Source organism: Phycicoccus avicenniae, assembly GCF_050496545.1.
In the GTDB taxonomy this organism is placed as follows: domain Bacteria; phylum Actinomycetota; class Actinomycetes; order Actinomycetales; family Dermatophilaceae; genus Phycicoccus; species Phycicoccus avicenniae_A.
Genome location: NZ_JBNVZV010000029.1, coordinates 1 through 52,697, shown reverse-complemented (window position 1 = coordinate 52,697; position 52,697 = coordinate 1). Strand labels below are relative to the sequence as shown.

At 74.0% G+C, this 52,697-nt stretch carries 56 protein-coding genes; 24 read left to right on the top strand and 32 right to left on the bottom strand.

What is annotated here, in order from left to right; translation table 11 throughout:
• Nucleotides 1–331: 331 nt before the first annotated feature.
• The 3 genes from ACQZ2A_RS18790 to dapA form a co-directional block, all read right to left on the bottom strand.
• Nucleotides 332–1,126: a hypothetical protein gene (locus ACQZ2A_RS18790; protein ID WP_430214093.1), complete on the bottom strand. Its 795-nt coding sequence runs from the start codon at nt 1,124–1,126 to the stop codon at nt 332–334.
• A 306-nt stretch (nt 1,127–1,432) separates the two neighbouring features.
• Nucleotides 1,433–3,118 carry a ribonuclease J gene (locus tag ACQZ2A_RS18785; RefSeq protein WP_430214091.1) on the bottom strand — a complete coding sequence of 562 codons (1,686 nt, stop codon included), beginning with the start codon at nt 3,116–3,118 and terminating at the stop codon, nt 1,433–1,435.
• Nucleotides 3,115–4,011 (bottom strand): 4-hydroxy-tetrahydrodipicolinate synthase, encoded by an 897-nt coding sequence (dapA, locus tag ACQZ2A_RS18780; protein WP_430214089.1) that lies wholly within the window; start codon nt 4,009–4,011, stop codon nt 3,115–3,117. Before dapA ends, ACQZ2A_RS18785 begins: the two co-directional genes overlap by 4 nt.
• A 244-nt stretch (nt 4,012–4,255) precedes the next feature.
• On the opposite strand from dapA, the gene ACQZ2A_RS18775 reads away from it, so the two are divergent.
• The 3 genes from ACQZ2A_RS18775 (at nt 4,256) to ACQZ2A_RS18765 (ending at nt 6,515) form a co-directional block, all read left to right on the top strand.
• Complete coding sequence (locus ACQZ2A_RS18775) at nt 4,256–5,143, top strand: peptidoglycan DD-metalloendopeptidase family protein (protein WP_430214087.1); 888 nt, start codon at nt 4,256–4,258, stop codon at nt 5,141–5,143.
• Nucleotides 5,144–5,241: 98 nt separating this feature from the next.
• On the top strand, nt 5,242–6,051 hold the full coding sequence (locus ACQZ2A_RS18770) for a thymidylate synthase (RefSeq protein ID WP_430214085.1): 810 nt from the start codon (nt 5,242–5,244) through the stop codon (nt 6,049–6,051).
• Nucleotides 6,048–6,515, top strand: coding sequence for a dihydrofolate reductase (locus tag ACQZ2A_RS18765; protein WP_430214083.1), 468 nt, complete (start codon nt 6,048–6,050; stop codon nt 6,513–6,515). Before ACQZ2A_RS18770 ends, ACQZ2A_RS18765 begins: the two co-directional genes overlap by 4 nt.
• Here the strand turns inward: ACQZ2A_RS18765 and ACQZ2A_RS18760 are convergent.
• Complete coding sequence (locus ACQZ2A_RS18760; protein WP_430214081.1) at nt 6,500–7,447, bottom strand: SMP-30/gluconolactonase/LRE family protein; 948 nt, start codon at nt 7,445–7,447, stop codon at nt 6,500–6,502. The two genes, ACQZ2A_RS18765 and ACQZ2A_RS18760, sit on opposite strands and share 16 nt — an antisense overlap.
• Before the next feature lie 60 nt (nt 7,448–7,507).
• Between ACQZ2A_RS18760 and ACQZ2A_RS18755 the strand changes: the two genes are divergently transcribed.
• The 4 genes from ACQZ2A_RS18755 to ACQZ2A_RS18740 are packed head-to-tail and all read left to right on the top strand — an operon-like array spanning nt 7,508 to nt 9,898.
• A complete protein-coding gene (locus ACQZ2A_RS18755) occupies nt 7,508–8,239 on the top strand; it encodes an enoyl-CoA hydratase-related protein (RefSeq protein WP_430214079.1) in 732 nt (243 codons plus the stop codon).
• The gene (locus ACQZ2A_RS18750; protein WP_430214077.1) at nt 8,239–8,844 is read left to right on the top strand and encodes an N-acetyltransferase family protein; all 606 of its coding nucleotides are present in this window, start codon (nt 8,239–8,241) and stop codon (nt 8,842–8,844) included. The genes ACQZ2A_RS18755 and ACQZ2A_RS18750 overlap by 1 nt, the downstream gene beginning before the upstream one ends.
• Nucleotides 8,841–9,587 carry an AzlC family ABC transporter permease gene (locus tag ACQZ2A_RS18745; protein ID WP_430214075.1) on the top strand — a complete coding sequence of 249 codons (747 nt, stop codon included), beginning with the start codon at nt 8,841–8,843 and terminating at the stop codon, nt 9,585–9,587. Before ACQZ2A_RS18750 ends, ACQZ2A_RS18745 begins: the two co-directional genes overlap by 4 nt.
• On the top strand, nt 9,584–9,898 hold the full coding sequence (locus ACQZ2A_RS18740) for an AzlD domain-containing protein (RefSeq protein WP_430214074.1): 315 nt from the start codon (nt 9,584–9,586) through the stop codon (nt 9,896–9,898). Before ACQZ2A_RS18745 ends, ACQZ2A_RS18740 begins: the two co-directional genes overlap by 4 nt.
• 5 nt (nt 9,899–9,903) lie before the next feature.
• Here ACQZ2A_RS18740 and ACQZ2A_RS18735 read toward each other — a convergent pair whose 3' ends face one another.
• The 7 genes from ACQZ2A_RS18735 to ACQZ2A_RS18705 are packed head-to-tail and all read right to left on the bottom strand — an operon-like array spanning nt 9,904 to nt 14,842.
• Nucleotides 9,904–10,599: a sirohydrochlorin chelatase gene (locus ACQZ2A_RS18735; protein ID WP_430214073.1), complete on the bottom strand. Its 696-nt coding sequence runs from the start codon at nt 10,597–10,599 to the stop codon at nt 9,904–9,906.
• Nucleotides 10,592–11,827: a uroporphyrinogen-III C-methyltransferase gene (cobA, locus tag ACQZ2A_RS18730; protein WP_430214071.1), complete on the bottom strand. Its 1,236-nt coding sequence runs from the start codon at nt 11,825–11,827 to the stop codon at nt 10,592–10,594. Before cobA ends, ACQZ2A_RS18735 begins: the two co-directional genes overlap by 8 nt.
• Nucleotides 11,824–12,570, bottom strand: coding sequence for a 4-hydroxy-tetrahydrodipicolinate reductase (gene dapB / locus ACQZ2A_RS18725; RefSeq protein ID WP_430214069.1), 747 nt, complete (start codon nt 12,568–12,570; stop codon nt 11,824–11,826). Before dapB ends, cobA begins: the two co-directional genes overlap by 4 nt.
• Nucleotides 12,571–12,621: 51 nt before the next feature.
• Nucleotides 12,622–13,029 (bottom strand): hypothetical protein, encoded by a 408-nt coding sequence (locus ACQZ2A_RS18720; RefSeq protein ID WP_430214068.1) that lies wholly within the window; start codon nt 13,027–13,029, stop codon nt 12,622–12,624.
• Complete coding sequence (locus tag ACQZ2A_RS18715) at nt 13,029–13,742, bottom strand: hypothetical protein (RefSeq protein WP_430214067.1); 714 nt, start codon at nt 13,740–13,742, stop codon at nt 13,029–13,031. Before ACQZ2A_RS18715 ends, ACQZ2A_RS18720 begins: the two co-directional genes overlap by 1 nt.
• 10 nt (nt 13,743–13,752) lie before the next feature.
• Nucleotides 13,753–14,073 (bottom strand): hypothetical protein, encoded by a 321-nt coding sequence (locus ACQZ2A_RS18710; protein ID WP_430214065.1) that lies wholly within the window; start codon nt 14,071–14,073, stop codon nt 13,753–13,755.
• 31 nt (nt 14,074–14,104) lie between these two features.
• Nucleotides 14,105–14,842, bottom strand: coding sequence for a YbaB/EbfC family nucleoid-associated protein (locus tag ACQZ2A_RS18705; protein WP_430214063.1), 738 nt, complete (start codon nt 14,840–14,842; stop codon nt 14,105–14,107).
• 177 nt (nt 14,843–15,019) lie between these two features.
• On the opposite strand from ACQZ2A_RS18705, the gene ACQZ2A_RS18700 reads away from it, so the two are divergent.
• Complete coding sequence (locus ACQZ2A_RS18700) at nt 15,020–15,154, top strand: hypothetical protein (RefSeq protein ID WP_430214061.1); 135 nt, start codon at nt 15,020–15,022, stop codon at nt 15,152–15,154.
• Nucleotides 15,155–15,217: 63 nt separating this feature from the next.
• Here ACQZ2A_RS18700 and ACQZ2A_RS18695 read toward each other — a convergent pair whose 3' ends face one another.
• The 4 genes from ACQZ2A_RS18695 to rpsO all read right to left on the bottom strand — a co-directional run bounded on the left by ACQZ2A_RS18695 (nt 15,218) and on the right by rpsO (nt 20,373).
• Nucleotides 15,218–15,628: a hypothetical protein gene (locus tag ACQZ2A_RS18695; protein ID WP_430214059.1), complete on the bottom strand. Its 411-nt coding sequence runs from the start codon at nt 15,626–15,628 to the stop codon at nt 15,218–15,220.
• Nucleotides 15,628–17,304 (bottom strand): hypothetical protein, encoded by a 1,677-nt coding sequence (locus ACQZ2A_RS18690; protein ID WP_430214057.1) that lies wholly within the window; start codon nt 17,302–17,304, stop codon nt 15,628–15,630. The genes ACQZ2A_RS18695 and ACQZ2A_RS18690 overlap by 1 nt, the downstream gene beginning before the upstream one ends.
• 197 nt (nt 17,305–17,501) lie before the next feature.
• A complete protein-coding gene (locus ACQZ2A_RS18685; protein WP_430214056.1) occupies nt 17,502–19,910 on the bottom strand; it encodes a polyribonucleotide nucleotidyltransferase in 2,409 nt (802 codons plus the stop codon).
• Between the two features lie 193 nt (nt 19,911–20,103).
• Complete coding sequence (gene rpsO, locus ACQZ2A_RS18680; protein WP_166121129.1) at nt 20,104–20,373, bottom strand: 30S ribosomal protein S15; 270 nt, start codon at nt 20,371–20,373, stop codon at nt 20,104–20,106.
• A 376-nt stretch (nt 20,374–20,749) separates the two neighbouring features.
• Here rpsO and ACQZ2A_RS18675 point away from each other — a divergent pair, with 376 nt between their 5' ends.
• The 6 genes from ACQZ2A_RS18675 (at nt 20,750) to ACQZ2A_RS18650 (ending at nt 27,988) form a co-directional block, all read left to right on the top strand.
• Nucleotides 20,750–22,342: an alkaline phosphatase D family protein gene (locus tag ACQZ2A_RS18675; protein WP_430214055.1), complete on the top strand. Its 1,593-nt coding sequence runs from the start codon at nt 20,750–20,752 to the stop codon at nt 22,340–22,342.
• A 104-nt stretch (nt 22,343–22,446) separates the two neighbouring features.
• Nucleotides 22,447–22,962: an NAD(P)H-dependent oxidoreductase subunit E gene (locus tag ACQZ2A_RS18670; protein ID WP_430214054.1), complete on the top strand. Its 516-nt coding sequence runs from the start codon at nt 22,447–22,449 to the stop codon at nt 22,960–22,962.
• Nucleotides 22,959–24,539: a formate dehydrogenase beta subunit gene (locus ACQZ2A_RS18665; RefSeq protein WP_430214053.1), complete on the top strand. Its 1,581-nt coding sequence runs from the start codon at nt 22,959–22,961 to the stop codon at nt 24,537–24,539. Before ACQZ2A_RS18670 ends, ACQZ2A_RS18665 begins: the two co-directional genes overlap by 4 nt.
• Complete coding sequence (fdhF, locus tag ACQZ2A_RS18660) at nt 24,536–27,382, top strand: formate dehydrogenase subunit alpha (protein ID WP_430214052.1); 2,847 nt, start codon at nt 24,536–24,538, stop codon at nt 27,380–27,382. Before ACQZ2A_RS18665 ends, fdhF begins: the two co-directional genes overlap by 4 nt.
• Entirely contained in the window at nt 27,379–27,636 is a 258-nt protein-coding gene (locus ACQZ2A_RS18655; protein WP_430214051.1) for a formate dehydrogenase subunit delta, read from the top strand. Before fdhF ends, ACQZ2A_RS18655 begins: the two co-directional genes overlap by 4 nt.
• 73 nt (nt 27,637–27,709) lie before the next feature.
• Nucleotides 27,710–27,988 carry a hypothetical protein gene (locus ACQZ2A_RS18650; protein ID WP_430214049.1) on the top strand — a complete coding sequence of 93 codons (279 nt, stop codon included), beginning with the start codon at nt 27,710–27,712 and terminating at the stop codon, nt 27,986–27,988.
• Between the two features lie 124 nt (nt 27,989–28,112).
• On the opposite strand, the gene ACQZ2A_RS18645 is transcribed toward ACQZ2A_RS18650, so the two are convergent.
• Entirely contained in the window at nt 28,113–29,699 is a 1,587-nt protein-coding gene (locus ACQZ2A_RS18645; RefSeq protein ID WP_430214047.1) for an HNH endonuclease signature motif containing protein, read from the bottom strand.
• A gap of 235 nt (nt 29,700–29,934) precedes the next feature.
• Here ACQZ2A_RS18645 and ACQZ2A_RS18640 point away from each other — a divergent pair, with 235 nt between their 5' ends.
• Together ACQZ2A_RS18640 and ACQZ2A_RS18635 are read left to right on the top strand one after the other, a co-directional pair.
• Entirely contained in the window at nt 29,935–30,501 is a 567-nt protein-coding gene (locus ACQZ2A_RS18640; RefSeq protein WP_430214045.1) for a 1-acyl-sn-glycerol-3-phosphate acyltransferase, read from the top strand.
• Between the two features lie 74 nt (nt 30,502–30,575).
• A complete protein-coding gene (locus tag ACQZ2A_RS18635; RefSeq protein WP_430214043.1) occupies nt 30,576–32,414 on the top strand; it encodes a GAF domain-containing SpoIIE family protein phosphatase in 1,839 nt (612 codons plus the stop codon).
• Nucleotides 32,415–32,417: 3 nt separating this feature from the next.
• Here ACQZ2A_RS18635 and ACQZ2A_RS18630 read toward each other — a convergent pair whose 3' ends face one another.
• The gene (locus tag ACQZ2A_RS18630; RefSeq protein WP_430214041.1) at nt 32,418–32,945 is read right to left on the bottom strand and encodes a nitroreductase family deazaflavin-dependent oxidoreductase; all 528 of its coding nucleotides are present in this window, start codon (nt 32,943–32,945) and stop codon (nt 32,418–32,420) included.
• 99 nt (nt 32,946–33,044) lie between these two features.
• Here ACQZ2A_RS18630 and ACQZ2A_RS18625 point away from each other — a divergent pair, with 99 nt between their 5' ends.
• Nucleotides 33,045–33,377, top strand: coding sequence for an ArsR/SmtB family transcription factor (locus ACQZ2A_RS18625; protein ID WP_430214039.1), 333 nt, complete (start codon nt 33,045–33,047; stop codon nt 33,375–33,377).
• Between the two features lies 1 nt (nt 33,378).
• Nucleotides 33,379–33,867 (top strand): SRPBCC family protein, encoded by a 489-nt coding sequence (locus ACQZ2A_RS18620; protein ID WP_430214037.1) that lies wholly within the window; start codon nt 33,379–33,381, stop codon nt 33,865–33,867.
• 34 nt (nt 33,868–33,901) lie between these two features.
• Here the strand turns inward: ACQZ2A_RS18620 and ACQZ2A_RS18615 are convergent, their stop codons facing one another.
• Together ACQZ2A_RS18615 and ACQZ2A_RS18610 are read right to left on the bottom strand one after the other, a co-directional pair.
• Complete coding sequence (locus ACQZ2A_RS18615) at nt 33,902–34,741, bottom strand: hypothetical protein (protein ID WP_430214035.1); 840 nt, start codon at nt 34,739–34,741, stop codon at nt 33,902–33,904.
• Between the two features lie 49 nt (nt 34,742–34,790).
• Nucleotides 34,791–35,234, bottom strand: a complete 444-nt coding sequence (locus ACQZ2A_RS18610) for a VOC family protein (RefSeq protein ID WP_430214033.1) — start codon at nt 35,232–35,234, stop codon at nt 34,791–34,793.
• A 105-nt stretch (nt 35,235–35,339) separates the two neighbouring features.
• Here ACQZ2A_RS18610 and ACQZ2A_RS18605 point away from each other — a divergent pair, with 105 nt between their 5' ends.
• The gene (locus ACQZ2A_RS18605) at nt 35,340–35,828 is read left to right on the top strand and encodes a CoA-binding protein (RefSeq protein WP_430214031.1); all 489 of its coding nucleotides are present in this window, start codon (nt 35,340–35,342) and stop codon (nt 35,826–35,828) included.
• Nucleotides 35,829–35,905: 77 nt separating this feature from the next.
• Complete coding sequence (locus tag ACQZ2A_RS18600; protein ID WP_430214029.1) at nt 35,906–37,975, top strand: HelD family protein; 2,070 nt, start codon at nt 35,906–35,908, stop codon at nt 37,973–37,975.
• 2 nt (nt 37,976–37,977) lie between these two features.
• Here the strand turns inward: ACQZ2A_RS18600 and ACQZ2A_RS18595 are convergent, their stop codons facing one another.
• From ACQZ2A_RS18595 to ACQZ2A_RS18535, 13 genes are all read right to left on the bottom strand, one after another.
• Nucleotides 37,978–39,141, bottom strand: coding sequence for a M48 family metallopeptidase (locus ACQZ2A_RS18595; RefSeq protein ID WP_430214027.1), 1,164 nt, complete (start codon nt 39,139–39,141; stop codon nt 37,978–37,980).
• Nucleotides 39,142–39,183: 42 nt separating this feature from the next.
• Entirely contained in the window at nt 39,184–39,816 is a 633-nt protein-coding gene (locus ACQZ2A_RS18590; protein WP_430214025.1) for a DUF2510 domain-containing protein, read from the bottom strand.
• A gap of 98 nt (nt 39,817–39,914) precedes the next feature.
• The gene (locus ACQZ2A_RS18585; RefSeq protein ID WP_430214024.1) at nt 39,915–41,339 is read right to left on the bottom strand and encodes a pyridoxal phosphate-dependent decarboxylase family protein; all 1,425 of its coding nucleotides are present in this window, start codon (nt 41,337–41,339) and stop codon (nt 39,915–39,917) included.
• Between the two features lie 33 nt (nt 41,340–41,372).
• Nucleotides 41,373–41,732, bottom strand: coding sequence for a VOC family protein (locus tag ACQZ2A_RS18580; RefSeq protein WP_430214023.1), 360 nt, complete (start codon nt 41,730–41,732; stop codon nt 41,373–41,375).
• 37 nt (nt 41,733–41,769) lie between these two features.
• Entirely contained in the window at nt 41,770–42,132 is a 363-nt protein-coding gene (locus ACQZ2A_RS18575; protein WP_430214021.1) for a cupin domain-containing protein, read from the bottom strand.
• Complete coding sequence (lpdA, locus tag ACQZ2A_RS18570; protein WP_430214020.1) at nt 42,132–43,529, bottom strand: dihydrolipoyl dehydrogenase; 1,398 nt, start codon at nt 43,527–43,529, stop codon at nt 42,132–42,134. Before lpdA ends, ACQZ2A_RS18575 begins: the two co-directional genes overlap by 1 nt.
• A 38-nt stretch (nt 43,530–43,567) precedes the next feature.
• Nucleotides 43,568–45,556, bottom strand: coding sequence for a penicillin-binding protein 2 (gene mrdA, locus ACQZ2A_RS18565; RefSeq protein WP_430214018.1), 1,989 nt, complete (start codon nt 45,554–45,556; stop codon nt 43,568–43,570).
• Between the two features lie 18 nt (nt 45,557–45,574).
• Complete coding sequence (gene mreD / locus ACQZ2A_RS18560; RefSeq protein WP_430214016.1) at nt 45,575–46,066, bottom strand: rod shape-determining protein MreD; 492 nt, start codon at nt 46,064–46,066, stop codon at nt 45,575–45,577.
• Nucleotides 46,063–46,890 (bottom strand): rod shape-determining protein MreC, encoded by an 828-nt coding sequence (gene mreC / locus ACQZ2A_RS18555; RefSeq protein ID WP_430214014.1) that lies wholly within the window; start codon nt 46,888–46,890, stop codon nt 46,063–46,065. The genes mreD and mreC overlap by 4 nt, the downstream gene beginning before the upstream one ends.
• Complete coding sequence (locus tag ACQZ2A_RS18550) at nt 46,887–47,921, bottom strand: rod shape-determining protein (RefSeq protein WP_430214012.1); 1,035 nt, start codon at nt 47,919–47,921, stop codon at nt 46,887–46,889. Before ACQZ2A_RS18550 ends, mreC begins: the two co-directional genes overlap by 4 nt.
• A 138-nt stretch (nt 47,922–48,059) precedes the next feature.
• Nucleotides 48,060–48,482 (bottom strand): nucleoside-diphosphate kinase, encoded by a 423-nt coding sequence (gene ndk / locus ACQZ2A_RS18545; RefSeq protein WP_430214010.1) that lies wholly within the window; start codon nt 48,480–48,482, stop codon nt 48,060–48,062.
• A 10-nt stretch (nt 48,483–48,492) separates the two neighbouring features.
• Nucleotides 48,493–48,891, bottom strand: a complete 399-nt coding sequence (locus ACQZ2A_RS18540) for a DUF4233 domain-containing protein (RefSeq protein ID WP_430214008.1) — start codon at nt 48,889–48,891, stop codon at nt 48,493–48,495.
• Entirely contained in the window at nt 48,888–49,175 is a 288-nt protein-coding gene (locus ACQZ2A_RS18535) for a hypothetical protein (protein WP_430214006.1), read from the bottom strand. Before ACQZ2A_RS18535 ends, ACQZ2A_RS18540 begins: the two co-directional genes overlap by 4 nt.
• Before the next feature lie 38 nt (nt 49,176–49,213).
• Between ACQZ2A_RS18535 and ACQZ2A_RS18530 the strand changes: the two genes are divergently transcribed.
• The 4 genes from ACQZ2A_RS18530 to ACQZ2A_RS18515 all read left to right on the top strand — a co-directional run.
• Nucleotides 49,214–49,846, top strand: coding sequence for a cation transporter (locus ACQZ2A_RS18530; protein ID WP_430214004.1), 633 nt, complete (start codon nt 49,214–49,216; stop codon nt 49,844–49,846).
• Nucleotides 49,847–49,915: 69 nt separating this feature from the next.
• The gene (locus ACQZ2A_RS18525) at nt 49,916–50,830 is read left to right on the top strand and encodes an ABC transporter ATP-binding protein (RefSeq protein ID WP_430214002.1); all 915 of its coding nucleotides are present in this window, start codon (nt 49,916–49,918) and stop codon (nt 50,828–50,830) included.
• Nucleotides 50,827–51,651, top strand: a complete 825-nt coding sequence (locus tag ACQZ2A_RS18520) for an ABC transporter permease (protein WP_430214001.1) — start codon at nt 50,827–50,829, stop codon at nt 51,649–51,651. Before ACQZ2A_RS18525 ends, ACQZ2A_RS18520 begins: the two co-directional genes overlap by 4 nt.
• 12 nt (nt 51,652–51,663) lie before the next feature.
• A partial coding sequence (locus tag ACQZ2A_RS18515) for a sensor histidine kinase (protein WP_430213999.1) occupies nt 51,664–52,697 on the top strand: 1,034 nt, incomplete at its 3' end.

The following is a 52,697-nucleotide window of genomic DNA, read 5'->3' as shown; positions in this document are numbered from 1 at the left end:
CCCCCCCCCCCCCCCCCCCCCCCCCCCCCCCCCCCCCCCCCCCCCCCCCCCCCCCCCCCCCCCCCCACGGTCGCCCCCCGCTGGGGGGACGACGCCGGGTGGTGGCCGGCCCGACCGACCGCCCCGACGTGAGCCGGGACGACCGCGAGAACGGGGGCGGGAGGGGCCACCGGGCGTGTCGTGGAGGCCAGGACCGGCGAACCGGACCAGACCGTTTGCTGACGTTCACTTTACGAACTCTTTACCCGTCACGCTAGGGCTTCGCGCTGTTGATTTGTGGTTTTTGGTGCCGCTGACCTGCGACGAGATCGCCGGCGGCCTCAGCGGACGCTCAGCAGTTGTTGCGGATGACGCTGAAGGCGAAGTCGGAGAGGAACACGCCCTGGCTGCGGTCGACGCCCGAGTAGGAGCTGACGGCGTTCCAGTACGTCATCGTGAAGCTCGTGATGGTGCCGGGGTAGGTGATGCGGACGTTGCCCGCGGTGCTCGAGGTGTCGTTGACCGGGGCGTTCGCGTTCGTCGGGGCGAAGGGGTTGGGCTGGGTCCCCGCCCCCGTGAGCGTGTTCGTGTTGGCGATCTGGGAGGTGAACGCGCCGCTGAACTCGATGCGGTCGTTGAAGTCGCCCGCGTTGCTGTCGATGTCGGTGACCATGAAGGTCAGTCCCGTGACCGGGGCGTCGAAGCTGAAGGTGACCTCCTGCCGGGCGCTCCGGCCGGGCACGACGTTGTAGGCGTTGGTCAGCGCCTGGTGGAACGACAGCCCGACCTGCCCGGTCCCGCCCACGCTGCTCGAGGACACCCGGATGTTGTTGTTGGTGTTCCCGAACTCGTTGCCGGCCTTCATCGTGCCGATGAACTGCGAGGCGATCGACATCGAGACGGAGGCGACCGGGCCCGCGCCGTCGGGGTCGATCGTCGCCACACCGGAGGTGCCGGCGTTGTTGCGGGTGTACGAGGTGTTCGAGCCACCCCAGTCGAGGGTGTACGCCTGCGGGTTGCACGGGGAGGCGGCCGCACGGGGGGCCGCGGCACCGACCGCGATGACGGGGACGGCCCAGGCCATTCCGGCGGCGACGGACCGCCGGCTGGGGCGCGCGGGCGGCGCGTCCACGGTCTGCTGGCTCATCGGGGCTCCCTCGGGAGGTCTACTGGAACGGTTCCGTGACCGTCCCTTGGGTTCTTACCTACCAGTACTTTACGTTTCCTTTACCTGCCGCGTTGGTGTTTTCGCGTGGGTGACATCGGAATCAACCGAACGGATGAGACGGTGTGGTGTGTACCGAACTACGGATTCCGTAGGTTGTTCGTCGATCCGTACCGTTCGAGCAGCCGTCCGAGCACGCGGCGAACCCGCGGAAACCGTTGAAGGGTCAACGACACGAGAGGGCCCCCGGACGGTGTCCGGGGGCCCTCTCGGCGTGTCGCGCGGGGCTCAGGCCTCGACGACGGTGGGGATGATCATCGGCCGGCGCTTGATCTTGCGCCCGACCCAGGTGCCCATGGTCCGGCGGACCACCTGCTGGAGCTGGTAGGTGTCGGTCACGCCCTGGGCGGCGGCGTCCGCGACCGCCTGCTCGATGCGCGGCCGGATCTCGTCGAAGACCACCTCGTCCGGGGCGAAGCCGCGCGCCGTGATCTCCGGCCCGGCGACGATCTTGCCGGACGTCGAGTCCACGACGACGACGACCGAGATGAACCCCTCGTCGCGCAGGATGCGGCGGTCCTTGAGGAGGGTCTCCTCGACCTCGCCCACCGTGGAGCCGTCGACGTACACGTAGCCGGCCTGCACCGCCCCGGCCACCCGCACCCGGCCGTCGAGCAGGTCGACGACGACGCCGTCCTCGACGACCGCGACGTTGCGCCGCGGCACACCGGTCTGGATCGCGAGCTCGGCGTTGGCGACGAGGTGGCGCCACTCTCCGTGCACGGGCATGACGTTGCGCGGCTTGACGATGTTGTAGCAGTAGAGGAGCTCGCCGGCGCTGGCGTGGCCGGAGACGTGCACCCGGGCGTTGCCCTTGTGGACGACGTTGGCGCCGAGGCGCATCAGCCCGTTGATGACCCGGTAGACCGCGTTCTCGTTGCCGGGGATGAGCGAGGAGGCGAGCAGCACGGTGTCGCCCTCCCCCACCTCGATGCGGTGGTCCCGGTTGGCCATCCGCGACAGGGCGGCCATCGGCTCGCCCTGGGACCCGGTGCAGACCAGGACCACCTTGTCGTCGGGCAGGTCGTTCAGCTGCTTGAGGTCGACGAGGACGCCGTCGGGCACCTTGAGGTAGCCGAGGTCGGCGGCGATCCCCATGTTGCGCACCATCGAGCGGCCGATCATCGCGACCTTGCGCCCGGCCTTGTCGGCGGCGTCGAGGACCTGCTGCACGCGGTGCACGTGCGAGGAGAAGCAGGCGACGATGATCCGCCGCTGCGCGTGCCGGAACACCTTGTCGATGGCCGGGGCGATCTCGCGCTCGGGCGTCGTGAAGCCCGGCACCTCGGCGTTCGTGCTGTCGGTGAGGAAGAGGTCGACCCCCTCCTCCCCCAGCCGGGCGAAGGCCCGCAGGTCGGTGAGCCGGCCGTCGAGCGGCAGCTGGTCCATCTTGAAGTCGCCGGTGTGCAGCAGCGTGCCGCCGGGCGTGCGCACGAACACGGCGAGCGCGTCGGGGATGGAGTGGTTGACGGCGACGAACTCGCAGTCGAAGACGCCGAGCTTCTCGCGGCCGCCCTCGCGCACCCCGAGCGTGTACGGCGTGATGCGGTGCTCCTTGAGCTTGGCCTCGATGAGCGCCAGGGTCAGCTGCGAGCCGACGACGGGGAGGTCCGGCTTGAGGCGCAGCAGGTAGGGCACCGCGCCGATGTGGTCCTCGTGGCCGTGGGTGAGGACGATCGCCTGGACGTCGTCGAGGCGGTCCTCGATGGAGGAGAAGTCCGGGAGGATCAGGTCGATGCCCGGGTGGTGGTCGTCGGGGAACAGGACACCGCAGTCGATGACCAGCAGCTGGCCGGCGTGCTCGATGACGGTCATGTTCCGGCCGACCTCGCCGAGACCACCGAGGGGGGTGACCCGGACACCTCCCTCCGCGAGCGGGCCGGGGGCGTCGAGGTCGGGATGGGGATGGCTCATGCGTCCTTCAGGGTGGGGAGGGTGGCGAGCGCGGAGCGGAGCGCCTCGAGGTGCTCCGGTGGCGACTCGACGAGGGGAAGTCTGACGGTGGCGTGCTCGATCACGCCGAGCTCCACGAGGGCCGCCTTGGCCATGATGGCGCCCTGCGACGGCGACATGATCGCGTCGACGACGGGGACCAGGCCGCGGTGGATGCGCGTGGCCTCGGCGAGGTCGCCGCGGTCGACGGCCTCGACCATCGCCCGGTAGTGGCTGCCGGTCACGTGGCCCACGACAGAGACCGTGCCCACCGCGCCGATGGCCAGCAGCGGCAGCGTGAGGGCGTCCTCGCCGCTGAACCAGAGCAGGTCGGTGGCCGCCAGCACGCGGGTCGAGGCCGCGAGGTCGCCCTTGGCGTCCTTGACCGCGACGATGTTCGGGTGCGCGGCCAGCTCCACGAGGGTGTCGTGGGCGAAGGCGACCGCCGTACGGCCGGGGATGTCGTAGAGCATGACCGGGAGGTCGGTGGCGTCGGCGACCGCGCGGCAGTGCGCCACCAGGCCGGCCTGGGTGGGCTTGTTGTAGTACGGGGAGACGAGGAGCAGCCCGTCGGCGCCGGCCTCCGCCATCCGCCGGGCCATGAGGGCGGCGTGCGCGGTGTCGTTGGACCCGCAGCCCGCGACCACGCGCAGGCGCCCGGCCGCGGCCTCCACGACGCGGCGGACCACGGCCACGCTCTCGTCGTCGGTGAGCGTGGAGGCCTCGCCCGTCGTGCCGTTGACCACGACCCCGTCGTGACCGGTCGCGAGCAGGTGCTCGACGAGGGCGTCCACCCCCGCCTCGTCGACCGCTCCGCCGGGGGACATCGGGGTCACCATCGCCGTGAGGACACGGCCGAACGGGGAGGAGGTCATGGCGACAGGGTAGCGAGCCGGGCCGGAAGGGGAGCGCTCCCCCTTGCCGGCCCCGGGGGCCCCGTCTAGCGTCGCCGGCGGACGTCACGACGTCCGGGACGCGGCGGGGACCTCCGCCGCGGACCGTGGGAGGGCCGGCGCCCGGGGGAACCGTGCAGGGGGCGGCGCCGCGCCCTGCCCGACGCACCGACGAGGTCGCGGGGCCGTCCGGGTCCCGGGGCCGAGACCCCCAGGGGGAAGCACGATGACGAGACGACTGCTGGCCGCACTGGCCACCGTCCTGGCGCTGGGCGCCACGCTGGTCACCACCGCGCCCGGAGCGGCCGCCGCCGCCCGCAACGGGACCTGTGAGAGCGGCGAGTTCTGCCTCTACTACAACAGCGGTCGCGCGGGGTCGCTCGTCGACCTGACGACGTCGCAGCGCGACTACGGAACCGGCGCCGGGTGCGTGGCCTTCCTCGGCGCGGGGAACGGCAAGGGCCAGTGCGTCAAGAACAACACGGCCTCGGTGTGGAACCGCACCTCCGGGCCGGTGTCGGTGTTCTACAACAGCGACTTCGGCGGGGTGTACCAGGTCGTCGCCTCCGGAGCCTCGGTCGACCTGTCGGCGGCCCTGAAGAACGAGAACGCCTCGCAGATCGTGGGCGACGCCTCACTGCGCTTCCCGCTGGCCGTCACCCGGGCGCAGATCACGAGCCGCAGCCCGCACTGGTGCTCGACGAACAACGCCAACTGCCACCACGACTACAACGCGGCCGACATCTTCGCGGCCACCGGAACCGCCGTCGTCTCCCCCGTGGCCGGCACCGTGAAAACGGTCAACGTCCGCTCGACGGGGGTGGGCTCGACGGTCACCGTGAAGGACCGCTTCGGCCGGCTCTGGTACTTCGCGCACATGCACCACCGCCCGGCCCCCGTCGTCACGCCGGGGCAGCAGGTCGTCAAGGGCCAGCGCATCGGCACCGTCGGCACGTCGGCGCACGCCCTGGGCACCGACCCGCACCTGCACATCGACATGCGGGTCGGCGTCGACTCCCGCGTCTCGTGCAGCGGCGCGGCCTGCGCCGGCTACGGCTTCGTGAACAACCAGCCGATCCTGCGCACCGCGTTCGCCGCCCTGCCGGCGGGCTGAGCCGAGCGGCCGGGCGTCCTGGGGGTGGTCACGAGCCGCCCCGGGCCGCCCGGCCCCGGCTCCGCGCCGTCCGGTCCCGCGCCCCCTACGCTGGGGTCGTGCGCCAGTACCTCGACCTGCTCGACCACGTGATGACGACCGGGGTGCAGAAGTCGGACCGCACCGGCACGGGCACGGTGAGCGTGTTCGGGTACCAGATGCGCTTCGACCTCGCCGAGGGCTTCCCGGTGCTGACCACCAAGAAGCTGCACCTGCGCTCGATCATCGGCGAGCTGCTGTGGTTCCTGCGCGGCGACACCAACGTGCGCTGGCTCCAGGAGCGGGGCATCTCGATCTGGGACGAGTGGGCCGACGAGCACGGCGACCTCGGGCCGGTCTACGGGCACCAGTGGCGCTCGTGGCCGACACCGGACGGCCGCACCGTCGACCAGCTCGCCCGGGTGATCGAGTCCGTGCGCACCAACCCCGACTCGCGGCGGCACATCGTCTCGGCGTGGAACGTCGCCGACGTCGACGACATGGCGCTGCCGCCGTGCCACACGATGTTCCAGTTCTACGTGCGCCCCGCAGCCGACGGCGGGCCGGCGTTCCTCGACTGCCAGCTCTACCAGCGCAGCGCCGACGTCTTCCTCGGGGTGCCGTTCAACATCGCGAGCTACGCGCTGCTGACGATGCTCGTCGCCGACCAGACCGGGCTGCGGGCCGGCGAGTTCGTCCACACCCTCGGCGACGCGCACCTCTACTCCAACCACCTCGAGCAGGCGCGTCTCCAGCTCACCCGCGAGCCGCTCCCGCTGCCGACGATGCACATCGCCCCGCGCGACTCGATCGACGCCTACGAGCTCGAGGACTTCGAGCTGGTCGGGTACGAGGCGCACCCCTCGATCAAGGCGCCGATCGCGGTATGACCCGGGTCTCGCTCATCGCGGCCGTCGCCCGCAACGGGGTCATCGGCTCGGACCAGGCGATGCCCTGGCACATCCCGGAGGACTTCGCGTTCTTCAAGCGCACGACGATGGGCCACCCGCTCGTCATGGGCCGGCTGACCTTCGAGGCCATCGGGCGGGTGCTGCCGGGCCGACGCACCATCGTCATCACCCGGCAGCCGGACTGGTCGCACGCCGAGGTCGAGACGGCGCACTCGCTGGTCGAGGCGATCTCGCTCGCCGGGCCGGCCGACGAGGTCTTCGTCGCCGGAGGCGGGCAGGTCTACGCCGAGGCGATGCCGTACGCGCACCGGCTGCTCGTCACCGAGGTCTTCGACGAGCCCGACGGTGACGTGCACTTCCCGCCCATCGACCCGGGCACCTGGCGCGAGACCTCGCGCGAGGGGCACGACGGCTTCGCGTTCGTCCGCTACGACCGGCGCTGACCGACACCGCTGCCCGGCACCCGGCCGACGGCGATGGCCGGCTCGAGCAGGCTGCCGAGCCAGACGCGCCCGTCGTGCTCGCGCACCCCGGTGGCGACCCGCCAGCCGGAGGCGTCGAAGTCGAGGTCGTGCACCACCGCACCCTCGTCGTCGAGGGCCAGGACCCGCGCCGTTCGCCTCGGCTCCGGCTTGACCCGGTCCGGGAGGCGCCGGACCACGGCGCGCACCTGCCGCGGGCTGCGGCGCAGCAGCGCGAGCACCGGGTCGTTCGGCGAGGCGACGGTGACCCAGACGAGGCCGTCCGACCCGAGGGCGATGTTGTCGGGGTGCCCGGGCAGGTCCTCCACCCACGTGGTCGTCGGCCCGGCCTCGTTGCCACGCAACGAGACCCGCCGGATGCGGCAGGTGCCGGTCTCGGCGACGAGCACGCCGTGCTCGCCGGGCAGGAGCGCCACCCCGTTGGCGAAGGCCAGGCCGTCGAGGACGGTCGTGACCTCCCCGTCGACGTCGCGACGCAGCAGCCGGCCGGTGCACGTGTGCTCGACGAGGTCGTTCTTCCAGTCCTCCACCGTCCAGCGCCGGCTGGAGTCGGTGAACCAGATGGTGCCGTCGGCCTGGACCGCCGCGTTGTTGACGAAGAGCAGCCGGACGCCGTCGACCTCGGTGACGAGGGTCTCCAGGACCCCCGTCGTCGGGTCGAGGACCAGCAGCCCGCGGTGGGCGTCGCAGACGAGCATCCGGCCGTCGGGCAGCCACTCGAGGCCGAGCGGGCGGCCGCCGGTGGCCGCGACCGTGGTCACCGAGCCGTCCGCGGGGTCGTGGACGTGCAGGGCACCGTCGGCGGTGCCGGTCCACACCCGGCCGTCGGCGCCGACCAGCACGTCCTCGGCACCCGGCCCGGGGACCGGCACGACGGTGAGCGGCAGCACCATGGAGGCAGCGTAGGGCCGCCGCGGGAGGCTGTCGCGCGGGCGCTCGGTAGGGTCGGGAGCGTGCCCGTCCACGCCTCCCTCGCCGACCAGGTCGCCGTCCTGACCCTCGACCGTCCCGCGCGCCGCAACGCGCTGGACCTCGAGGCCCTCGAGGAGCTGCACGCGGCGGTGGTCGAGGCCCTCGACTCCGGTGCGCGCGCGCTCGTCCTCACCGGCGCCGGGGGTCACTTCAGCGCCGGCGCCGACCTCGTCGAGCTCGAGGACGTCTCGTTCACGCAGCGCCTCGCCGAGGTCCTCGAGCACCTCGCCGCGGTCCCCGTCACCACCGTCGCCGCGGTCGAGGGCGCCTGCATGGGTCTGGGCATGCAGCTCGCGCTGGCCTGCGACGTGCGGGTCGTCGGCGGCACCGCCCGCTTCGGGGTGCCCGTCGCCCGACTCGGGCTGATGGTCGACCACTGGACCCTCGACCGGCTCGCGCGCTGCTGGGGCGAGGGTGCGGCCCGCCACCTCGTCCTCACCGCCGCGGTGCTCGACGCCGACGACGCCTGGCGGCTCGGGTTCGCCCAGCAGCGCGGCGGGCTCGACGACGCCTTGGCCCTGGCCACCGCGGCGGCGCGCCTGGCCCCCCTCACGCAGGCCGGCTCGAAGGTCGGCCTCGGCACGCGCCACGACGACGAGGCGGGGCTCGGCCGCTACGAGGCGGCGTTCGCGCGCGCGTGGGCCAGCGAGGACCTCGCCGAGGGGCGGGCCGCCTTCACCGAGCGCCGCGAGCCGACCTTCCGGGGGCACTGATGAGCGACCACGTCCACGAGGGCGAGCACGACCACCCCCACGAGCACGGCCCGGGCCCCACCGCCGACGCCAGCGTCCGGCGCGCCCGCCCCAACGACGCGCCCGCCGTCGGGACGGTGCAGGCCACCGTCTTCCGCGAGGCCTACGCCGGTCGCCTCCCCGACGACGTGCTGGCGCTCTTCGTCCCCGAGGCCTTCGCCAAGGGCTGGCGCGAGAGCCTGGCCTCCCCGCCCGAGGGGGTGCACCGCCTCCTCGTGGCGTGCGCCGGCGAGCAGGTGATCGGTGCGGTGGCCGTCGGGCCGGCCCAGGACCCCGATGCCGAGCCGGCGTGGGCCGAGGTGACCCTGCTCGCGGTCCACCCGGCGGCGCGCCGGCAGGGGCACGGGTCGCGGCTGCTCAACGCGGCCGTCGACGTCGTGCGCGAGGCCGGCGCCGAGGCGATCACGGCGTGGCTGCCCGCCGACGCCGAGGACACCCGCGCGTTCCTCGTCGCCTCCGGGTTCGGCCCCGACGGCGCCCACCGCGAGCGCGTCGTCTCCCCCGACGGCGACACGATGCGCGAGGTGCGGGTGCTGGCCCGCATCGACGACCCGGACGAGGGATGAGCGCCGGCGACCCCGACCTCGCTGAGGACCGGCGCCGCGCGGTGCGCCGCCAGGCCCTCTCGGTCGGTGCCGCCACCGGCGCGTACGGCATCTCGTTCGGCGCGCTCTCCGTCGCCTCCGGGCTGTCCGTCCTGCAGACCCAGGCCCTCTCCCTCCTCCTCTTCAGCGGCGGATCGCAGTTCGCCGTCGTCGGGGTGCTCGGCGCGGGGGGCAGCGGCGCGGCGGCCGTCGCCACCTCGACCCTGCTCGGCGTGCGCAACGGCCTCTACGCGCTGCAGACCTCCCGCTTCCTCGGGGTGAGCGGGCTGCGCCGGCTGGCGGCGGCGCAGCTGACCATCGACGAGTCGACCGCCGTCGGGGTCGGCCAGCCCGAGCCGCCCGCCCAGCGGATCGGGTTCTGGCTCACCGGCATCGCCGTGTTCGTCGGCTGGAACATCATGACGCTGGTCGGCGCGCTCGTCGGCAACGCCCTCGGCGACCCGCGGACCTACGGGCTCGACGCGGCGGCGGCCGCGGCGTTCGCCGCGCTGCTCTGGCCGCGGCTGCGCAGCGGTGACGCCGCCGCCACCGCCGTCCTCGCCGCGTTCGTCGCGCTGCTGACGAGCCCCGTCCTCCCGCCGGGCGTGCCGGTCATCCTCGCGGCCCTGGCGGCCCTCGCCGTCGGGCTGCGGCGCGGCGGGCGGCACGAGTCCCCCCCGACGTCTCGCCCCGGTGAGCTGCCCGGTTCGGACCCGGTGCCATGACGACCTGGACGACCGTGCTGCTGGCCTGCGCGGCCGCCTACGCCCTCAAGCTGGCGGGGTACCTCGTGCCGGCGACGTGGGTCGAGGGCGAGCGCCGCTCGCGGGTCATCGCGCTGCTGCCCGTCGCACTCCTCTCCGCCCTCGTCGCGGTGCAGACGGTGGTCGGTGACGGCGGCGCGCTCGTCCTCGATGCGCGGGCCGCAGCGCTGGTGGTGGCCGTCGGCCTGCTCCTGCTCCGGGCGAACTTCCTCGTCGTCGTCGCCGGCGCCGCGCTGACCGCCGGCGTGCTGCGGGCCGTGGGCTGGGGCTGAGCCGCCTACTCCCCCAGCGCCGCCCGGTAGCGGGCGAGCACCAGCTCGACGAGCCGGGGATCCGGTAGCAACGGCCCGGTCACGGCGTCGGCGCCGGCCTCGCCGAGGCGCCCCTGGAAGAAGCCGGGGGCCAGCAGGTAGGAGGCGACGACGACCCGCCCCGCGCCGGCCGCACGCGTGTCGGCGACCGCCTGCGCCACCGCGGGCGTCGGCCCGGCCGCGTACCCGAGCGCGACCTCCCGCCCGAGTCGCTCCCCGAGCCGGGTGGCCATCTCGTACGAGTCCGCCTGTGCGCGTTCGTCGCTCGAGCCGGCCGGGGCGAGGACGACGACGTCGGTGGGGCGCAGCACCCCGTCGAGCCGGTCGACGAGGACGTCGACCAGCAGGTCGTCTGGTCCGAGCGCGGGGGCCACGACAACGTCCGGTCGCTCGCGCACGGCCTCGGCGAGGTCGACGCGGACGTGGAACCCCGCGGCGAGCAGCAGCGGCACGACGACGCCGGCGCGGGCACCATCCGGTCGGCGCGGCAGGGAGGCGACCACGGCGCCGACCTCGGGCCCGTGCACGTCGACGTAGGCCTCACGGACCTCGACCTGCGGCAGGGCCGCGGCGACCTCGCGGACCAGCGCGGCCACCGCCTCGCGTCCGGCGGGGTCGCGCGTCCCGTGGCCGCACGCCACGAGGACCGGCGGCTCAGCCATCGGTCGCGGCGGGGGCGGCGGTGGCGCACACCGGGTCGTCGAGGAAGTCCTGCGCCGCGACCCGGCCGATCACGACGACCGCGGGCGGGCGCACACCGGCGGCGGCGACCACCTCGGCGGCGGTGGCGACGGTCGCGAAGGTGACCCGTTCGCGCGCCGTGGTGCCGCGCTCGACTACGGCCACCGGGAGGTCACCCGGCACCCCGTGCCCGAGCGCGTCCGCGCAGATGCCCGGCAGTGCCGAGACGGCCATGAGGAGCACCACGGTGGCGCCCGCGGCCAGCGCCCCGAGCATCGCGGGGTCCGCGCCGGCGTGCCCGGAGGTCACCAGGACCGAGGTGGCGACTCCTCGCTGGGTCACCGGGATGCCGGCCAGCGCCGGCACCGAGAACGCGGAGGTGATGCCCGGGACCACCTCGACGGGCACCCCCGCCGCCCGGCAGGCGTGCACCTCCTCGCCGCCGCGGCCGAAGACGTACGGGTCCCCGCCCTTGAACCGCACGACGGTCTGCCCGGCCCGGGCCCGCTCGACGAGCAGACGGTTGATGTCGGCCTGCGGCACGGGGTGGTTGGTGGGGCTCTTGCCGACGTCGACCACCTCGACGTCGGCGGGCAGCTGGTCGAGGAGCCCGGTGGCGCCGAGCCGGTCGGTGACGACGACGTCGGCGGTGGCCAGGGCCTCGCGCCCCGCGGTCGTCACGAGTCCGGCGTCGCCCGGACCGCTGCCGACCAGCACGACGCGTCCCTCCCCCGGGCGCCGGCGTCGCAGGTCGACCGCGCCGGACTCGACGTGGGCGCCGAGCGCGTCGCGCACCGAGGCGACCCGACGCGGGTCCGGCGCCCCGGTGCCCACGACGCCGACGCGCAGGTCGCCGTGGGTGCTCGAGGCGGCCACCCGGGCCGAGCCGGCCGCGCCGTCGGAGGCGTCGACGCACCACGTGCGCCGCTCCTCGCACCAGGCGGAGACGCGTGCGTTGACCGATCGGTCGTCGGTCGCGGCGACGACGAGCCACGCGTCGTCGACGTCGGCCTGCTCGACCGGCCGCTCGACGAGCTCGACGTCGCCGTGCGAGGCCATCCGCCGGGCCTCGGCGGACGGGGAGGGGTCGACGAGGACGACGTGCGCACCGTCGTCGACGAACCGGCGGGTCCGGCGGACCCCGACCGGTCCGGCCCCGACGACGACCACGCGCCGCCCGGAGAGGTCGAGACCGACGAGCGTGCTCACCCGAGGTCGAGGTAGTGCTCGAGGCCGACGGTCAGGCCCGGCCGGTCGCCGACCCGGCGGACCGCGGCCAGCACCCCGGACATGAACGAGACGCGGTCGAAGCTGTCGTGGCGGAGGGTGAGCATCTCGCCGGGGCCGCCGAGCAGGACCTCCTGGTGGGCGACGAGGCCGCGCAGCCGCACCGAGTGCACGGGCACGCCGTGGACCCGCGCACCGCGGGCGCCGTCGGGGTCGTGGGTCGTCGCGTCGGGGACGGGGTCGCACCCGGCCGCGTCGCGCGCGGCACCGATGAGGTCGGCGGTGCGGGCCGCCGTGCCGGACGGGGCATCGACCTTGTCGGGGTGGTGGAGCTCGACGACCTCGACCGACTCGAAGAAGGGGGCGGCGCGCCGGGCGAGCTCCATCAGCAGCACGGCCCCGACCGCGAAGTTGGGCGCGACCAGCACCCCGACACCGGGGGCGTCCTCGAGCCGCTTACGCAGGTCGTCGAGGCGCTCCTCGCTCCACCCGGTCGTCCCGACCACCACGTGCACGCCCCGCTCGACACAGTGCGCGACGTTGGCCGGGGAGGCGTCCGGCACCGAGAACTCGACCACCACGTCGGCGCCGCCGAGGTCGCCGAGGTCGTCGCCGGCGTCGTAGCGGCCGACGAGCTCGAGGTCGTCGGCGGACTCGACGGCGGCGCACACCGTGGCCCCCATCCGCCCGCCGGCCCCGACGACCGACACCCTCAGCGCATCCATGCGCCGAACTCTAGTGCGGGCGCCCGGCGGGCCCGCGGCGCGGACCGGTGCTCAGGACGTCCGGGCGGCGTCCCGGACGAGCGTCGGGACGACGACCCCCATGACGGACGCCGGGGCGGCGGCGAAGACGACGAGGGGCACCGCGAGCCAGGAGAGCCATCCGACCGAGGCCGGCACGACCACGACGGCCGCGGCGAGCACCGGCAGCAGCCGGCACGCCCAGGCCGCGGCCCCCGGCCCGGCGGCGTCGGCCCGGACGGACCGCCCGAGCGCGAGCAGGGCGAGCGCGGCGAGGCCGGCGGCGACACCGCCCGCGATGAGCGCCCGTCCCGTGGCGGCGACGGTCAGGGCGGCCATCAGCAGGAGGAACACGGCGATGACGACCTCGAGCACGGTGCTGCCCCCGACGAGCAGCGCGACACGACGAGGGAGGGCCGGGCGCCCGGAGACCTCGGCCATCAGAACGTGGGCCAGGCGCCACCGGGGAAGGCCGACAGGTCGGTCAGCGCCCCGTTGACGTTGCCCTTCTGGACCGCGCAGGTGGCGGTGAGGATGCCGGTCCCGACGAGCAGCGCGCCGACGAACACCGAGATCGCGACCTTGACGCCGAGCGGGATGCCGACGACGGCACCGGGCCCGGTGGCCGTCGAGGCCGCGGCCACGGCGATGCCGCCGATGAGCCCGACGACCGCGGTGACGATCGAGCCCCACCAGACGATGACGGCGAGCGCGACGGCATCGAGCGCCCCGGCGATCTTCTCGGCGACCGGACCGACCGCCTTGAGGGCGGTGGCCTGCTCGGTGGCGCGCTTGACGTACCGGTCCGAGGAGGTGCCCTTCCAGTAGATGTCGACGTCCGCGGTCTCCCGGGTCACCGTGCCGGACCACTTCGTCACGTAGCCGCCGACGTCCTGGCGCCACGTCGTCGCGTCGGAGTACAGCAGCCACGGGGCACCGAAGACGTTCCAGTGCTCGGAGAACCAGTCGGTGGCCTTCTGCCACAGCGGGACGACGAAGTGGTTCCAGAGGTCGACGGCCTTCTCGGCGGCCCACCCGAAGAACCGGCCGATCTTGGCGACCAGGTCGTTGAACTTCTCGAGGAGCTCGCCCATCTTGCGCTGGAACTCCTCGTACTTCTCGCGGATCTTCTCCATCAGCTCTTCGGGGCTCATGGTCGGTTCCTCACGGGTTCGTCGGGGACCAGGCGTCCCCGATGGCGGCCAGCGCGGCGTCGTCGTCGCGGCGGTACTGCTTCTCGATGTCCTTGAGCGTGTCGTCGACGAGCTTCATCGCCTCGGCGGCCTCGCCGAGCAGGTCGGCGACGCGGTCACGGACCTCGGCGTAGGTCGAGGTGAACCCGACGACCTCGGCGACGATCGAGGCGTCGATGGTGGTCACGCTGATGGAACGGGCCGTGGACTGCGCGGTGCGCATCTCGCCCTCGGCCGACTGCCAGGTGCCGGCGGCGGTGATGAGCGCCTCGCGCTCGACCTCGTAGCTCATGTCGTCCTCCGGGTGGTGGGTGCGGGGGCGGTCACGGGGTCAGCCCGAACCGGCGGCTCAGGGTGTACGGGTCACCGACGCGCTGCATGGCCTCCTGGGCGGAGCGCACGGTGTCGGCGACGTCGGTGAGGCCCTCGAGCACCGAGGACTGCGCCTCGTGGAGGGTCGCGGTGACGAGCCGGCCGATGTTGGCCGCGTGGGCCCGGGCCAGCCAGCGCGGCTCGAGGTCGAGGCGGGTGACCTCTCCCCCGGCGCCGATCTCGACGACGACCTCGCCGTCGGCGCTACGGGCCGACCCCGTGCGGGCGTTGAACCCGTCGAGCGAGGCCTCCATGCTCGCCATCGCCTGCTCGACCTCGGCCCACAGGTCGCCGATGATGCGCTCGGCCTCGGCCGGGGTGACCGGCTCGGTGCGGCCGAAGACCTCGCCGCTGTCCTGCGGCATCGGCATCGGGCGGGCCGGGGGCAGCTCGCGGCCCTCGAGCTCCTCGACGCCGGTGAGGAACTCCTCGGCCGCGCCGGCCTGGGCCCGCGTCAGCGCGTCGATGATCGCGCCGGGCAGGGCGGCCTCGTCGGTGCTCGTGCGCCAGTCGTGGGCGACGCGCACGTCGCGGACCTGCCCCTCCGGACCGACCCGCACCGTGACGACCCCGCGGCCGTCGCTGCCCTCCCGCTCGACCGGCTCCGGCCGGACGGACTCCAGCGCCTGGATCTCCCGGTCGTTGCGCTCGCGCAGCTCGTAGAGCTCCTCGCGGATGTCCTCCGCCATCGTCCCCACCCCTCTCGTCGTCCCGAGCGCCCAGTCTGTCGGGGGGTCGTGCAGGCGGCAATGGGGAGAGGTCCCCGGCGCCCGACCCGCCCATCGTTCACCTTCTGTTCACCTGACGAGCCGCAGTGGCGTACCCTGAGGTGAACAACAGGTGAACGAGACCGAGAGGAGCCCGGGATGAAGAAGGTCGAGACGACCAGCCGCACCGGTCTCAGGATGCGCTGGGTGCCGGTGGTGGACGCCGACGGGCGTACCCGCATGGAGATGCGTTGGAGCGCGCCGCACCCGCTCCGCACGACGACCGCGGCCTGACCGCGCACCACGACGGGCCCCGCACCATCTCGGTGCGGGGCCCGTCGTCGTGTGTCCACGGACTCAGGCCGACGGCCGCGCCTGCGCCCGGCCCTGGGCACCGAGCAGCACCGCGCCCGAGCCGGCGAGGGCCGTGCACCACGTCGTGATCGCCGAGGCGGCGGGGTCGTCGGGGACGAGCAGGGCGAGGGCGCCGAGGACGACGAGTCCCACGGCGGCGACCAGCGCCCCGGCCAGGCCCCCGGCGAGGAGACCCCGGCCGAGGGCGTCGGTGCCGGTCGCGAGGCGGAGGTGGCCGACGAGCAGCACCAGCGCCGAGGCCACCGCGAGCCCCACGAGCACCGTCACGGCCGCCGAGTGCCAGGTGGTGCCGCTGAGCGAGCGGGCGACCATCCCCACGGCGACCGTGGCGACCAGCCCGACGAGCGTGCCGAGCGCCCGTAGCCGGCACCGTGCCGCCGTCGAGCCGACCATCAGCCGAGCGTCGTCCACTCCGAGGAGAGCACCCGCGCCGCGCCCTTGGCCGGCACGAGCAGCACGACCGTCACCCCGAGGTCGCGCGAGAGCGAGGGCCGGTCCCCGCTCTGACCCAGGACCGTGCCGTAGGGCTCGTCCCAGTGCAGGGTCGAGCCCGAGCCGACGGCGAAGGTCTCGCGGGCGAGCAGGCTCACCACGGCCAGCGTGCCGTCACCGGTCCGTGCCGTCCGGACCGAGCCGGTGGCCGAGGCCTGGTCCTCCGCGTCGTTGGCCCACCGCGCGTCGAGGCGGTGCGTGACGCCCTTGGCGTTGCGGATGGAGGCGCCGGCCCGCAGGTCGGGGAGGAACCGGTCGACCGTCAGGCCGGTGGCCTTGCCGCCGCCGAGGTAGGTGCGGACCCGTTCGGCGGCCTTCACGGCGGCGGCACGGTCGGCGGCCGTCGCAGTGCTCGCGGCTCCCGGGGCCAGCGCCTTCGGCGCGGTGACCTTCTCCGGCAGCCCGACGGTCGCCGCCATCCGCCACGGCTCCGAGACCGAGCGGCGGGTCCAGACGTCGATGTCGGTCGCCGGCTTCGCCGCGTCGCCGGTGGCCGCCTTGTCGGTGCGCTTCACCTCGACCGCCGCCACGGCGTACAGCGGGTACTCGTGCAGCTCGGGCGCGTAGAGCGCCTTCGCGGTGTGAGCCAGGGTGGTCGTCGACGCCTTCGCCTTGGTGACCTTGGCGGCCAGGGTGGAGAACTGGTCACCCTCGAGGACGAGCTCGTCGTCGACGGCCAGCCAGGCCTTGGGGTCCTTGGTGCGGCTCGTCGTCGCGATGGCGGCGTTGTTGCGCTCGTCGTAGCCGGCCAGCATCCGGTCGAGGTCGGCGCCGGTCATCGCGGGCCTGGTCACCGTCGCCGGGTCCCAGGCCGTCGCCTGCTCGGGGACCCAGGAGCACCCGGCCAGCAGGGTCGGGACCACGAGCGCGACGGCCGCGACGCGCAGGCGGGTCCCGGTGGTGGCGGGGGCGTCCACGGGCGCCGAGGTGATGGCACCGGTCTGCGCGGGGTCGCCGGCGGTCGGCGTGGCACCCGCCCGGACCCGGCGACGACGACGGACGACGAGCAGCACACCGACGACGAGCATGAGCAGCCCCGTGGCGAGCAGGGCCAGCGCGGTGGCGAAGGCCCCGGGGACGGCCAGGCCCATCCGCAGGTCGAGCGTCGAGGAGCCCTCGGGCGGCACGACGACCACCTGGGTCGGCGAGCCGTCGAGGCGCACCGCGAGGGTGGACGCCTTCGGGCCGGTGTCGGTGTCGACCCAGAGGTCGAGGTCGGCGACCGCGGCGGGGGCCTTCGCGTCCTTGCCGCCGGGGACACCCTCGCCGGCCACGCCGTCCTGGTCGACCCGGGTGATGACCCACCGGGGCGCGGCGCCGACCCAGTCGGCGACGTCGACGGGGTGGGCGCGGCCGACGAAGACCGGCCCGTCGGGTGAGGACGCCGTGAGGTGCATCGTGGCCCCGCGGAAGGCGAAGAGGCCCGCTGCGGTGGTGACGGCGGCCGCGTCCCCGACGTCGACGCGGCTCGTCGGCGTCTCGAGGACGTCGTCGGAGCCGACGACGGCGGCGGCCGTGCCACCGGCCGCGGAGAGCAGCAGGCCGACGACGACGAGCAGGACGGACAGGACACGCACGATGGACAGACCCCCGGGTGTGAGAGCCGGCCCCCTCGACCGGCGGCCCACAACCTAGCGGACCGGGAGGGGTGCCCGCGGACGGTCGGCCCCGACCCTGTGGACAACCCGGCCCGGACGCACCGGAGGCCCGGCGCACCGTGGGGTGCACCGGGGCTCCGGTGGGTGGGGCGGCGCGGGCGCGGCCCCGGTGGGGCTCAGGCCTCGCTGGGGGCGTCCTCGGTGGAGGAACCCTCGTCCGAACGCTCGCCACGGCCACGGCCGCCACGACGACGGCGGTTGCGGCGCGGGCGGTCGCCGCGCTCGTCACCACCCTCGTGCGCCTCGCCGGACTCGTCACCGTCCGCGTCGTCGTCCGCGTCATCGGCCTCGACCGGCGCCGCGGCGGCGGGGGCGGCCGGCGCGTCGTCGGACCCGCCCTCGCCCTCGGCGATGACGGCGGCCAGGCTCAGCTTGCCGCGCGGGTCGATCTCCTTGAGCTCGACCTGGATCTTCTGGCCGACGCCAAGGACGTCCTCGACCGCGTCGATCCGCTTGCCGCCGACCAGCTTGCGCACCTCGGAGATGTGCAGCAGGCCGTCCTTGCCGGGCAGCAGCGAGATGAACGCGCCGAAGGTCGTCGTCTTCACGACGGTCCCGAGGAAGCGCTCGCCGATCTCCGGCATCTGCGGGTTGGCGATGGCGTTGATGGCCGCGCGGGCCGCCTCCGCCGACGGGCCGTCGGTGGCACCGATGTAGATGGTGCCGTCGTCCTCGATCGAGATCTGGGCGCCGGTGTCGTCCTGGATCTGGTTGATCATCTTGCCCTTGGGGCCGATGACCTCGCCGATCTTGTCGACCGGGACCGTGACGCTGATGACGCGAGGAGCGTAGGGGCTCATCTCGTCGGGGGCGTCGATGGCCTCGTTCATGACGTCGAGGATGTGGAAGCGGGCGTCCCGGGCCTGGGTCAGCGCGCCGGCCAGCACGTCGGCGGGGATGCCGTCGAGCTTGGTGTCGAGCTGGATGGCGGTGACGAACTCGCGGGTGCCGGCGACCTTGAAGTCCATGTCGCCGAAGGCGTCCTCGGCGCCGAGGATGTCGGTGAGCGCGGCGTACTGCGTCTCACCGTCGACCTCCGCGGAGACCAGACCCATCGCGATGCCGGCGACCGGGGCGCGCAGCGGCACACCGGCGTTCAGCAGGGCGAGGGTGGACGCGCAGACCGAGCCCATCGAGGTCGAGCCGTTGGAGCCGAGGGCCTCGGACACCTGGCGGATCGCGTAGGGGAACTCCTCGCGGGTCGGCAGGACCGGCATGAGGGCCCGCTCGGCGAGCGCCCCGTGGCCGATCTCGCGGCGCTTCGGCGACCCGACGCGGCCGGTCTCACCGGTCGAGTAGGGCGGGAAGTTGTAGTTGTGCATGTAGCGCTTGCGCGTCACCGGCGAGAGGGTGTCGAGCTGCTGCTCCATCCGGAGCATGTTGAGCGTGGTGACACCCATGATCTGGGTCTCGCCGCGCTCGAAGATCGCCGAGCCGTGCACGCGCGGCAGGACCTCGACCTCGGCGCTCAGGGCGCGGATGTCGGCGAGGCCACGGCCGTCGATGCGGACCTTGTCGCGCAGGATGCGCTCGCGGATGAGCTTCTTCTGCACCGAGCGGTACGCGGCCGAGAGCTCCTTGTCGCGGCCCTCGAACTGGCCGGCGAGCGAGCCCTTCATCGACTCCTTGATCTCGTCGATGCGCTCCTCGCGCTCCTGCTTGCCCGCGATCTGCAGGGCGGCGGTGAGGTCGGCGGTGGTGGCCTGCTCGACCGCGGCGTAGGCGTCGTCCTCGTAGTCGAGGAAGACCGGGAACTCCTGCACCGGCTTGGCGGCGGTGCGGGCGAGCTCGGCCTGCGCGTCGCACAGGGTCCGGATGAAGCCCTTCGAGGCCTCGAGGCCCTCGGCGACGACCTCCTCGGTCGGCGCCTGCTTGCCCAGGGTCTTCACGAGGTCCCAGGTGTGCTCGGTGGACTCGGCCTCGACCATCATGATCGCGACGTCGTCGCCCGCGACGCGGCCGGCGACGACCATGTCGAAGGTCGAGCGCTCGATGTCGCTGAAGTTCGGGAAGGCGACCCACTGGCCGTCGATGAGGCTGACGCGGACGGCACCGATCGGGCCGCTGAACGGCAGGCCGGAGATCTGCGTCGAGGCGCTGGCCGCGTTGATGGCGAGCACGTCGTACTGGTGGTCGGGGTTGAGCGACAGCACCGTGATGACGACCTGGACCTCGTTGCGCAGACCCTTGGTGAAGGTCGGGCGCAGCGGGCGGTCGATGAGGCGGCAGGTGAGGATCGCGTCGGTGGAGGGGCGGCCCTCACGGCGGAAGAACGAGCCGGGGATCTTGCCCGCGGCGTACATCCGCTCCTCGACGTCGACGGTCAGGGGGAAGAAGTCGAACCCCTCGCGCGGGTGCTTCCCGGCGGTGGTGGTGGAGAGGAGCATCGTGTCCTCGTCCAGGTAGGCGGCAACAGCGCCTCCGGCCTGCTTGGCCAGGCGTCCGGTCTCGAACCGGACGGTGCGGGTACCGAAGCTGCCGTTGTCGATGACGGCTTCGGTGGCGGTGATCTCGGGACCCTCCACGGGGCCTCCTTCTCTCGTGTCATTCACGCACGCGCATCGTCGTTGTGCGCGGGTGTGTCCTTCAGGCGGCGCCGCAGAGGACGGCGCCGGTCGTGACCATGTTCAATTGTGGGTTCTTCCGAGCGGGACGGGCCCACTCATGCGAGAAGGGCGGCCCCTGCACACGTGTGCGGGGACCGCCCTCTCGGAAGTCTCAACGACGCAGACCGAGGCGCTTGATGAGCGAGCGGTAGCGCTCGACGTCGATGCTCTCCAGGTAGCGGAGCAGCCGGCGACGGCGGCCGACGAGCAGGAGCAGGCCACGACGGGAGTGGTGGTCGTGCTTGTGCTGGCGGCTGTGCTCGGTGAGGTCCTTGATGCGCTGGGTGAGCAGCGCGACCTGCACCTCGGGGGAACCGGTGTCGCCCTCGGTCGTGGCGTACTCGGTCATGATCTGCTTCTTGACGTCGGTGCTCAGCGGCATGGGGCGACGACTCCTGTTCTGGTTTCTGCTGCGCGGCGCTCCCGGGCTGGTTCACCGGGGCTCTGTGGATCCGCGGCCGATCTGACGGCAGTGAGCAAGGTTACCAGCGGGGGTACCGCGGCCCTAATCGGCGCCGGGGCACCCGCGTCCCCGCTCTGGGCCGGGTCGCCGGCTCTGGTCCGTTTCGCCGGATGGCGGTGACTTCTCGCCGCCACCCGGCGAGGTGGACCCGAGCCGGGCGCGCACCGGGGCGTCCGGGGCGGTCGCGCGTGCATCCGGAGGGGAGCGCACCCGGACGCTCGGTAGACCGACCGTTCACCGGGTTGCCGCGTGCGGGTCGCCCACCGGACGTCCCGGCAGGCCTAGCGTCCGGCCTGTGAGCGCTCCCCGTACCCCGAACACGTCCCACGACGTCGACCGCCGCCGCTTCCTCGGCCTCGTCGGCGCGCTGGCCGGCACCGCAGCCGCGGCGACGGTCCCGCTCGCCGACGCGTCGGCCACACCACGCCCCGAGATCGGCTACCCGTTCGTGCTCGGCGTGGCCTCCGGAGACCCGGCGCCGGATGGTGTCGTGCTGTGGACCCGCCTGGCCCCCGACCCCTTCGTGCCGGGCGGCGGCGTGCCGGCGCACGACGTCGGCGTCGAGTGGCAGGTCTTCGCCGACCCCGGCCTGCGCCGGTGCGTCGCCTCGGGCGTCGCCCGGGCGCCCCGCTCGCTGGCGCACAGCGTGCACGTGGAGGTGCACGGGCTGCGGGCCGGTCGCGAGTACTGGTACCGCTTCCGCTACCGCCACCACGTCTCCCCCACCGGCCGGACGCGCACCGCGCCGGCCGCCGGAGCGCCCCTGTCCCGGATGACCCTGGCCTCGGTCAGCTGCCAGGCGTACAACGACGGCTTCTACACGGCGTACCGGCACCTCGTCGAGGACGAGCCCGACCTCGTCCTGCACCTCGGCGACTACGTCTACGAGGGCGGGATCGACCCGCTCGGTGGCGTGCGCGGCACACCGGTGCCCGCCACCGCCCAACCCGCCCCGCGCACGCTGGACCAGTGGAGGTACCGGTACTCGCTGTACAAGACGGACGAGCACCTGCAGGCGGCGCACGCGGCCGCGCCGTTCGCGGTGACGTGGGACGACCACGAGGTGCAGAACGACTACGCCGGGACGCGCTCGCAGTACGAGGGCGACATCAGCGCGCTGCGGGCCGCCGCGTACCAGGCGTACTACGAGCACCAGCCGCTGCGCGCGGCGTCCATCCCGCGCCCGGACGGCGGGCTGCGGCTGCACCGCGGTTTGGACTTCGGGCGGCTGGTCTCGCTGAGCATCCTCGACGGCCGCCAGCACCGCGACGTCCCGCCCGGCGGGTGGGGCGAGGCGCCGGCCACCCCGGCGGCCTACGACCCGTCGGTGACGATGCTCGGCCGGCAGCAGGAACGCTGGCTCGCCGGCCGGCTGCGCGCGAGCCGGGCGCACTGGACGGTCCTCGGCAACAACGTGATGATGGCGCGCCTCGAGCACGAGGCCACGCCGGGCGCCCGCCTCTGGCACGACGCCTGGGACGGCTTCCCGGCGGCCCGCAACCGCGTGACCCGCGTGCTGCACGAGGCCCGCGTGCCGAACCCGGTCGTCCTCACGGGCGACTGGCACTCGACGTTCGTCAACGACATCCGGCTCGACTTCGACCGGCCGTCCTCGCCGGTGGTGGCGACCGAGTTCGTCGGCACGTCGGTGACGACCAACGGCGACGGCCCGGTCTACGGCCCCTACTACGGCCCGATGATCGGCTTCAACCCGCACATCCGGTTCTTCGACGGCGACCGCCGCGGCTACCAGCTGCACACGGTGACCCGGAAGGAGTGGCGGACCGACCTGCGGATGGTCGGGGCGGTGACCCGTCCGGGCGCCGGCGTCGAGACCCTCGCGTCCTTCGTCGTGGAGTCCGGGCGCCCGGGGGCGCAGCGGGTCTGACGCGCGGGAGTTGCCGGGGTGGAAAGGCGCCGGCCTGCCCGGACGGCGGACTCGCCCCGCCGACCCCTGCTGCTACCGGCGGGTCCGTCGTACGCTGCTGGGACGTGACCGGCACCACAGAGAGGTGGACCCCCGTGCGCCAGCGAGGACCCAGCCCCGCTCCCGCCCCCGCCCCGGCCGATGCGGAGCGCGCGGCGTCCGTGCGCTCGATCGCCGAGGAGCTGTCCGGCGTCCGCGGCCCGTTGCTGCCGATCCTCCACGAGGTCGTCGAGTCCCACGGCTACGTCCACGACGACGACGTACCGGTCATCGCCGAGGTCCTCAACCTCAGCCGCGCCGACGTCCTGGGCGTCGTCAGCTTCTACCACGACTTCCGCCGCACTCCCCCGGCCGCGCACCGCGTCGCCCTGTGCCGCGCCGAGGCCTGCCAGGCCCGCGGCGCCGAGGCCACGTACGCCGCGGCCGCCGACCGCTGGGCAGGCTCCACCGAGGTCGAGGTCGGCGAGGTCTTCTGCCTCGGCAACTGCGCGCTCGGGCCGTCGGGCACCCTCGACGGCGCGCTCCACGCCCGGCTCACCCCGGACCGGCTCGACGCCCTCACCGAGGAGTGGGCCCGATGAGCCCCGTCGTCTGGGTCCCCTGCGACGCCGCGGCGGTCTCGGTCGGGGCCGACGCGGTCGCCGAGGCCCTCGTGGCCGCCGGGGCCACGGTGCGCCGCAACGGCTCGCGCGGGATGCTCTGGCTCGAGCCGCTCGTCGAGGTCGAGACCGACGATGGCCGTGTGGGCTACGCGAACGTCGAGCCGTCCGATGTCGAGGCCCTCCTCACCGGTGGTCTCGACGGCACCGACCGCTGCATCGGCGTCGTCGACGAGCACCCGTGGCTGGCTCGTCAGCACCGCGTGTCGTTCACGCGCGTCGGCGTCATCGAGCCCACCGACATCGCGGCCTACCGGGCTCACGGCGGCCTCGCCGGCCTCGAGCGGGCGCTCTCCCTCACCGGCGAGCAGGTCGTCGCCGAGGTCACCGAGTCCGGGCTGCGCGGTCGCGGCGGCGCCGGCTTCCCTGCGGGCATCAAGTGGGACACGGTCCGCAAGGCCTCTGCCGACGTGAAGTTCGTCTGCTGCAACGCCGACGAGGGCGACTCCGGCACCTTCGCCGACCGCATGCTCATCGAGGGCGACCCCTTCACCCTCATCGAGGGGATGACGATCGCCGCGGTCGCCGTCGGAGCCACCGAGGGGTTCGTCTACCTCCGCTCGGAGTACCCGCACGCCATCCGCACCCTGCGCCGCGCCATCGACATCGCCTACGCGCACGGCGTGCTCGGCGGGTCGGTGCTCGGCAGCGGCCACCGGTTCGACCTCGACGTGCGGGTGGGCGCCGGCGCCTACATCTGCGGCGAGGAGACCTCGATGCTCGACTCGCTCGAGGGCAAGCGCGGCGAGGTGCGGGCCAAGCCGCCCATCCCCGCGCTCCAGGGCCTGTTCGGGCGGCCGACGGTCGTCAACAACGTGCTCACCCTCTCGGCCGTCCCGATGGTGCTGGCCGACGGCGGTGCGGCGTACGCGGCGCTCGGCACCGGGCGCAGCCGCGGCACGCAGGTGTTCCAGCTCGGCGGCAACGTCGCGCACGGCGGCATCGTGGAGGCGGACTTCGGCATCAGCCTGCGCGAGCTCGTCGAGGACTACGGCGGCGGCACGGCGTCGGGTCGCCCGGTCAAGGCGGTCCAGGTCGGTGGTCCGCTCGGCGCGTACCTCCCGCCGAGCAAGTTCGACCTGCCGATGGACTACGAGGCCTTCGCCGCCGCCGACGCGATGGTCGGGCACGGCGGCATCGTCGTGTTCGACGAGTCGATGGACGCCGGAGCGATGGCGCGCTTCGCGATGGAGTTCTGCGCCAAGGAGTCCTGCGGCAAGTGCACGCCGTGCCGCGTCGGCTCGACCCGCGGAGTCGAGGTCATCGACCGCATCCGCGCCGGGACGCAGCGCGAGGCGAACCTCGTCCTGCTCGACGACCTCTGCACGACGATGACCAAGGGCTCGCTGTGCGCGATGGGCGGCCTGACGCCGATGCCCGTGCGCAGCGCGCTCGAGCACTTCCCCGAGGACTTCGGCGTCGAGCCCGCGCTCGCCGACGCCGTCACCGACGACATGCCCGAGTCAGCCACGAGCACCCCCGGAGGAGCACGGCCATGACGATCATCGACGAGACCGACTACGGCACACCGAGGGTGGCGTCCGAGGAGAGCGCCACCGTCACCATCGACGGCCGCTCGGTCACCGTGCCCGCGGGGACGTCCGTGATGCGCGCCGCCGCCGAGGCCGGCATCGCGGTGCCGAAGCTGTGCGCCACCGACTCGCTCAAGGCCTTCGGGTCGTGCCGCCTCTGCCTCGTCGAGGTCGAGGGCGGCAAGGGGACGCCGGCGTCGTGCACCACGCCGTGCTCGGACGGGATGGTGGTCAGCACGCAGACCGAGCAGGTGAAGGACCTGCGCCGCAACGTGATGGAGCTCTACCTCTCCGACCACCCCACCGACTGCGACGGCTGCGCGCGGGGCAACTGCGAGATGCAGCGGCTCGCCCAGGAGACCGGCGTGGCCGAGGTCAGGTACGGCCTCGACGGCGCGAACCACCTCGCCGACACCACCGACCACACGAACCCGTACTTCGACTACGACCCCGCGGCGTGCATCGTCTGCTCGCGCTGCGTGCGCGCCTGCTCCGAGACGCAGGGAACGTTCGCGCTGACCGTCGAGGGACGTGGGTTCGACTCACGGATCAGCCCCGGTGGCACCGACTTCCTCTCCTCCGAGTGCGTCTCGTGCGGCGCGTGCGTGCAGGCCTGCCCCACCGACGCCCTCACCGAGCGCTCCGTCGTCCAGCTCGGGATGCCGACCCGCTCGGTCGTCACGACGTGCGCGTACTGCGGCGTCGGCTGCTCGTTCAAGGCCGAGGTCCAAGGCACCGGCGAGGACACCCGCGTCGTGCGGATGACGCCGTGGAAGGACGGCGGCGCCAACGAGGGCCACTCGTGCGTCAAGGGCCGCTTCGCGTACGGGTACGCCAGCCACGACGACCGGCAGATGGAGCCGATGGTCCGCGACACCATCGACGACGAGTGGCGGGTCGTGTCGTGGGACGAGGCCATCGCCCGTGTCGCAGAGGGCTTCCGGGCCATCCAGGACAAGCACGGCGTCGGATCGATCGGCGGCATCTCATCCTCGCGGTGCACGAACGAGGAGGTCTACGTCGTCCAGAAGATGGTGCGGGCGGCGTTCGGCAACAACAACGTCGACACCTGCGCGCGGGTCTGCCACTCCCCCACCGGGTACGGCCTCAACCACGCGTTCGGCACCTCGGCGGGTACCCAGGACTTCCGCTCCGTCGAGCAGTGCGACGTCATCCTGCTCATCGGCGCCAACCCCACGGACGCGCACCCGGTGTTCGCGTCGCGGATGAAGAAGCGGCTGCGGGCGGGCGCGCAGATCATCGTCGCCGACCCCCGCCGCATCGACCTCGTGCGCTCGCCGCACGTCGAGGCGGCGCACCACCTGCCGGTGCGGCCGGGCACGAACGTCGCCTTCGTCAACGCGATGGCGCACGTCATCGTCACGGAGGGTCTGCACGACGAGGCGTTCCTGCGCGAGCGCTGCGAGGACGTCGAGGGCTACCTCGAGTTCATCGCGCACCCGGAGCACTCCCCCGAGGCGATGGAGGAGGAGACGGGCATCCCGGCTGCCGACCTGCGTTCTGCCGCAAGGCTGTACGCCACCGCGCCGAACGCGGGCATCTACTACGGGCTCGGGGTCACCGAGCACAGCCAAGGTTCGACGATGGTCATGGGGATGGCCAACCTCGCGATGCTCACCGGCAACCTCGGGCGCGAGGGCGTGGGCGTCAACCCGCTGCGCGGGCAGAACAACGTGCAGGGCTCGTGCGACATGGGCTCCTTCCCGCACGAGCTGCCGGGGTACCGGCACGTGTCGCGCCCCGAGGTCCGCGAGATCTACGAGTCGCTGTGGGGCGTCACCATCCAGCCCGAGCCGGGACTGCGCATCCCGAACATGTTCGACTCCGCGATCGGCGGCTCGTTCCTCGGGCTGTACGTGCAGGGCGAGGACATCGCGCAGTCCGACCCGAACACCCAGCACGTCGAGGCGGCGCTGCGGGCGATGGAGCTCGTCGTCGTCCAGGATCTGTTCCTCAACGAGACGGCGCGCTTCGCCCACGTCTTCCTGCCGGGCACGTCGTTCCTCGAGAAGGACGGCACGTTCACGAACGCCGAGCGCCGCATCAACCGGGTGCGCCCGGTGATGCCGACGCGCGTCGGGCGGGACGAGTGGCAGGTCGTCGCCGACATCGCGACGGCGATGGGCTACCCGATGTCGTACGAGTCGCCGTCGCAGATCATGGACGAGATCGCCGCCACCACACCGACGTTCGCCGGTGTCTCGTTCGCGCGGCTCGACGCCGAGGGCTCGCTGCAGTGGCCGGTCACCGACGCCGCACCGCACGGCACGCCGACGATGCACGTCGGCTCGTTCGTCCGCGGGCTCGGCCAGCTGACGACGACCGTGTACGTGCCGACCACCGAGCGCGCGAACCGCCGCTTCCCGCTCGTGCTGACGACGGGCCGCATCCTGTCGCAGTACAACGTCGGCGCGCAGACCCGCCGGACGCCGAACTCGACGTGGCACCCCGAGGACGTCCTCGAGATCCACCCCTCCGACGCCGAGCTGCGCGGCATCAAGGACGGCGACGTCGTCGAGCTGTCCTCACGCGTCGGGGCCACTCGGCTCACGGCGCTCGTCTCGGAGCGGATGCCGGCCGGCGTCGTCTACACGACGTTCCACCACCCCGTCACCGGCGCGAACGTCGTCACCACCGAGAACTCGGACTGGGCCACGAACTGCCCCGAGTACAAGGTCACGGCCGTCCAGGTGCACGTGGCCACCGAGGCCTCACGGGCCGAAGCGGGCGAGGCACCGGAGGCGTCGACCGCCCCGATGCCCGCCGGCGCGATGGCGAGGCGCCGGTGAGCGGCGACACGCCTGCGGTCGTCCGGCTCGGGCACGACCTCGTCCGCAACTTCGAGGCGCTCCCCCCGGAGAAGGCGGCCGAGGAGCTGGCGACCCACATCAAGAAGTTCTGGGAGCCGCGGATGCGCCACGAGCTGCTGGCGCGGATCCGCCGCGGCGACACCGACCTGCACCCGCTCCTCGTGCGGGCAGCCGAGGACCTCGTCGACGGCGACATCGACCGCGACGAGGTCCGCGAACCCTCCGGCGGCTGACTGTCCCGTCACGGGCCGCGTCACTACGCAGCTTCAGTCTCGACCGCGCCACCCCAGGTCTAGCGTTGCGAGCGTGAGTGGAAAAGAGCCGCGGAAGAAGGCGAAGGCGCCGGCCGAACCTGAGGTACCCAACGCTTTCGATGAGTACCGACGAACCCACCGAGGTACCTGGGATCGCCTCCTCGGCGACCTGTCGCCGGGCAATGTGGTGACCGTCAACCCCTACGAGCAGACCGGGACGATGATCCACGACTTCCTCAAGGTCGAGCCGAAGAAGCACGAGGGCGACCAGCACGAGGAAGCCGCGCGCCCGGACGAAGACGCCGATCGCACGGACGAGGAACGGCATTGAGCGGCGGCTGCCTCCAGATCCCGTAGATCCAGAGCCCGCACCCTCCCGCAGATGTCCGCGCGACAGACTCGGCGGCGATGTGACGCGGTTGCGCGCACCATCGGTCCGACCCTCGGGCGGTCGCTCAGAAGGGTGGAGGCCCGGCGTCCTGGGCGGTGATGCGATGTCGGCGGGTGGCCGGCGCGCGCACGGCGAGGGTGCATCGCTGCCGGACCATGACGTCGTGCTCCTCGAGTCGACGCTCGCACGCCTCTTCGAGGACGCTCGGCAGTTCGGCGCGCGACCGGGCGGCCTGCGCATCCTCCGTCGTCGACGGATCGTCGGGTTCCGCGGGCAATACAACATGCTCGAGAGCGTCGAGAGGTTCCGTCGTGCGCGTGCGTCCTGCGGGGTCCCTCCACTCCACGATGCCGTCCGGGCGGAGTCGGACCCACCACCCCGGTGACTGCTTGATGCGGTGGTGCCGGCGGCAAAGGCAGATCAGGTTGGCCGCGGAAGTCGGGCCGAGCGGCCAGGGCCGGACGTGGTCGACGTCGCAGAAGCGGGCGGCCACCGAGCATCCCGGGAAGCGGCACCGGCCGTCGCGGGCCGTGACGAGGAGGATGAGCGCCTCGGTGGGCCGGTAGGCATCGCGAGCGAGGGTGCCGGCCGGGTCGAGGAGCGCGCCGGTGCGCGCGTCGCACGGGCGGGTGACGACCTCCGTGGTCCTGGCGGCGGCCATCCGCTGGAGCCAGCCCCGCTCGACGAGCACCGGCTCGGTGGGGCGCGCGCCGTGGACCTGGACGAGGTCGTCGGCGCGCCCGGCGACCGCCACGGAGGCGGGCCGGGCCGGAACGGGAACGGACGAGGCGTCGACGGGCGTGGTGAGCACGAGCTTGACGCGCAGGTCGACGTGCTGGACGACGAGGTCGGTGAGCGCCCGCCCACGTGCCTGCTCGATGGTGCTGCTCGTCCCGTCGGTGACGTACTGCCGTGCGAGGCGGTCGATGGCGGACCAGGCCGCGGCCGACTGCTCGAACGGGAAGGTGCCGTACCAGGCGTCGACCCCCGGCTCGGCGACCCAGCGCCGGAGCCCGGTCCCGCGCCGGGCCCGCTGCGCACGCTGCCGGAGAAGGTCCGGCGAGATGCGCCCGAGGATGCGCCGCGTCCGGCGGCGCAGGGCGGCCGCGGGCTCGACGTCGAGGTGGGGCTCGAGGGCGGCGAGCACGGCCTCGGCCACCGGTGCAGGGGCCTCGAGCAGCTCGTGGGCGACGACATCGGCCCGGTACGCGTCGAGACGGCCGGTGCGCATCGCGTCGTGGAGCGCACCCAGGCCTGTCGGCCGGGGACGCTCCGCCACCTCGACCGGGACGGGCTCGAAGCCGGTGCGGCGCACCGCCGCCTCGACCCGGCGCTGCGCCTGGTCGTGCGAGGCCCCGAGCTCCGGGGCGACGAGGTCGGCGGCGTCGAGCGCCACCCGGCCGGGACCGTGCTCGACGGTGCCCAGGCTGCCGTCCTCGTCCCACACACCCTCGAAGCGCGCCGCGGCGGCGACCGCGACGTCCTGCACCGCCACGAGCCGGTTGACGAGCGACTGGCAGCGACCGACGAGCGACAGCCACTCCTCCCGGGACCGGCTCCCCCGGGGCCCGTGCACCGCCGCGTCGAGCGCGAGCACGGCGCGCTCGACGGCGTCCGTCGCGCCCTCCGCGGCTGCTGCGCTGGTGCCCATCGAGGCCCCCTCCCTGTCCCCTCATCCTACTCCACCCCGCCGACACCGACAAGAGCCCAAACGACCCGAAACCACTGTCTGACAACAGAATTGCAGTCGCCGCGACCACATCCGAACCACCCCGCACCACCCGTCCCACCCATCCTGGAGCCCGCCCCCACGACCACCCCTCGCACCCCCGACCACCATCCCCGTACGGTGACCTCACCACCCCCGTCCCCGAGGAGGACACCCGATGCGCGTCGCCCTCGCCAAGGCCGTCCTGCGCGCCTCCCGCTGGACCGCCGTCGGCGACGTGCCGCGCAGCGGCATCCTCGTCGGCGCCCCGCACACGTCCAACTGGGACTTCGTGATGATGCTGCTCGTCATGTGGCGCGGCGACGTCACGCCCCGTGTGCTCGTCAAGAAGGAGATGTTCCGCGGGCCGCTCGGCTGGCTGCTGCACCGCCTCGGCGGCATCCCCCTCGACCGCGAGCACCCCGGCGAGGTCGTCCGCGAGCTGGTGCGCGAGGCCCGCAGCGGCGAGCCGTTCCTCCTCATCCTCGCCGCCGAGGGAACCCGCGAGAAGGGCGAGTACTGGAAGTCCGGCTTCTGGCGCATCGCCCGCACGACGAAGCTGCCCATCGCGCTGGCCTTCATCGACGGCCCGACCCGCACCGCCGGCTTCGGCCCGACCATCACCGCGACCGCCGACGTCCGCCACGACATGGACCTCGTCCGCGCCTTCTACCGCGACAAGCGCGGCATCCATCCCGACCGGCGCACCGAGCCGCGGCTGCGCGAGGAGGACCGCGCGCCCTAAGCGGCACGACATACACCACGGGGTACCGGATGTCACGGGCTGTGTTTTCCACCCTGACCTGCGATGATGCACCCGTGGAGCCACACCGCGGGGATGCCCGCCCACCCCGGATGCCCCGGCACGTCGGGGAGACGCTGACCGAGCTGGCCCACGTCACGAACGAGCTGATCACCGCCTCGACCGTCGACGCGGTGAGCAAGATCGTCACGCAGCACATGGCCGACGCGATCGGCGCCACCATCGCCGCCCTCGGGCTGCTCCACGGCGAGGACCAGGTCAAGCTCATCGGCGTCCGCGGGCTGGCGGCCGAGGAGGCCACCGAGTGGCAGGTCTTCCCGATCACCTCCCCCAACACCGTCGCCGACGTCATCCGCACCGGTGAGCGCATCCTCCTCGTCGGCGCCGACGAGATCGCCCGCCGCTACCCGAGCCTCCAGAACGCCCAACGGGGAGAACGGTCCACGGTGACGATCCCCCTGCGCTCCTCCGGGCGCACCATCGGGGCCATCCACCTCTCGGTCCCGGACGCCGTCGAGCTGCACCCGGCCGAGCTCGAGTTCCTCGACGTCCTCGCCGACACCTGCGCGCAGGCCATCGAGCGCATCGAGTCCGCGGCCGTCGCCGAGAAGCAGACCGGCCGCCTCGCCTTCCTCGCCGAGGCCTCCATCCAGCTGGCCAGCAGCCTCGACCTGGAGGCGACCACGGCCGCCGTCACCGAGCTGACCGTGCCCCGGTTCGCCGACTGGTGCGCCATCGACCTCGTCCGTGACGGCGGGTTGCACCGGTTGGCCGCCGCGCACACCGACCCCGAGCGGGCCTCCTTCGTCGAACGGTTCCAGCGGCGCTGGCCGAGCAGCCCGGGCAGCACCGGCGGAGGCCTCTCCTCCGTGGTGCGCACCGGCCGCCCGCTCCTCGTCCCCGAGATCACCGACGAGCTGCTCGCCGGCACGGCCCGCGACGAGGAGCACCTCGCCGCCCTCCGCGAGCTGGGGATGCACAGCATCCTCGCCGTACCGCTGCTCGTGCGCGGCCACGTCTCCGGCGTCCTCACCTGGGCCTCCACCGACCCCACCCGCCGGTACGACGAGGACGACGTGCGGTTCGCCGAGCACCTCGCCCGTCGCGCCGCCAGCGCCATCGACAACGCCGACCTGTACGGGCAGACCCGTGCGGTCGCCGAGCAGCTGCAACGGGCGGTGCTCCCCGAGGCGCTCGCCGGCACGAACGACTGGGAGGTGGCCTGGCGCTACGAGCCGTCCGGGCGCACCGAGGTCGGCGGCGACTTCTACGACGCCTTCCCGCTGGCCGACGGCCGCTACGTGGCGTTCGTCGGTGACGTCATGGGGCGCGGGGTGGCGGCCTCGGCGGCCATGGCCCAGATGCGCGCCGCCGTGCGTGCCTTCGCCTCCGCCGATCCCGAGCCGGCCGCCGTCCTCGGGGCCCTGGACCGGATGGTCACCCAGTTCGACACCGACCAGCTCGTCACGCTCGTCTACCTCCTCGCGGACGCCGAGAACGGCACCCTCCGCGTGGCCAACGCCGGCCACCTGCCCCCGTTCCTGCGGCGGTTCGAGGGCGCGGTGCAGCGCCTCCCCGATGCCGACGGTCCCCCGCTCGGCCTGGCCGCGGAGCGGCACGGCCTCGAGGTGTCCTTCCACCCCGGCGACGCCGTGCTGCTCGTCACCGACGGGCTCGTCGAGCGGCGCGGCGAGGACCTCGAGACCGGCCTCGCCCGGCTCTGGAAGGCCACGAGCGTGCTGGCGCCGGGCCCCCTCGACGAGGGGCTGCGCGAGGTCGTCACGCGGGTCGGCGACGACTCCTCGGACGACGACGTCGCGGCGCTGGTGCTGCGCCGCGCGGCCCGGATCCCGGCGACCGGTGGGCTCACCCCTCCGGTCCGGATGAGCGCCTGAGCCTCACCCTCCCGGGTCGCCGCGCTCCAGCAGCAGCACCCGCACCCTCCGGCCGGTGACCCGGTCGAGGTAGCGGGCGTACCCCACGTACAGCCGCGTCGCCGCCGCGAGCACCTCGGCCCGCTCGACGGGGTCGGCCTCGCGCGCGATCGCACGGACGGTCCGCCCGCCGAAGGTCACGAGCACGCGGCCGTCCGCCTCGACGTTGTGCACCCACGCCGGCGTCCTCGTCCCGCCGAAGCTCGTGCCGAGCAGCGCGAGGGTGTCGCGCACCGGCACCCCGACGAGCTGGGTCCGGCGGGCGCGCCCGGTCCGGCGGCCGGTGGTCTCCACGACGAGCACGGGCAGGCCGCTCAGCAGGGCGCAGAGCGTCGTCCGGCCCCCGGTCAGCCGGCCCACCCCCCGGTCGAGCGGCGGCAGCACCCGCGCCAGGAGGGATGCTCCCCCGCGGGTGGCAGCGACCGCGTGCACGCCCCGCCTCAGCACCCCGGGCGGCGACGGCGCGTAGCCCAGCTCTGCCGCGATGCCCACGGGCACACCGTAACCGGACGTCGCCCGGTCGGACCGCTCCTCCCCCACCCCGTGCGAGGGGGTTGACAACGTACAACCATCTGGTTGTATATTGCAGAGGTGGACGAGAGCAGCAGCGAGGACCGGGCCGACGCCCTGTTCCACGCGCTGTCCGACCGCACGCGGCGCGACATCCTGCGCCGAGTGCTGGCGGGCGAGCACTCGGTCACCGCCCTGGCGGCGGGCTACGACATGAGCTTCGCCGCCGTCCAGAAGCACGTCGCCGTCCTCGAGAAGGCCGGCCTGCTGACCAAGCGGCGCAACGGCCGCGAGCAGCTGGCCAGCGGCGACGTGGAGGCCGTCCGGTCGGTCGCCTCGATGCTCGACGAGCTCGAAGCGGTCTGGCGGGGGCGGATAGCCCGCATCGACGCACTACTCACCGAGGAGACCTGACATGCCCGTCACCGACATCACCAAGGACGTCGACAACCGCACCCTGACCATCACCGCCGAGTTCGCGGCCCCCGTGGAGCGCGTGTGGGCGCTCTACGCGGACCCGCGCCAGCTCGAGCAGGTCTGGGGCCCGCCGGAGTACCCCGCGACCTTCGTCGACCACGAGCTGCGCCCCGGGACCCGGACGACGTACTACATGACCTCCCCCGAGGGCGAGAAGTTCGCCGGCTACTGGGACGTCACGGGCGTCGACGAGCCGCGGCAGATCACCTTCCGCGACGGCTTCGCCCGCGAGGACCTCACCCCCAACCCCGACCTCCCCGTCTCGGAGTGCGTCTACGACTTCTCGTCGACCGACGGCGGGACGCGTGCCGTCTACACGACGACCTACGCGAGCGCCGAGGCCCTGCAGCAGGTGCTGGACATGGGGATGGAGGAGGGCTCGCGCGCGGCCATCGGCCAGATCGACGAGTTCCTCGCCCAGGGCTGACCCGAGCCGAGGGGGCGGCGGCACCCACGGTCCGTCACGGACGGGCCGTGGGCGCGGGCCCCGCCCTCCCCAGGTCGGGCCAGACGTCGGCGTCGCGCTCCAGCACGGTGCCGGTCGGCACGAGCCCGCCCACCGGCGCGAGCACGTGCTCGACCACCCGCACGAACACCTCGTGACGCCGGACCGGCCCGGACGCGGCCAGCCACTCCTGCACCATCGCGAACATCGGCGGATCGGCTACGGCGAGGTGGGCGAAGTCGCACTTCCACCCGCGAGAACGCCTGCCACGCAGCGTGGTCCAGGCCTGCACGGCCGAGACGAAGGTGTGCAGCTGGCGCAGGCCGAGCGATGCCGCGAGCACGGGGTCCGCGGTCCGGGGCAGGAGGGCCGCAGCGACCCGGACGTCGTGCGACAGCCAGCGCCGGACCTCCCGCTGCGAGGTCGCTCCCGACGGCACCTCGTGGGCGACCAGGCGCGCGGCCCGGTCGCGCGCGGCCCCGGCGACGCCGTCGGGGTCGTGCACCGGCCGCGCGTCGGCCAACCAGTGCACGTAGGGCCACTGCCCGGGAGCCACCGCGGCAGCGGCCTCACGCTCCGGCAGCGACGGCGCGAGCATCGCCGCGGCGGCGTCGCGGTCGATGAGGACGACGTCGGCGATCCGCCCGTCGACGACCGTCGTCTCGACCCCGACGGCGGGTGGGTAGCCGTCGAGGACGAGGCACAGGTCGATGTCGCTGGCGTCGGTCCACGCCGACGTGCCGGTCGAGCCCAGGAGGCTGACGGCGCGGACGCGGCCCGTGCCCCCGAGACGCCCGACGGTCTCGTCGAGGGTCAGGTCGGCCGACCACGGCACGACGGGCTCGGGCAGGGTCACCCGTCGACGGTAGCCGCAGGCCCGCCGGAGCCGACGACCGCGAGCCGTCTCAGACGCAGAACTCGTTGCCCTCGGGGTCGCGCATGGTCACCCAGTGCACCCCGAGGTCGGCGTGCTCGACGACGCGGGTGGCCCCGAGGACCTCGAGCCGCGAGACCTCGGCGGCGACCCGCTCGCGCTGCAGTTCCATCGGCACCGACGGCCCGCCACCCGCGAGCAGGTCGAGGTGCAGCCGGTTCTTGCCGCTCTTGGCCTCGGGCACGCGCTGGAAGAAGATGCGCGGCTGCCCGTCGGCCTCGAGCGTGGAGGCGTCGTTCCAGCGCTCCTCGGGCACGCCCTGCGCGGCGAGGAAGGCAGGCCAGTCGGCGAAGTCGCCCGGCGGCGCGGGCACGGAGTAGCCGCGCGGGGCGAGGGCGCCGGCCCAGAAGACGACGAGCGCGGCGGGGTCGACGGTGTCGATGACGACCTGGATGGGGGCGGTCGAGCGGTCCATGGCCCCACCCTCCCGCAGACCGCCGACAGCCGGGCGGGTGTGCTCCACGGAACAGCGCGTCGAGGTCGACGGTGGAAGCATCGGGACGAAGGGAGATCGTCCGCCATGACCGCCACCACCACCCCCACCCGAGACGCCGCCCGCGCCTTCCTCGACCACCGCCGCATCGCCGTCACCGGTGTCTCGCACGCTCCGAAGGGACACGGCAGCAACGCCGTCTACACCTGGCTGCGCGACCACGGCTACGACGTCTTCGCCGTCAACCCCACCGTCGACGAGGTCGAGGGCGACCCCGCCTACCCCACGCTCGCGGCCGTCCCCGGCGGCGTCGAGGCGGTCGTCGTCGGAACCGCGCCGGAGCACGCGCAGGAGACGATGGAGCAGGCGCTCGAGGCCGGGGTCACGCAGGTGTGGATGCACCGCGCGCTCGGCGCGGGGTCGGTCTCGGTCACCGCGACGGCCTGGGGACGCGCGCACGGCCTCACGGTCATCGACGGCGGTTGCCCGCTGATGTTCCACCCGGACGCCGACGCCGGCCACCACGCGATGTGCCACGTCCTCACCTGGGCCGGGAGGGTCCCCCGCCGCGTCTGACACGAGGTCCGCCCCGGGTGTACCATCGTCGGTTCGCCAGTATGGGAACCCACCACGCACCAGGAGGCGGCTCCGCCGTGCCCACGCCGACCGCCGACCCGACCACCACCCGCCCCGAGGACGTCCTCGCCGACGAGCAGGCCCACCTCGAACGCGCTCGCGACGAGCTGCGCCGGATGCGCGAGGCCGCCGAGAACCTCGACGCGAGCACCGCCGCGGACGCGTTCAACGCCGCCTACCTCGACCTCGTCCTCGCCCGCCGGGTCGCCTCGCTCCAGGACGACCCGCGCACCACGCTGTTCTTCGGCCGCATCGACTGCCGCACCGAGCACGGCGCCGAGGTCTTCCACGTCGGCCGCCGGCACGTCAGCGACGGCCGCGGCGACCCGGTCGTCGTCGACTGGCGGGCCCCCGTGTCCACCGCCTTCTACCGGGCCTCCCCCACCGAGCCGATGGGCGTCACGCTGCGGCGGCGCTTCGGGGTCGACCGCGGCCGGCTCACCGCCTACGAGGACGAGCGGCTGGACCGCGCCGGCTCCCCCGAGGACGACCCGGCGCACAGCGCGATCCTCGCCGCCGAGATCGAGCGGCCGCGCTCGGGGCCGATGCGCGACATCGTCTCGACGATCCAGCCCGAGCAGGACGAGATCGTCCGCTCCGACATCGGCACGAGCATCTGCGTGCAGGGCGCCCCCGGCACCGGCAAGACCGCCGTCGGCCTGCACCGGGCCGCGTGGCTGCTCTACTCCTTCCGCGAGCGGCTCGACCGGTCGGGCGTCCTCGTCGTCGGCCCGAACCGCGCGTTCCTCGACCACATCGGAGCGGTCCTGCCCTCGCTCGGCGAGGTGCGGGTGCAGCACGCCACCATCGACACCCTCCTCGAGCACGGCCGCGTCCGGGCCGAGGACACCACCGAGGTCGCGATGCTCAAGGGCGATGCCCGGCTGGCCGAGGTGCTGCGGAACGCGGTGTGGCTCAGTGTCGGTCGTCCCGACGAGGCGATGGTCGTCCCCCGCGGGTCGCGCCGCTGGCGGGTGCCGGCCTACGACGTCCAGGACGAGGTCGACGCCCTCGTGCGCCGTGGCGTGCGCTACTCGGCGGCGCGCGACCTGCTCCCCCAGCGGCTGGCCCACCTCGTGATGCTGCGGATCGAGGCCACCGGCGACTTCCCCGGCGACGCCGCGCAGGACGCCATCGCCCGGTCGGCGCCGGTGAAGGCGTACGCGAAGGAGCTCTGGCCGGCCCTCGACCCGGCCGGCGTGCTGTTCCGCCTGCTGTCCGACCCGGAGACCCTCGCGGCCGCCGCCGAGGACGTCCTCGACGACAACGAGCAGCGGATGCTCCTGTGGGGCAGCCCTCCTCGCACGAAGGGGGCCGCTCGGTGGACCCGGGCCGACATGGCCCTGCTCGACGAGCTCGCCGACCTGCTCGACCGCACGCCGAGCCTGGGCCACGTCGTGCTCGACGAGGCGCAGGACCTCTCGCCCATGCAGCTGCGCGCCGTCGGCCGACGCGCCTCCACCGGCAGCCTCACCGTCCTCGGCGACATCGCCCAGGGCACGACGCCGTGGGCCACCGGCTCGTGGGACGACGCGATGGCCCACCTCGGCCGACCGCGGCACGAGCTCGTCACCCTCGACCGCGGCTTCCGCGTGCCCGCCCGCGTCATCGAGTTCGCGGCCCGGCTGCTGCCGGTGATGGCCCCCGGGCTCGGCGCCCCGAGGTCCGTGCGCGACAACCCGGGCCGGCTCGACGTCGTGTCGGCCGACCCCGAGGAGCGCTCCTCCGCGGTGGTCGCCGCCGTCACCGGGGCCCTGCGGGAGCCCGGGTCGGTGGGCGTCATCGCGCCGGACGCGTTCATGACCGCCCTCTCGGCCGCCCTGACCCGCGCCGGAGTGCCGCACGGGCGGCTGGACGCCGACCACGGCGACGACGAGGACCGCCAGGTCGAGCTGGTCCCGGCGAGCATCGCCAAGGGCTTGGAGTTCGACCGCGTGGTCGTCGTCGAGCCCGCCGCCGTCGTCGCCGCCGAGCCCGACCTGCGCACCGGGCTGCGCCGGCTCTACGTCGTGCTGACCCGCGCGGTCACCGCACTGACGGTCGTGCACACCGAGCCGCTGCCGGAGGTCCTCGCCGGCCACGCCTGACGTCAGGAGCGGCCGTGCACTAGCTCCTCCCGGAACTGCTGGGTCAGGGCGGTGCGCACCCGGAAGACCTCGCCGTCGGCCCCGGCGAGCGGGCTGCGGTCGACCCAGTCCGATGCCACGGGCTCCGCGTGCTCGACGGCGTGCAGGCGCTGGGACGTCGGCGGGTGGCGCGGGTCGTCCGAGGCGTCGGGCTCGGCCGCCAGCCGGCGCTGCAGCTCGGCGGCGTCCGGGCGGCCGGCGGCCTCCATCGCCGCGAAGGGGTCGGCGCCGGGGGTCCGGGCGGCGTTGCCGGCGGCGGTCATCCCGCGGGCGACGCCCACCGTGCTGAGCAGCCACCCGCGGGTCGCCACCGGACCGGCGAGCGACACCGCCCGGCGGTCGGCCTCGAGGGCGGCGGCGTGCAGCGTGGGTCGCCAGAGCCGCGTGAGCAGGCTCTGCGTCCAGCGGAACGGGGCACCGACGACGGACAACCCCGCCGCACCGGCGGAGGCCGACGCCTCGCGTTGCGCCTGGTTGCCGGCCAGCTCGTGTGTCAGGCCGAGAACGGCCACCGAGGACAGCGACTGGTCGACGGCCTTCGTGTCCGCGGTGACCGTCCGGGTCGGGGTGAACAGCGTGCGGGCCGAGATGAGCAGGTCCTGCGCGAGGCGGACGACGGTCCCGGCGGCACCGCGGTCGACGTGGGCGCAGCGCAGCTCGTGGGCGAGGACGGCGACCCGCTCGGCCGGGTCGAGGGCGGTCCACTGGGGCAGCCCGACGACGAGCGTGGCGCCGCCGCGGTACCCGTGCGCACGGACGGCCACGGGGTAGGTGGTGTCGGCGAGCACCCGGTCCGGGGGCCGGGTGGCGACCGCCTCGGCCACCGCATCGACGAGGTCGTGCAGGCGCGGGGCATCCGCGCGGGTCAGCTCGACGGCGCGCGCGTCGACGCGCGCCGGACGCGGCACCATCCGCCAGAAGAAGAGCACCCCGAGGACCGCCCAGACGATGCGGGTGAGGCCGTCGTCGGTGACGAGCAGCCACACCCACCCGGCGAAGAGCGCGAGGACGGCCAGCACGACCACCAGCGCGAGCGCCACGGCGGCCACCCGCCCCGCGGAGGAAGCCGTGGTGCCCCCGGTCGGTGCCTCGCCCATGTCGCCCCCCGGGTTCTCGGGCGCCCCCACGGCACCGCCTGCGGTCACCGTACAGGGAGAGCGGTCAGGGGCTCAGGCGCCCACGGTCCACTTCTCGCCGTCCCAGTAGCGGGTGCGGCGGCGGCTGTTCGGTGCGGGGTACCAGCCCGGCGCGAGCCCGCGGGCCGAGTTGTGCGACTTGACGACCCGGTGCGTGTGGAAGGCCGGGACGAAGGCGGCGAGCACGCCGACGGCCGAGCCGACCGTGAGCAGCCAGAGACCCAGTCCCGGGTCGAGCGTGGCGCCGCGCAGACCGGCGACGAGAGCAGGCACCGCATCGGCGAACCACGAGGGGCGGCCGACGGCGGAGATGGGGTCGATGCTGATCGACCACAGGACGAAGGAGATGAAGGAGGTGGCCGACAGGCCCACGAGGGCGGCGACCCGCCAGACCGGCCCGACGAAGCGGACCCAGGTGAGCACGAGCGCCACGCCCATCAGCAGGACCCAGACGGCGGTGAGGACGACGTACACCCGGAAGCCGGTGTCGAAGACGAGGGTGGCCCCGTCGAGGCGCAGCCCGAGCGCGCCCCAGAGCGTGGCGGGGACCGAGCCGCCCGAGACCCGGAAGAGGGGGAACAGCGTCCCGAGCATGACGATCCCTGCCGCGATCCCCAGCACCAGCCCGGCGATCGCGTGGCTCCGCGTGTGTCTGACCTCGGCCATCTCACTCCCTCTGCAGTGTTCGAGGCGAGTGTGACACCGGGGGTCGCGGATCGAGCCCCAGTCGATGAAACTGCCGTCCGGACGGCCGATGGGGTAGGTCAGGCGGCTTCCGGCACCACCGTGCGGCGCAGCAGGGTCCACAGCTCCTCGACGTCGGCCCGCTCGGTGGCCTCGGCGCCGACGGACACCCGGACCATCCAGCGGCCGTCGAGCCGGCTGGCCCCGAGGAAGACCCGGCCCGTGGCGTTGACGGCGTCCACCCAGGCCAGGGTGTGCGCGTCGAGCGCCTCGCCGGTGAGCCCGTCGGGCTCGTGCACCACGCACACGGTCTGCAGCTCGACCGGTGCGAGCACGCGCCATCCCGGCTCGGCCTCGACCTGCTCGGCGAACCAGCGCGCGTTCGCAAGGTCCCGGCGCAGCCGCTCGCGGATGGCCTCCACGCCGTCGAGCCGCAGGTGGAACCACAGCTTGAGCGCCCGGAAGCGCCGGCCGAGCGGGATGCCCCAGTCCTTGTACTGGACGACCTCGTCGTCGGTGCTCGCCCGCAGGTAGCTCGGCGTCGTCGACATCACCGACACGAGGTGGTCGACGTCGCGGACGTAGAGGAGCGAGGTGTCGAGGACCGTGCCCATCCACTTGTGCGGGTTCCAGGCGAGGGAGTCGGCGTCGTCGACACCCGCGAAGAGGTGGCGCATCTCGGGCAGGAGCATCGCCGAGCCCGCCATCGCGGCGTCGACGTGCACCCAGGCGCCGTGCTCGTGGGCGATCTCGACGATGGCCGGGACGGGGTCCATGGCCGTGGTGCCGGTCGTGCCGACCGCGGCGACGACGACGGCGGGGATGCGTCCGGCCGCGGCGTCCTCGGCCATCGCGCGGCGCAGCGCCTCGGGGTCCATCGCGTAGGTGACGGGGTCGACGTCGACGTACCGGAGGTTGTCCGCGCCGAAGCCCGCCAGCAGCACCGCCTTCGGCACCGAGCTGTGGGCCTGCGGCGAGGTGTAGGCGACGAGCGGGGCATCGAGGCCCTGGAGCCCGCCGCGGTGCTCGGACCCGTCGCTCGCGCGCTCGCGGGCGGCGAGCATCGCGACGAGGCAGGCGGTCGAGGCGGTGTCCTGGATGGCGCCGCGCCACCCGGGCGCCAGGCCGCACAGCTCGCGCAGCCAGTCGGTGACGACCTGCTCGACCTCGGTGAGCGCCGGCGCCGACTGCCAGGTGATGCCGAGCGCCGCCACTCCCCCGGACGCGATGTCACCCAGCACGCTGGCCAGGCTCGCGTTGCTCGGGAACCAGCCGTAGAAGCCGGGGTGCTGGGTCTGGGTGACGCCCGGGACGACGACGCGGTCGAGGTCGGCGAGGACGTCGGCGAACGGCTCCGGCGCGGTCGGCGCGTGGGCGGGCAGCGCGTCGCGCACCTCGCCGGGACGGACCTGCGCGGCGACCGGCAGGTCGGGCACGCGGGCGCGGTGGTCGGCGATCCAGTCGATCAGCTCGTGTCCGGCGGCGCGGAACTCCTCGGGCGTCATGGGGTCATTCTGGTCCCCACCCGCCGAGCCTGCTCAGCCGTCCTCGGCCGGCATCCCGCCGAGCCCGACCTCGTTGCCGTCGGGGTCGTGGAAGGTCACCTTGCGTACACCGTTGCCGTACGTCTCGTCGGTCGTCGGCTCGATGCCGGCCGCCGCCGCGGTGGCCACCCGGCGCTCGAGCGCCGACCGCTCGTCCTCCAGCAACGTGAGGTGGGCGTACCCGGCGTGCTCCGGGCGGAGGAGCACGTAGACGCTGCGCCCCTCTCCCAGGTCCCAGACGAGCTCGGTGTCGTTCGGCGAGAACGGGTCCCGGTCGCCGAGAAAGCGGCCGTACCAGTCGCGTGCCGCTGCGAGGTCGGTGACGGGGACACCGGCGAACAGCGTGAGGGCCATGACCGACCGTAGCGCGGCAGCCGTGCGGCTGGCTGCGTCAGATGCGCTCGACGGTGGCCGTCAGCGGGCCGCCGGCGTCGCCGGTGTTGACCACGCCCTGCGGCTCGATGAGGACCGCGTGGACCTCCTCGTCGGCGCGCGGGCAGTGCTCGACGCCCCGCGGGACGACGTACAGCTGCCCCGGCCGGAGCACGACGTCGCCATCACGGAGCTGGATGGTCAGCTCGCCGGCGAGCACGAGGAACAGCTCGTCGGTGTCCCCGTGGGTGTGCCAGACGAAGTCGCCGCGGATCTTGACGACCTTGACCTCGTAGTCGTTGAGCGCGGCGACGGCCTTGGGCGACCAGTGCTCGGTGAAGAGCGCCAGCTTCGCGGCGAGGTCGACCGGCTCGGCGGCCATCAGAGGTTGATCATGTGGCCGGCGATGCCCTCGACGGCCTCCTTGACCGCCTCGGACAGCGTCGGGTGCGCGAAGACGTTGCGCGACACCTCGTCCGCGGTGAGGTCCCACTTCTGCGCGAGGGTCAGGACCGGGAGGAGCTCGGTGACGTCGGGGCCGATCATGTGGGCGCCGATGATCTCGTTGTGCTCGGCGTCCGCGACGATCTTGACGAAGCCGACGGCGTCGCCGAGGCCCATCGCCTTGCCGTTGGCGGAGAACGGGAACTTCGCCGTCTTGACGTCGTAGCCCTTCTCCTTGGCCTGCGCCTCGGAGTAGCCGAACGAGCCGATCTGCGGGTGGCAGTAGGTGGCGCGCGGGATGAAGTCGTACTCGACGGGCATCGTCTCGGCACCGGAGAGGTGCTCGGCGGCGACGACACCCTGGGCCTCCGCGACGTGCGCGAGCATCAGCTTGGAGGTGACGTCGCCGATGGCGTAGACGTTCTCGACGTTGGTGCGGCCGTACTCGTCGATGGCGACGGCGCCGCGCTCGGTGAGCTGGACGCCGGTGGCCTCGAGGCCGTAGCCCTCGGTGCGCGGGGCGAAGCCGATGGCCGAGAGCAGCTTGTCGGCCTCGAGCACCTGCTGGTCGCCGCCCGCGGCCGGCGAGACGGTCACCCGCACACCGGAACCGGTGTCCTCGACCGACTCGACCTTGGTGCCGAGCATGACCTTCACACCGAGCTTCTTGTAGTGCTTGAGGAGCTCCTTGGAGACCTCCTCGTCCTCGGTGGGGACCATCCGGTCGAGGAACTCGACGATGGTGACGTCGACGCCGAAGTTCTTCATGACGTAGGCGAACTCCACGCCGATGGCGCCCGACCCGGCGATGACCAGCGAGCCGGGGAGGTTCTCGTCGAGGATCTGCTCCTCGTAGGTGACGACGTTCTTGCTCACCTCGACGCCGGGGAGCATCCGGGTCACGGCGCCGGTGGCAATGATCAGGTGGTCGAAGGTCAGCTGACGGGTCTCGCCGTCGTTGAGCGCGACGTCCATCGAGGTGCTGGACGTCAGGGTGCCCCAGCCGTCGATCTCCTCGATCTTGTTCTTCTTCATGAGGAAGTGGACGCCCTTGACGATGCCCGCCGACACCTTGCGCGAGCGCGCGTGGGTGGCGCCGTACTTCATCGTCGCCTCGCCCTCGATGCCGTACAGCTCCTTGTCGTGCTGGAGCGTGTGGGCGAGCTCGGCGTTCTTGATGAGCGCCTTGGAGGGGATGCAGCCGACGTTGAGGCAGACCCCGCCCCAGTACTTCTTCTCGACGACCGCGACCTTCTTCCCGAGCTGGGAGGCGCGGATCGCCGCGACGTACCCTCCGGGACCAGCACCGAGCACCACGACGTCGAAGTCAGCCATGCCCGCCAGCCTATCGGGGCGGGCGCGCTGCCCGACGCTCAGCCCAGGCCGCGCAGCGTGAGGTGCACCGCTCGGGTCACCGGGGCGGCGGTGGAGCCACCCGTGCCGCCTTGGGCGACGACTGCGGCGACCACCCAGCGCGGCTTCCCGGCCGGCGCGTAGGACACGAACCACGAGGTGTCGCGCTTGCCGACGACCTCGCCGGTGCCGGTCTTGCCGGCCACCGGCCAGTCGGCGGGCATCGTGCGGAACACGTGCGCCGCCGTCCCGGTCGTCGTCACCCCGGCGAGGGCGCCGCGCAGGTAGCGGTCGGTGGCGGCCGACAGCGGCGCCCGGCGGGTCGGGCCGGCCGCCACGGCCTCGCGATGCGCCGAACCCGGCTCGACGAGCGCGGCCCCGACGCGGGGGGTGCGCACGGTGCCACCGTTCGCGATGGCGCCGTAGGCGACGGCCATCTGGAGCGGGGTGGCGAGCACGTCGCCCTGGCCGATGGCGAAGTTCGCCGCGTCGCCGGCCCGCAGCTGCCAGCCGTGACCGCAGTTCTCCTTGGCCACGGCCGTGAGGAAGGCGCGCCGCTCGCGGTCGGCCACCTCGGGGTAGCCGGTGCGCGCCCGGCGGCAGAGCTCGGCGCGCTGGTCCTCCCACGTCGCCTTCCGCCACGTGCGGTCCGGGATGCGACCCGCCGACTCGTGCGGGAGGTCGATGCCCGTCGGGCCGCCGAGGCCGAGGCCACGAGCGGTGTCCGCGAACGGGTCCCGCGTCGTGGCCGGCGCCCCGAGGCCTCCCTGGCGCTGCCACGCACGGTGCGCGAGCTCGTAGAAGACGGTGTCGCAGGAGATCTCGATGGCCTTGCGCAGCGAGATGCGACCGTGCGCGGTCGTCTCGTAGTTGTGGAAGTCGCGGTCCCCGATGCGGTAGATCGCCGGGCAGTCGTAGGTGCCGGTGAGCGGGTTGCCGGCGCGCACGGCAGCGGCGACCGACGCCGCCTTCATCGTGCTCGCCGGGGCGAACCCGACATCGGTGGCGCGGGAGAGCAGCGGCGTACCGGCGCGCGGGTCGGTGAGGCGGGCGTAGTCGGCGGCGGAGATGCCTCCGGTCCACACGTTGGGGTCGTAGCCGGGGGCGCTGGCCAGTGCGGCCACGGCCCCGGTGCGCGGGTCCATCACGACCACTCCCCCGGAGTCGGCGGGCCATCCGCGCTTCCGGGCCCTGGCCATCTCGGTCGCCAGCGCCCGCTCGGCTGAGGCCTGGACCGTGGCGTCGAGCGAGGTGAGCAGGTCACGACCGGGGACGGGGTCGACGCGCGAGACGACGTGCGTGACGATGCCGCGCGCGTCCACGGCGACGACCGTCCGGCCGGGCGTGCCACGCAGCGCGCGGTCGTACTGCTGCTCGAGGCCCGCTCGCCCGACGAGGTCGTCGGCGGCCAGCGCGGGGTCGGCGGCGAGGTCCTCGGGGGTCACCCGGCCGAGGTAGCCGAGCACCTGGGCCGCGCCGGCGCCCGCCGGACGCGGGTACACGCGGACGGGGGCGGTGGTGACGGCCACGCCGGGGAAGCGGTCCGGGCGCTCGACGAGCGTCAGGGCCTTCGCGGGGTCGACCCCGTCGGCGAGCGGTACCGGTACCTGCGCCGAGCCCGCCCAGCAGGCCGGCGCGGCCGGGGCGCCGGGCTCGCCGCACAGCCAGGTGCGGCCGAGCAGGTCCTCCGCGGGCAGGCCGAGGACCGTTGCGACGGAACGGACCTCGGCCTCGGCGGCCGACCGGTCCTGCGCGATGACGCGGCGCTCGAGCGTGACGACCGTGCTCGTCCGGTTCTCGGCCAGCACCCGGCCCTCACGGTCGAGGATGCGGCCGCGAAGCGCGGGCACGACAAGGGTGCGCGTGTCGAGGGACGCGGCCTGTGCGCTGAACCCGTCCGCGCCGGCGAGCTGCACCTGCGCGAGGCGCCCGACGAGCCCCGAGAGGACGAGCACGACGGCCGCCACGAGGGCGAGCAGTCGGCCGTGGTGGCTGCGGGAGGTCCTCATCGGCGGGTCACCGGCACCTCATCCGAACCGGCGCCGGAGGACGGCGCGCTCGGCGCCGACCACGAGCGGCACGAGGAGGGCCGCGAGCGTCGCCGTGAGGAGGCAGCGGAGGAGGACCTCGAGGAGGTCGACGGGCGCGCGGACCACCAGGGCGCGCAGGACGTCGACGCCCTCGACGAGCAGCGCCCCGCCGAGGGCGACCGCGGCGACCCGGGGTGCGGCCACCGGCCCGACGAGGCGGGCCCGCCCGGCGAGCAGCCCGGCCGCACCGTAGGCGAGGGCGTGCAGGCCGAGCACCTCGGCGCCCGGCGGCACGAGGTCGAGGACCCACCCGCCGGCCAGCCCGGCGAGCGCGCCGGCCACGGGGCCGCGCCACAGCCCCCAGGCGACGACGAGCACGAGCACGAGGTCCGGCACGGGCGCGAGGTGGCGCGCACCGAGCACGGCGGCGGCCACCCCGGCCGCGACCAGGGCAGCCACCCGGAGCAGGACGCCGGCGGCCCCCATCATCCGGTCCCGGTGGCGACGGGGCGGGGGGTGGCGCGGGCCGGCCCGAGGACGACGCCGACGACGTCGAGAGAGGAGGGGTCGACGGCGGGCGTCACGACACCGGTCGGGGCGAGCCGGCCCGCGGCGGGGCCGACCTCGGTCACCGTGCCCACCCGGACGCCGGGGACGAAGGGCCGCCCGTCGATGCTGCCGAGGGTCGTGACGGTGTCGCCGACGGCCATCGGGCCGCGCGCGACGAGCGAGAGCGCGAGCCGCCCGGGCTCGGGAGCCGGCGCACCGCCCGTGGCGGCGCTGGACGCCTCGCCGAGCGCTCCCCCACCACCGACCCGGACACCGACCGCCACCTCGGGGCCGCCGAGCAGGAGGACGTCGCAGGTCCACGGTCCGACCCCGACGACCCGGCCGACGAGCCCGCCGGCGGCGACGACGGTGCGGTCCACCTCGACGCCGTCGCGCGACCCCGCGTCGAGGGTCACCCGCTCGGGGCCGGCGGGGCCGGGCGCGCCGACCCCGACGACCCGCGCCAGGACCACGCGGCGCCCGGCGACGGCCGGGTCGGCGAGGAGTGCCCGCGCGGCGGCCGACCCGGCGAGGCGGCGGTCGGCGTCGGCGAGCTCGGCCCGCAGCCGCGTGTTCTCGGCACGCAGCCGCGACGCGTCGTCCTCCCCCGGACCGGCCACGCGCTCGAGCGGCCCGAGACCGGCGGCCGCGAGCCGGCGGGCCGGCTCGAGGTCGATCGCACCGGACAGGTCCGCCAGCAGAACCAGCACGGTGAGGAGCGCGGCGGCCACGGCCAGCCGGCGCGGGAGCGGGCGGTGCTTCACGGCCGCCGGGTGTCGACGAGGACGCGCTCGAGGGTGCCGAACTCCTCGACGCAGCGGCCGGCGCCTCGGGCGACGGCCCGCAGCGGGTCCTCGGCCGCGCGCACGGGGACGCCGAGCTCGTGGGACAGCCGCTCGTCGAGGCCGCGGAGCAGCGCCCCGCCGCCGGTGAGCGCGATGCCGCGGTCGACGACGTCGCCGGCCAGCTCGGGCGGGCAGACGTCGAGGACGGTGCGGACCAGCTCGACGACCTGGGCGACCGGGGTCTCGATGGCGCGGCGCACCTCGGCCGAGCCGATCGTGACGGTCTTGGGGAGACCGGTGACGAGGTCCCGCCCGCGCACCCGTTCGGAGAGCTCCTCGCGCAGCGGGAAGGCCGAACCGGCGCCGATCTTCAGCTGCTCGGCACTGGACTCGCCGAGCAGCAGGGAGTACTCGGACTTCACGTGGGCGACGATCGCGTCGTCGATCTCGTCGCCGCCGATCCGCACCGTGCGGGAGGTCACGATGCCGCCGAGGCTGATCACGCCGACGTCGGTGGTCCCGCCGCCGACGTCGACGACCATCGAGGCCTGGGTCTCCTCGACCGGCAGGCCGGCCCCGATGGCGGCGGCCATCGTCTCCTCGACGACGTGGACGCGGCGGGCGCCGGAGCGCAGGGTGGCGTCCTCGAGGGCGCGACGCTCGACGCTCGTGATGTCGCTGGGGACGCAGACGACCACGCGAGGCCGGACGAGGCGCGAGGGCGCGACCTGGTCGACGAACCAGCGGATCATCCGCTCGGTGACGTCGGCGTCGGAGATGACGCCGTCGCGCAGCGGGCGGACCGCGGTGACGGTCTCGGGGGTGCGACCGAGCATCTCCTTGGCGCGCCGGCCGGCGGCAACGAGCTCGCCGGTGCCGGTGCGGACGGCGACGACGGAGGGTTCGTCGAGGACCACACCGCGGCCGCGCTCGTAGACGACGGTGTTGGCGGTGCCGAGGTCGATCGCGAGGTCCCTGCCCCGGACCCAGCCCGCCGACCACCCAGTCATGGCGAGCAGGCTAGGCGCGCCCGGGAGGCGGTCCGTGGCGCAACGCCGGGGACGGGCGGGACGCGTCGGCATCCGCGTGACGCATGTGACTCCTGGTGCCAGAGCGACCTCTGGGGCCGCCAGTCACGGCGCCGTAGGTCAGAGCTCGGGGAACCAGATGCCGATCTCGCGCGCGGCCGACTCCGGGGAGTCCGAGCCGTGGACGATGTTCTTCTGCACGGCGGCGCCCCAGTCGCGGCCGAGGTCGCCGCGGATCGAGCCGGGGGCGGCCTTGGTCGGGTCGGTGGCACCGGCGAGGGACCGGAAACCGGCGATGCACTGCTCGCCCTCGATGACGACGGCCGCGACCGGGCCCGAGGACATGAACTCGACGAGCGGCTCGAAGAACGGCTTGCCCTCGTGCTCGGCGTAGTGCAGGTGCAGGCGGTCGGTGTCGGGGGTGGTCACCGCGAGGGCGACGAGGGTGTACCCCTTGGCCTCGATCCGGCGGAGCACCTCCCCGGTGAGGCCGCGGGCGAAGCCGTCGGGCTTGACGAGGACGAGCGAGCGTTCGGTGGTCACGGCGCCCAGCCTAGTCGGCGGTCGCGGCCGCCTCGGACGCGCGTCGGGCGGTCAGCTCGTCGGCCTTCACGCCCTGCACGAGGAGCAGCACCCAGAGCCCGGTGAAGACGACGGCGACCCCGATCATCGCGGGCACGAGGACGGCGCTGACCCACGTGAGCACCTGGACGAGCCAGCCGAGCGGCAGCCCGAGCGGGCCGCGCATCAGCCCGCCCGCGACGACCGCGAGCGCGGCGAGCCCGAGGCCCACCCAGAGCAGCCGGCCGGCGTCGTCGCGGCCCTCGGCGAGCGCCTGGGCGCGGACGACCAACGCGAAGAACGAGAGCACGACGGCCTGCCCGATCAGGGTCATGGCGAGCAGCCGGACGGTGAACTTCCCCTGCGTGCCGACGAGCGGGAGCAGCCTCACCGCTGCTGCCCGCCGTGCTTCCAGCGGTAGGTCTCGACCGCGGTCTTGGACTCCTTGAGCCCGGCCCCCGTCGCCTCGCGGTAGAGCTTGATGGCGGCGATCATCTGGTCGCGCCCGAGCTGGACGTCGATGGCCTGCTGGGCGGCCTCCGGCAGCTCCTCGACGGGCGTGAAGCGCACGTGCGAGCCGAGCGTCGGGCCGGAGCCGGCCCGGACCGCGCGCACCACGTACCAGACCGCGACCACGACGGCGACGAGGAGGAGGACCTTGACCAACGGGCTCATGGTCCCAGCGTAGGCGGCGACTCCGGTTGGATGGACCGGTGACCTCCTCCGACGCCCCGGCCGGCACCCCGCGGCTGCGGCGCACGGTCGGTCTCGTCGCCGCCCTCAACCTCGCCGGCTTCGCGGTCGAGGCGGTCGTGGCCCTCGCCGTGGGGTCGGTGGCGCTCGTCGCGGACTCGGTCGACTTCCTCGAGGACGCGAGCGTCAACGGGCTCATCCTGATCGCCCTCGGGTGGCCGCTCGCGCGGCGGGCGCGGGCCGGCCGGGTGATGGCCGGCATCCTCCTCGTGCCCGCCCTCGCCGCACTCTGGCAGGCGGTCGAGAAGGCGCGTGACCCGGTCGCGCCGGACGTCACCGCCCTCGTCCTCACCGCCCTCGGGGCCGCGCTGGTCAACGGCGTCTGCGCCCTCCTGCTCGTCCGGATGCGCCGCCACGGGGGCTCGCTCGGGCGGGCCGCGTGGCTCTCGGCCCGCAACGACGTCGCCGTGAACCTCGCCGTCGTGCTGATGGCGGGCGTCACCGCGGCGACCCGCTCGGGCTGGCCGGACCTCGTCCTGGGCGTCGGCATCGTCGTGCTCAACGGCACGGCGGCGCTCGAGGTGTGGCGGCTCGCCGGCCGCGAACGGCTCGAGGCGCGGACCATCGACGAGGCCGACGCCGCGCACCCCTGACATCCGTCACAGCGCGATCGTGACCGCCGTCCGGGGCGCTCGAACCCGGTCCACGACACCGTGGGTCCCATGAACGCGATCACCCTCCGCTCCGTGACGAAGCACTTCGGCGACGTCCGCGCCGTCGACGGCATCGACCTGACCATCGGCCAGGGCGAGGTCGTCGCGGTCCTCGGGCCCAACGGCGCCGGGAAGACCACGACCATCGACATGGTCCTCGGCCTGACCGCTCCCACCGACGGCGACGTCGCCGTCTTCGACCTCCACCCGCGCGAGGCCGTCGAGCGCGGGCTCGTCTCGGCCGTGCTGCAGAGCGGCGGACTCCTCAAGGACCTGACGGTGCGGGAGTCGGTCGAGTACACCGCCGCGCTCTTCCCGAGCGCCCGCCCGGTCGACGAGGCGCTCGCGGCAGCCGGCATCACCGACATCGCGAACCGCCGCATCAAGGACTGCTCGGGCGGTGAGCAGCAGCGCACCCGCTTCGCGATGGCCCTCGTGCCCGACCCCGAGCTCGTCATCCTCGACGAGCCGACGACCGGGATGGACGTCGCCGCCCGCCGCGCCTTCTGGCAGGCGATCCACGCCGACGCCGAGCAGGGCCGCACCGTCGTCTTCGCCACGCACTACCTCGAGGAGGCCGAGACCTGGGCCGACCGCGTCGTCGTCGTCCGGTCCGGGAAGGTCGTCGCCGACGGCACCCCGGCCGAGCTCGGGGCGATGAGCGCCGGCCGCGTCGTGCGGGCCACCCTCCCGGGCGCCGACGCCGACGCCCTGCGCGCCCTCCCCGGCGTCGTCGAGGTGGAGGTGCGCGGCACGGCCGTCTCCCTCGTGAGCACCGACTCCGACGCCCTCGCCCGACACCTCCTGATGCACACCGACGCCCACGACCTCGAGGTCACCGGCCGCAGCCTCGAGGACACCTTCGTCGCCCTCACCGGCGACGACGCCACGACCACCGCCGCCCCGGAAGGACTCCCCCGATGACCGCCGCCCCCGTGACCGACGTCGCGCAGCGCCCCGCCCCCCGCCGCCCGCTGCTCAACCCGACCGTCCTGCGCATCGAGCTGCGGCGGCTCCTGCGCAACCGGCGCACGCTCGTCTTCACCTTCGTCTTCCCCGCCGTGATGCTCGTGTTCATCGGCAGCCAGATCACCGGCTCCGACGACTCGATGGGCGCGCACGCCGTGGCCAACGTCGGGGCGTACGTCATGGCGAGCATGGCCGTCTACGGCGCCGTGATGGCGACGACGGCGGCCGGTGCCTCGGTGTCCATCGAGCGGGCCGCCGGGTGGAGCCGCCAGCTGCGCCTCACCCCGGCCCGACCGCTGTCGCACGTGCTCGTCAAGATGCTCGTGGCCGTCGTGCTCGGCACCACCGCGACCCTCGTGACCTTCGTCGTCGGCGCCGCCACGGGAACGGCGCACATCCACGCGATGGCGCCCTGGTGGCAGATGGCCCTCGTCGTCGTCCTCGGCTCGCTCGTCTTCGCCGCCTTCGGCCTCTTCATGGGCTACCTGCTGCCGAGCGAGAACACGATGCAGTTCCTCGGCCCGGTCCTGGCCGTCCTGTCGATCTTCGGCGGCCTGTTCTCCGGCCCGCTGCCGACCGACTCGCTCTACGGGCAGATCGCGCAGTACACCCCCATCTACGGGCTGAGCCAGCTCGCGCACTGGCCGCTGACGCTGACCACGACCGGCACGCACGACGCGTTCCGGGTCGGGTGGGTGCTCAACCTCGTCGTCTGGGGGCTGGTCTTCGTCGCCGGTGCCGTGTGGCGCTTCCGCCGCGACACCCAGCGGGTCTGACACCCTGAGCGCGTGGCGAGGTGGACGGTGCGCAGCCTGACGCAGGGCGGTCGCGGGGACGAGGACGAGCTCGTCCCCGCGGCCCCGGCATCGGCGTCGATGGGGCGCCGGCTGCTCGGGCTGATCTGGGTCGTCTACCTCACCGAGCCGGTCGTCACGGCCTGGAACACCCCCACGACGGAGGGCCGGCTCGGGCTCGCGGCGCTCGTCCTCTTCGTCCTGCTCTACGTCTGGCACTACGTCGTCTCGCCCCTGCCGATGCTCACGCGGTCCGGTGTCAGCGTGCCCCCGGGACCGCGCTGGCCCGGGCTGCTGCGCTACGCCGGGCTGCTCGCGCTGTCGATGGCCTCCGCCGCCCTCGTCGGGCAGTCGGCGACGGCCACCTGGATCTTCCTCGCGGTCTCGGGGATGTGGACCTTCGGCGGCTGGCTGCCCTACGTCCTCTCCGTGGCGCTGGCCGGCGGGTACGAGCTCCTCGCCTACCGGCTCGACGGGTGGGACCGCGACAACAGCCTGAGCTTCGCCATCGCCTTCGCCGTCATCGCCATCACGAGCGGGATGGTCGCCGTCCGCCGCTCGCGCGACCTCGCCGAGGCCCAGCGCGAGAACGCCCGGCTGGCCGTCGAGGAGGAGCGCAACCGCGTGGCCCGCGACGTGCACGACATCCTCGGGCACTCCCTCACCGTGATCCGCGTCAAGGCCGAGCTCGCCGCCCGCCTCGTCGAGCTCGACCCGGCGCGGGCGCGCGCGGAGGTCGAGGAGGTCGAGTCCCTCGCCCGCGAGGCGCTGGCCGACGTGCGCGGGGCGGTCGAGGGCTTCCGCGAGATCTCCCTGGCCGGGGAGATCGCCCGGGCCCGGGCCGCGCTGGCCGCGGCGGGCATCGAGGCCGAGCTGCCGCGGCGGGTCGACGGCATCGCCCCCGACCTGCGCGAGCTCTACGCCTGGACGGTGCGCGAGGGCGTCACGAACGTCATCCGGCACAGCGGCGCCAGCACGTGCACGGTGACCATCGACGGCGCCGGGCTGCGGCTCGCCGACGACGGCGG

Excerpts from the sequence above, each read along its gene's own strand:
- ACQZ2A_RS18790 (WP_430214093.1), bottom strand. The coding sequence starts at position 1,126 with ATGAGCCAGCAGACCGTGGACGCGCCGCCCGCGCGCCCCAGCCGGCGG.
- ACQZ2A_RS18785 (WP_430214091.1), bottom strand. The coding sequence starts at position 3,118 with ATGAGCCATCCCCATCCCGACCTCGACGCCCCCGGCCCGCTCGCGGAG.
- dapA (WP_430214089.1), bottom strand. The coding sequence starts at position 4,011 with ATGACCTCCTCCCCGTTCGGCCGTGTCCTCACGGCGATGGTGACCCCG.
- ACQZ2A_RS18775 (WP_430214087.1), top strand. The coding sequence starts at position 4,256 with ATGACGAGACGACTGCTGGCCGCACTGGCCACCGTCCTGGCGCTGGGC.
- ACQZ2A_RS18765 (WP_430214083.1), top strand. The coding sequence starts at position 6,048 with ATGACCCGGGTCTCGCTCATCGCGGCCGTCGCCCGCAACGGGGTCATC.
- ACQZ2A_RS18760 (WP_430214081.1), bottom strand. The coding sequence starts at position 7,447 with ATGGTGCTGCCGCTCACCGTCGTGCCGGTCCCCGGGCCGGGTGCCGAG.
- ACQZ2A_RS18750 (WP_430214077.1), top strand. The coding sequence starts at position 8,239 with ATGAGCGACCACGTCCACGAGGGCGAGCACGACCACCCCCACGAGCAC.
- ACQZ2A_RS18745 (WP_430214075.1), top strand. The coding sequence starts at position 8,841 with ATGAGCGCCGGCGACCCCGACCTCGCTGAGGACCGGCGCCGCGCGGTG.
- ACQZ2A_RS18740 (WP_430214074.1), top strand. The coding sequence starts at position 9,584 with ATGACGACCTGGACGACCGTGCTGCTGGCCTGCGCGGCCGCCTACGCC.
- ACQZ2A_RS18735 (WP_430214073.1), bottom strand. The coding sequence starts at position 10,599 with ATGGCTGAGCCGCCGGTCCTCGTGGCGTGCGGCCACGGGACGCGCGAC.
- dapB (WP_430214069.1), bottom strand. The coding sequence starts at position 12,570 with ATGGATGCGCTGAGGGTGTCGGTCGTCGGGGCCGGCGGGCGGATGGGG.
- ACQZ2A_RS18720 (WP_430214068.1), bottom strand. The coding sequence starts at position 13,029 with ATGGCCGAGGTCTCCGGGCGCCCGGCCCTCCCTCGTCGTGTCGCGCTG.
- ACQZ2A_RS18715 (WP_430214067.1), bottom strand. The coding sequence starts at position 13,742 with ATGAGCCCCGAAGAGCTGATGGAGAAGATCCGCGAGAAGTACGAGGAG.
- ACQZ2A_RS18710 (WP_430214065.1), bottom strand. The coding sequence starts at position 14,073 with ATGAGCTACGAGGTCGAGCGCGAGGCGCTCATCACCGCCGCCGGCACC.
- ACQZ2A_RS18705 (WP_430214063.1), bottom strand. The coding sequence starts at position 14,842 with ATGGCGGAGGACATCCGCGAGGAGCTCTACGAGCTGCGCGAGCGCAAC.
- ACQZ2A_RS18700 (WP_430214061.1), top strand. The coding sequence starts at position 15,020 with ATGAAGAAGGTCGAGACGACCAGCCGCACCGGTCTCAGGATGCGCTGG.
- ACQZ2A_RS18695 (WP_430214059.1), bottom strand. The coding sequence starts at position 15,628 with ATGGTCGGCTCGACGGCGGCACGGTGCCGGCTACGGGCGCTCGGCACG.
- rpsO (WP_166121129.1), bottom strand. The coding sequence starts at position 20,373 with ATGCCGCTGAGCACCGACGTCAAGAAGCAGATCATGACCGAGTACGCC.
- ACQZ2A_RS18665 (WP_430214053.1), top strand. The coding sequence starts at position 22,959 with ATGAGCCCCGTCGTCTGGGTCCCCTGCGACGCCGCGGCGGTCTCGGTC.
- fdhF (WP_430214052.1), top strand. The coding sequence starts at position 24,536 with ATGACGATCATCGACGAGACCGACTACGGCACACCGAGGGTGGCGTCC.
- ACQZ2A_RS18645 (WP_430214047.1), bottom strand. The coding sequence starts at position 29,699 with ATGGGCACCAGCGCAGCAGCCGCGGAGGGCGCGACGGACGCCGTCGAG.
- ACQZ2A_RS18640 (WP_430214045.1), top strand. The coding sequence starts at position 29,935 with ATGCGCGTCGCCCTCGCCAAGGCCGTCCTGCGCGCCTCCCGCTGGACC.
- ACQZ2A_RS18620 (WP_430214037.1), top strand. The coding sequence starts at position 33,379 with ATGCCCGTCACCGACATCACCAAGGACGTCGACAACCGCACCCTGACC.
- ACQZ2A_RS18610 (WP_430214033.1), bottom strand. The coding sequence starts at position 35,234 with ATGGACCGCTCGACCGCCCCCATCCAGGTCGTCATCGACACCGTCGAC.
- ACQZ2A_RS18605 (WP_430214031.1), top strand. The coding sequence starts at position 35,340 with ATGACCGCCACCACCACCCCCACCCGAGACGCCGCCCGCGCCTTCCTC.
- ACQZ2A_RS18590 (WP_430214025.1), bottom strand. The coding sequence starts at position 39,816 with ATGGCCGAGGTCAGACACACGCGGAGCCACGCGATCGCCGGGCTGGTG.
- ACQZ2A_RS18585 (WP_430214024.1), bottom strand. The coding sequence starts at position 41,339 with ATGACGCCCGAGGAGTTCCGCGCCGCCGGACACGAGCTGATCGACTGG.
- ACQZ2A_RS18580 (WP_430214023.1), bottom strand. The coding sequence starts at position 41,732 with ATGGCCCTCACGCTGTTCGCCGGTGTCCCCGTCACCGACCTCGCAGCG.
- ACQZ2A_RS18575 (WP_430214021.1), bottom strand. The coding sequence starts at position 42,132 with ATGGCCGCCGAGCCGGTCGACCTCGCCGCGAAGCTGGCGCTCTTCACC.
- lpdA (WP_430214020.1), bottom strand. The coding sequence starts at position 43,529 with ATGGCTGACTTCGACGTCGTGGTGCTCGGTGCTGGTCCCGGAGGGTAC.
- mrdA (WP_430214018.1), bottom strand. The coding sequence starts at position 45,556 with ATGAGGACCTCCCGCAGCCACCACGGCCGACTGCTCGCCCTCGTGGCG.
- mreD (WP_430214016.1), bottom strand. The coding sequence starts at position 46,066 with ATGATGGGGGCCGCCGGCGTCCTGCTCCGGGTGGCTGCCCTGGTCGCG.
- ACQZ2A_RS18550 (WP_430214012.1), bottom strand. The coding sequence starts at position 47,921 with ATGACTGGGTGGTCGGCGGGCTGGGTCCGGGGCAGGGACCTCGCGATC.
- ACQZ2A_RS18535 (WP_430214006.1), bottom strand. The coding sequence starts at position 49,175 with ATGAGCCCGTTGGTCAAGGTCCTCCTCCTCGTCGCCGTCGTGGTCGCG.
- ACQZ2A_RS18525 (WP_430214002.1), top strand. The coding sequence starts at position 49,916 with ATGAACGCGATCACCCTCCGCTCCGTGACGAAGCACTTCGGCGACGTC.
- ACQZ2A_RS18520 (WP_430214001.1), top strand. The coding sequence starts at position 50,827 with ATGACCGCCGCCCCCGTGACCGACGTCGCGCAGCGCCCCGCCCCCCGC.